This is a genomic window from Methylobacterium sp. Gmos3 (genome assembly GCF_056430985.1).
The window spans coordinates 222,062-276,575 of record NZ_JBWJYL010000003.1; the positions used below are offsets into that span (position 1 = coordinate 222,062).

Here is a 54,514-nt window from a genome sequence, read left to right on the forward strand (position 1 = left end):
CCGCCGAATGGTGAGAGCCTGCGCGACACTGTCGCGCGCATCGTGCCCTGCTACCTCCGATCCATCCTACCGGCGGTCATGGGCGGGGACGTGCTGGTCGTCGCCCACGGTAATTGCCTGCGGGCGCTTGTGATGGCGCTCGAAGACCTCAACCCGGCGGAGGTCGAGCACCTCGAACTCGCGACGGGCTCCGTCAGGATCTATGAGTTTGCCGCGGACACGACGATCAAGGCACGCTGGATTGACGGGTGAATGCGCTTGTCGGCCCCCCAGAATGGATCTCCGCAAGCCGCGAAGGGGCCCCTTTTCATCTATTCCGTTGATGGGAAACATCTGATCATTCCGTTGGAGTGAATGAAAGGGACATGGGATTCTCTGGCATCACATCGGAGCCATCCATGTCCATGCCCAGACTTTTCTCCCACCCTCGATCGATGGGCGCCTTGGCCGGCACGAAAGCCATCCTTCCGGGACTGGGCCTCTGCGTGGCGGTCACCGCCGCAGCGGTCGGCTTCGAGGCCGTCGAGGCGCATCTGTTCGGTCGCGCCTGGCTCGAAGCCCTGGTGCTGGCGATCCTGCTCGGCAGCGCGATCCGCACGGCCTGGACCCCGTCGCAACGTTTCTTTCCCGGCATCGCCTTCGGGGCCAAGACCGTACTGGAGATCGCGGTTGTTCTTCTCGGGGCCTCGCTCAGCCTCGCGACGATCTTGGCGGCCGGTCCGGGTCTGCTCTTCGGCATCGCGGGCGTCGTCACGGTGGCGATCCTGTCGAGTTACGGCATCGGTCGGGCGCTCGGGCTGCACCCGCGCATGGCGATCCTCGTCGCCTGCGGTAACTCGATCTGCGGCAACTCGGCCATCGCCGCCACGGCGCCGGTGATTGGTGCCGACGGCGAGGACGTCGCCGCCTCCATCGCCTTCACCGCGGTTCTAGGCGTGCTGGTGGTGCTCGGGCTGCCGCTACTGGTGCCCCTGCTCGGTCTCTCGCCGATGCAGTACGGGGTGCTCGCCGGCCTCACCGTCTACGCTGTTCCGCAGGTTCTCGCCGCCACCGCGCCGGTCGCGGCACTCAGCGTCCAGGTCGGAACCCTGGTGAAGCTCGTCCGGGTGCTGATGCTCGGCCCGGTCGTCCTGGTGCTCTCGCTCGGCGCGAGCCGGCTGGGCGAGAAGACCGACGAGGCCGCCCCCGGCGTCACAGCCGGCGACCGCCCGGCCCGCGCCAGCCTCGCGATCCACCGCCTGGTGCCGTGGTTCATCCTCGCATTCCTCGCGCTCGCGGGACTTCGCTCGGCCGGGCTGATCCCGCAGGTCGCGCTCGCGCCGATGTCGGAGACCGCCAACGTGCTGACCGTGGTCTCGATGGCGGCGCTCGGCCTCGGGGTCGACGTGCGCAGCGTCGCCAAGGCCGGGGCGCGGGTGACGCTGGCGGTAGTCGCCTCGCTCCTCGCGCTCGGCGCCGTCAGCCTCGGCCTGATCCACGTGCTGGGCCTTGTCTGATCCGGGTGTGGATCCGGCTCCACCACCGATCCAGGTTTTCATCCGGCGCGATGCCCCGAAGAAATCCGGATTAAGCGGGAGATTGAAAATTCTCGAATCATCGCACCGGGAGATCGTTCGCATCGCGAAAGACCGTTGGAGGGAATAAATCGCTTTCCGTAGCATCTCCCTTGTCGCGAGGAATCGCCACGAGGCCCGATGCGCTCGAACGCATCGACGCCGACATTCTTCAAGGGGAGAGACCATGCACGGATTGGACAGACCGACGAACCGCCGCCTCGTCCTGGGTGGACTCGGGCTCGGCAGCCTCGGCGCCGCGTTGCCGGCCTGGGCCGCGGGCTCGGTGAAGCTGCCGCTGCCCGGCGGCCCGGACGAGCGGGCGCTGACCACCGCCTTTCCGGGCAAGGGCGAGATGATCCTCCAGCGCACCCATCCGCCGCTGCTGGAGACGCCGTTCTCGGTGTTCGACGCGGGCGTGTTCACCCCCAACGACCGCTTCTACGTGCGCTGGCACTGGGCCTCGATCCCGACCGAGGTCGATGCCGGCACCTTCCGGCTCAAGGTCCACGGCCATGTGGAGAAGGAACTCTCGCTCTCCCTCGATGCCATCGCCGGCCTGCCGCGCTTCGAGATCGCCGCGGTCAACCAGTGCTCGGGCAATTCACGCGGGCTGTTCGAGCCGCGGGTGCCCGGCGCGCAATGGGCCAACGGCTCAATGGGCAACGCCCGCTGGACCGGGGTGCGCCTCAAGGACGTGCTCGAAAAGGCCGGGGTGAAGGCCGGTGCCGTGCAGGTGCGCTTCAACGGCCTCGACGAGCCCGTGGTCGACGACGCGCCGGACTTCAAGAAGTCCCTCGATCTCGACCACGCCAACAATGGTGAGGTGATGATCGCCTACGCGATGAACGGCGAGCAGCTCCCGCTGCTCAACGGTTTCCCGCTCCGGCTCGTGGTGCCGGGCTGGTACTCAACCTACTGGGTCAAGATGCTGTCCGACATCGAGGTGCTGGACAAGCCCGACGAACAATATTGGATGAAGACCGCCTACCGTATTCCCGACGTGCCGGGTGCTAACATCAAGCCCGGGCAGACAGGGTTCAAGACAGTGCCGATTAACAGGATGGTGCCGCGCTCGTTCGTCACCAACCTGACCGACGGCGCCAAGGTGGCGGCCGGAACGCCGGTGGCCATCCGCGGCATCGCGTTCGGCGGCGATTGTGGGGTGAAGGCGGTCGAGTTCTCCGGCGACGGCGGGGCGACGTGGTTCCCGGCGCAACTCGGTGCCGACGAGGGCCCCTACAGCTTCCGCCGCTTCGACGGCAGCCTGCCGGCGCTGGCCGCCGGGACCCACACGGTCAGGGTCCGCTGCACCAATACCAAGGGCGTCGCGCAAGGCATGGACCGAGTCTGGAACGCCAACGGCTTCATGCAGAACGGCATCGAGACCGTGTCCTTCCAGGCCGCTTGAGGAGAACAGCCATGAACACAATTCGCCCTGCGGCCCTCATCGCCGCGCTCATCCTGTCTCCCCTGGTGGCGCTCGCGGCGCCTGCTCCCGAGCCGATGCGCTTCAGTTCGCAATCGATCGAATTTCCGACGTCCGACCGGATCTTTCCGGACGGGCCGGGAGCCGAGGCGGTCAATAACAATTGCCTCGCCTGCCACTCGGCCGGGATGGTGCTGACCCAGCCCAAGCTCACGAAGGCGCAGTGGACCGAGACCGTGAACAAGATGGTCCACGTCTACAAAGCGCCGGTCGATCAGGCCGATGTGCAGACCATCGTCGATTACCTCACGGCGTTGAAGCCCACGCCCTGAACCCTCGAATCCCGAGGCCGCCGTGCTTTTTTCGCCGGCCTCGGGGAATAGACCGCCCTCGCTGGCATCTCCCTAAGGCGATGCACGGCCTGACCGGTCCCGCACGACGCAATCCGATTTCGAACTCGCCCGCACGGCCGGCCCCAGGCCGTCGAACGAGGGCGCATGCCCGAGAGACACGCTTCATGACCCACGTCCGTACCAGCCTCCGCGCCCTCCTCGCCGGAGCTGCCTTGCTCCTCACCCAGAACCAACCTGGATTCGCCGCCGGCTTCGACGGCGCAATCAAGAACAACGCGCTCGCCCTGAACGCCGCCGGCACGGTCGCCGCGGTGTCGAACAGCGAGGAGAGCGCCGTCATCGTCTACGACGTCGCCAAGGGCACGGTGCTCCGCCGCCTCGACGGCTTCGTCACGCCGCGCAACATCGTGTTCGCGCCGGACGGCGCCCGCTTCTACGTCTCCGACAGCGGCACGGGCCGGATCACGGTCTACGAGACCGGCACCGGCAAAGAAGCCGGCGTTCTTGCCGCGGGCCCCGGTGCGTTCGGCACGGTGCTCTCGGCCGACGGGACAAAGCTCTACGTCAACAACGAGGCCGCGAGCACGCTGACCGTGTTCGACACCAAGACCATGCTCGCAGTCGCCGTGATCCCCGGCTTTGCGCAGCCGCGCCAAGGCGTGAAGCTGTCGCCGGACGGCAAGACCGTGTTCGTGACGAACTTCCTCGGCGACAAGATCACGTTGGTCGACACCGCCACCAACAAGATCACCAGCGAGATCGCCGGGTTCGACAAGCTGCGCGCCATCTCGATCACCAAGGACGGCAAGACGCTGTTTGCCGCCAACAGCGGCCGCAACACCGTCAGTGTGGTCGATGTCGCCGCCCGCAAGGTCACGTCAGAAGTCGCGGTGGGCAAGGACCCCTACGGTGCCGCGCTGACCCCGGACGGGCGCTTCGTCTATTCGGGCAACCTCAAGGACAACTCGCTCTCGGTGATCGACACCGACACGCTCAAGGTCGTCGCCACGGTGACCGGGCTGAACGAGCCGCGCCAGGCGATCGCATTCTCCAGTGACAACGCCCACGCGTACGTCCTCAACCGCGACCTCAGCGTGGCCGTGGTCGACCGCGCGAAGAACGCGGTGGTTTCGACGATGAAGCCGTGAAGCGTCGCGCGCCGGGTGCCTTTCGGCGCCCGGCGCGTTCTCGATCTCGACACGTCGCGAACGCAGGACAAAGACCCCATGCTCGGCCTGTTCCAGCGCAAGGACCGCCTCATCGTCCACGGAAAGACGCCCTACAACGCCGAGCCGCCGCTCGATCGCCTGCGGGCCGCCTTCCTGACTGATCAAGCCGACTTCTACGTCCGCAGCCACGGCGACATCCCGGACCTCGACGCCGACGGCTACCGCCTGACCGTCGACGGGATGGTCGCGACGCCCCTCGACCTCTCCCTCGCCGATCTCAAAGAACGCTTCGCGCCCGTCACCGTGACGGCGGTGATGCAATGCGCCGGCAACCGCCGGGCCGACATGCTGGCGGTGGCCCCGGTCTCCGGCGACCCGTGGGCGCCCGGCGCCATCGGTAATGCGGAATGGACCGGCGTGCGGCTCGCCGACGTGCTGCGCGCGGCCGGCATCAAAGCGGATGATGAGCGCCACGTCGCCTTCGAGAGCCACGACCGGATCGCGGACACGGACACGCGCTTCGGCGCCTCGATCCCGCTCGCCAAGGCGCTGGCGCCCGAGACGCTGCTTGCCTTCGCGATGAACGGCGAGCCTCTCGCCCCCGAGCACGGCCATCCGTTACGCGTGGTGGTGCCGGGCTTTGCCGGCATCCGCAGCCCGAAATGGCTCGCCCGGATCACGGTGCAGGACCGGCCCTCCGACAACCCGATGCAGGCCGACGACTACAAGCTGTTTCCGCCCGACGTGACGGCCGAGACCGCCGACCCGGCCCACGGCATCACCATCGAGGCGATGCCGTTGAACAGCGCGATCTGCGAGCCCGCCCGCGGCGCTGCGTTGAAGGCCGGCCGGCACGCGATCCGCGGCTACGCCATCGCCAGCGACCGCGCGGTCGCCCGCGTCGACGTCTCGACGGATGGCGGCCGCAGCTGGGCGCAAGCCCGGATCAAGCGCGATGCCGACGCGCCCTACGCCTGGACGTTCTGGGAGATCGAGCGCGAACTGACCGCGGGCGAGCACGAGCTCGCGGTGCGGGCCTGGGATTCCGCCGGCCAGACCCAGCCGGCCGCCCCCGACGACACCTGGAACTACAAGGGTTACCTCAGCGCCGCCTGGCACCGGGTGCGAGTGACGGTGGCCTGACCCTCACGCCCAGAGCAGGGCGGTGGCCGCGAGGCCGGAGATCGCGATGAGCAGGGCCGCAATCCCGACGGTGAGGAGGCGCGGCATCATCGGGATCTCGGAATGGGCGAGCCGTGCCCGGATCGCCCGGTCCCGCCACACGGCGCCGGCGAATGAGGCGAGCGCGCAGCCGATCAGCGTCAGCGACAATACCTTCAGCGGCCAGACCGCGAGCACCTCCCGCAGGAAGCGCTGCGCGGCGAGGCCGACGCCTAGGAACGCGAGCCCGGTGCGAAGCCACGCCACGAAGGTGCGTTCGGCCGCTAGAACCGTCCGATCCTCGGCGAGTCTCACCCGGGGATCGTCGGGGGGCACGGGTTTCGCGAGCTCGCTCATCCGGCATTCGCTGTCGCGATCAGGTCGAGAAGCGCGTCGGCGGCCCGGCTGCGGTAGCGCTCCTTGTGGCGCAGCACCCGGAACGGCCGGCTCGGTAAGTCGAACGCCGCCCGGACCAGGGTCCCGGCCCGAAGCGCGGCGGCGACCACGGTCTCGGACAGGACGGCGGCCCCGCCCCCGGCCTCGACGGCGGCGCGGACCGCCTCGTTAGAGGGCAGTTCGAGCGTGACCCGAAGCTGGGCGGCTGCGAGGCCGGCCGCACCCAGGGCCGCCTCGAAGGCCGAGCGGGTTCCCGATCCCGCCTCGCGCAGCACCCAATCGACCCCGGCGAGGTTTTCGGGTTCGAGGTGGGTCGCCTCGGCGAAGGCATGGCCAGGGGCGACCACGAGGACCAGTTGGTCCTGCGCGATGGTCGTGCTCGCGAGCGTCGGGTCGTCCAGCGCCCCCTCGACAAAGCCGAGTTCGGCCTGCCCCGCGCGCACCGCGTCGGCGGCGTCGGTGGTGTTGCCCACCGCCAACCGGATGGCGATCTCAGGGTAGGCCCGGCGGAAGGCGACGAGGTGGCGCGGCAGCCAGTCGCTGGCGATGGTCTGGCTGGCATAGAGGGCCAGCGTCCCGCGTCGCATGCCACTGAGGTCGGCGAGCACCAGTTCGGCGGCCTCGGCCCGGGCGAGTACGGCGCGGGCCTCGACGAGGAACACGCGTCCCGCCTCGGTCAGCTCGATCCCGCGGCCGACCCGGTGAAACAGCTTGGTGGCGTGCCGCCCCTCGATGTTGGCGATCGCCGTGCTGACTGCCGACTGGACGAGGTTCAGCGCCTCTGCAGCCCGGGTCACGTGCTGCCGCTCCGCCACGGCCACGAAGATGCGGAGTTGGTCGAGGGTCATGGTTGCCGCGGCGGAACCGGCAATCCACGGACCTGCGCGTCAACCGCCTGCGCGACGGTCAACAGCCGCGCCTCGTCGGTGCGACCCGTCACGACGTAGGACATGCCGCCATCGACCCAGGAGAAGGCAGCGACATCGCCCTCGCGGGCGAAGCGGAACACCGTGCGGCCATCCGCATCGCCCACGCGGCTGTAGAGCGTCAGCCGGGTGCCGTGATCGTCATCGTACATCAGCATCGCGGCGGATTCGGAACCCGCCGGCAGCAGCCGGCCGCCCATCAGGCGGAAGCCGTAGGCCGTGAGGTCGGGGGTGGTCACCGCCCGGCCGAGGCGCTTCGAGAGCCACGTCACGAGGTGCGGCTTCTCGTCGGCGCGCACCTCCACCGGATGCACCGCCTCGACCACGTAGGTGCGGAAGGCCGCCACTGCGTCGTCGGTCGCCGGCTCGGTTCGCGCGAGCGTGACCGTGGGTACCTGCCGCACGGCATGGCCGAACCAGCCGGCGGCACCGCCGACCGCGAGGCAGAGCACGGCCGCAGCCGCGACCGGAAGCCAGCGCCCGGTTATCGGGCGATGTCGCGAGCGGATATTGGCGACCCTGAGCCGCGCCGGGATCGCCTCCTCGGCGATCGGCGCGAGGCGGGCACGCAAGCGCTCGCGCAAGGCGCGATCCGCCGAGACCTCGGCCGCCCGCGCGGGATTTCCCCTGAGCCATGCCTCGACCAGCGCCTGCCGCTCCGGTTCCAGACGACCGTCGATCAGGCCGTGCAGGTCGTCCTCGCCGACCGGGCGCGGATCCCCGCTCATTTTACCCTCCTCAACAAGCCGGTTCGGCCCGTTTCCAGAAAACTTCGCATCCGCTCCCGGGCTCGGCTTAACCGCGACATCACCGTGCCGAGCGGTACTCCGAGCACCTGGGCCGCTTCCGCATAAGACAGATCCTCAACCGCGACGAGCAGCAGCACCGAGCGCTGCTCCTCGGGCAGCGCATCGAGCCCGGTGAGCACGTCACGGGCTCCCATAGCGGTCTCGGGGTCGGCACCCGGATCAGGCACCTGCTCCAAAGCCTCCGCGCCGAGATCGACGCCGCGCCGGCCCCGGCGTCGAACAGTGCCGAGGAACAGGTTGCGCTCGATCGTGAACAGCCAGGCCCGCAGGTCGCCGCCGCGGCGGCGTCCGGACCAGCCGGACAACGCCCGCTCCAAAGTGTCCTGGACGAGGTCGTCCGCCGCTTCGCGGTCCCGTAACAGCGCGACGGCGTAGCGCCGCAACGCTGGGATCTGCGGTTCGATGAGGGCAGCGATCTCGTCCACGAGGCTTTACCGATCAGGGCTTGGCGATGTGCCATGCACCGTTGAGGAATCCGTCGCCGGTGATGTCGCCGGGCTTCGTATCCTTGGCGAAGGTGTAGAGCGGCTTGCCCTTATAGGCCCACTGCATCGTGCCGTCGTCCCGCGTCACCATCGTCCAGTCGCCACTAGCAGCCGAGCCGGGCGCCGCCATCAGGGCGGGCCAGTTGGCGGCGCAGGGGCCGTTGCACATCGACTTGCCGCCCATGTCCTTGTCGAAGGTGTAGAGGGTCATGCTCTTGGCATCGACGAGCGCCGGCCCCTTGGCAGTCTCGGCCGTCATCGCAGGCGCAGCGGCCTGGGCGGCGACGGCGGAGAAGGCGAAGGCCGCAAAGGCGGCGCGGATCAGCATGGTGCGCATGAGTGAGGTCTCCGGCGGTCGACCATGACCGCATTGGGAGAGATGCCGAACGGGCGCGTCTATTCCACTGACATTTGGAAAAGATCGATCACATCGGCAGGGCCGCGAATTCGTCCCCGGCCAGGGAATAAAACCGTTTCCCCGGCATCTCTCCCCTCGACAACGAACAGGGAGGACGGCTCATGCGCGGAGCATTGGGATTTGCGCTCACGGCCGCCGTGATGGCCGGCGGCCTCGTCGGCGGCCGGATGATGATGCCCCCGACGCTGGCCGCTGCCGAGCCGCCGGCCGTCGTCTCCGCGTCCTTCGACGCGGTGATGGCGCAGTCGATGACGCGGATGCATGCCGACATGATGGTCCCGCCCTCGGGCGATCCGGACCGCGACTTCGCCGCGATGATGATCCCGCACCACGAGGGCGCGATCGCGATGGCCCAGGCGGAGCTGCTCTACGGCAAGGATCCGGTCCTGCGCCGCCTCGCGCAGGGGATCATCGTCGAACAGGGCCAGGAGATCGCGGTGATGCGCCGGGCGCTCGCCGATCTCCCTCCCGCGCCGGATTCGTCCGCCGCAGCCGCCCACCTTCACCACCATGGCACGGCCCCTGCCGCCGAGATGCCTTCGGAGATCTGCCGATGAAGACCGCCCTCACCCTCCTCGCGCTCGCGCTGCTCTCCGGCTCGGCTCTCGCCGGGCAGGCCCCGGGCGCAGCCTCCGCACCGGACGTGCCGGTCAGCGGCAGGGACCGGTTCTACACCTCGGACCAGTTCTCCAACACGGTCTCGGTGGTCGATCCCGCCGCCAACGTCCTGCTCGGCGTGATCCGGCTCGGCGACCCGACGCCGATGAACCTGAGCCCGCTCTATCGCGGCCAGCTCCTCGTCCACGGCATGGGCTTCTCGCCCGACCACAGGACGCTGCTCGCGGTCTCGATCGGTTCGAACTCCGTGAGCTTCATCGACACGGCGACCAACACGGTCCGCCACACGGCCTATGTCGGCCGCGCGCCGCACGAGGCCTTCTTCACGCCGGACGGCCGGGAGGCCTGGGTGAGCGTGCGCGGCGAGGACTACATCGCCGTACTCGATGCCGCGACCGCCAAGGAGACGCGCCGGATCACCGTGCCGAACGGGCCCGGCATGACGATCTTCTCGCCGGACGGCGCCTACGGCTATGTCTGCTCCAGCTTCAGCCCCGAGACGGTGGTGATCGACACGAAGACCCACACCATCGTCGGGCGCGTGAAGCAGGAGAGCCCGTTCTGCCCCGACATCGCCGCGACACCGGACGGCAAGCAGGTGTGGTTGACCCTCAAGGATGTCGGCCGGACCCAGGTGTTCTCTGCGACGCCGCCCTTCGCGCCGCTGAAGACCATCGAGACCGGGCCGATCACCAACCACGTCAACATCGTCTCGACCAAGGCCGGCCAGTTCGCCTACGTGACGATCGGCGGCCTGAACCAGGTCAAGGTGTTCCGCACCGACGACTTCACCCAGGTCGCCACCATCCCGACCGGCGCCCTGCCGCACGGGCTCTGGCCCTCGGGCGACGGCAGCCGCGTCTATGTCGGCCTAGAGAACGCCGACAAGGCGGCGGTGATCGACACCGCATCGAACACCGTGATCGCCGAGGTTCCGATCGGCCAGGGGCCGCAGGGCGTGGCCTACGTCCCGAACGCCGTGCCGGAGGGGGACGGAAAGCAGAACCTCCAGCCGCTGGGCGCAGCCGGCAAGACCAGCGCGCTGACGCTCGCAGGCACCGATGGCAAGCCGGCGACGCAGGTGACCCTGTTCGACCAGGGCGTGCTGCAGACCCTGCAGGCCGCGGTCACGGGACTGGCGCCGAAGACGCCGTTCGTCCTGGCGCTCGCCGCCGATCCGAAGGGGGCCGCCGGCCTGGAGCCGCTCGCCGCCTTCATGACCAACCCGGCCGGCGCGGCCATCGTCAACGCCATCGGCCCGATCCGCCAGATCACCCGCACGGATGCCGGCGCGAGCCGGCGCTACCTCGTGGTGGTCTCGGGCAAGCCCGGTGAACTCGGCGGCGTCGTCCAGATGCAGACTGTGGATTGAACGGGCGGCCTCACGAGCGCGGGAAGCGGGAATCCGAGAGCATGCGTTCGCAGCGCGCGTCCGGCTGCAACGTCTGCTTTCGAGGCCGCCGTTAGATTGCTCCTATGACCTAGTTGGGTCGGAGGCGGAACGTCCGCTTCAGGGCGAAGGGTCAGGGTCCGCTTCCCACCAGTTGCGACTTCGCAGGTGGGTACCAAGCGTCAGGTTCGGACCACTAGATCGGGACACGCCCCGACCGGCAGCTTCTCCAGCGTAGAGGAAGGTGCCGCGAAGAGGCGACGCGTCAGTCGAGTGCTTTCGACCAGCTCATCTCCTCCCCCCGTTACTCCTATCCAGTGTAACGCGGAAATTGCGAACTTTCAGGCTTCAGGGATCCAGCCCGAGACGGGCCGCCAGGGCCGCTGAGACGGCCTCCCGGCGGTAGATGACGGGGTTCTTCCCGGCTGCTAGGCCCCGCTTTGTGCGTGCCTTGAGCGCGGCCGCCGCCGCTAGGATGACCGCACCCGCGTCGATCGGGCTCGCGAGGCGGTACCCCTTGGGAGCGCCTGCAATGACGACCGCCAGCCCGTCGGCGATCGCGCGGTCGAGCGTCGCCGGATCCGGCGCGCCCGCCTCCGCTGCCCGGGCGCGGGAGGCAGCCTTGGCGGCGCGGTTGGCCTCGCGTGCACGGGCGGCCGAGAATGAGGGGCGGGGAGTGCTCATGGGCGGATGATGCCGTGACGAGGTGCAAGGCACCATGACATGTCACGCCCTCGACACCCTCTCGGCACGCCCTCGTGCGCACCTCGTGCTGAGCGCAGCATTTCCTCAGCATATTTTTGGGCGTTTCAGTTTTCCACATCGGCGATTCATCAAGAGCGAAATCCGCAATCACTCAGGACGCGTGCTGCAGCACCCCCGGAAACGGATCGTTCACCATGCCGTGTGGATCCCTTCGACTTCGGGTTGACGGGGAGTCCCGGCCAGGCGCGAATTGAGTCGTGAGATCGCCCCGCCCGGAGAGAAGCCGATGTCCCACGAGACCCGTTCCTTCACCGTCGACAGCTCCTTCCGCGTCGCGCAGGGCCTCGCCCTCGGGCACTCCGCCGTGGCGGGGGCCTTCGACGGCCTGCGCGAGTTCCAGCGCCAGCGCGACCTCGCCGACCTCGGCGCCGTCGAGGCCGTCGCCCGGGAGCTCCACCGCGTCCGCCGGCTACTCGCTGCCGCGCAGGCCGAGACCGCCGCCGCGCGCGCCGAGGTCGCCACCCTGGAGCGCGCCGTCGACGGCGAGCGCGCCCGTGCCGACCGGGCCGAGGCGAACCTCGCTCGCCTCGTCGAGGCCGTCCGCGACGGCCGCATCCGGGCACAGTAAAGCCCGCCGGGGCGATCCGGCGGGCTCGGTCGTCGGCAGGGTCCGAGGCGTCAGCGGCGAGGGCCAGCCGGGGCGCTCGCGTAGCACTCCTCCATCGTGAGGCCTGCCAAGGCCAGCTTGTCGACGAGGTCCATCTCCTGCGCGGGCGCCGCCGCCTCAGCCGCCGGCTTGTTCCTGTTGCCGCCCGAGGACGATCCGCCCTTGCCGGCCGCGCCGTCCTTGCCCGCCGCCGTCTGGATCGGGAGCGCAACGATCGCCGCGGGCGTGACGAGGCCGAGCTCGCACCGCATGCGGCCTTCGGGACCGCCAAGGACATGCTGCTCCAGGATCCGCGCCGGCGCGCGCCACGCCGCGAAAAGTTGCTCGCGCGTCAGCCTGTCGAGCCACGCGGCGATGAGCGGCGGCAGGGCGGGGATCGCCTCGTCGCTGGGCTTCGTGCCGACGACCCGGCGCCGGGCGTGCTCGCGGATGAGCAGGCCGAGGACGTACTGGCCGTCGTCGATCGGGGCCTCGTCGTCCCCATCCCGATCGGCGAGCGCCGCCGCGGCCATCACCGCCGCCGGGTTGGGCGGGCCCCCGAAACCCAACATCCGGAAGGGGGCCGACAGGGCGGCGGCGAGGGCGGCGAGCAGGGCGTAGAGGATGCGCACGGGGCAGGTCCTTCGATCTGAGGGTGACGGGGGGAGCTTCACGCCGCGGGCAGCAACCCACCAGCCGGGGCCTCCCGGCTCGTCGCCGACGCGATGCCGAGGGCGCGGTAGGCGAGGTAGGGCGGCAGCTGCCGCCGATGCCCGTGCAGCAGCTGGAGGCCGTGCGCGGCCTCCAGCTCGCTGAGGCCGTCGCGCTCGGCCAAGGCGTGCCCGGTCCAGGAGGTCGCCTGCGAATAGCCGCGCCCGTTCTCCTCGGACGCCCAGTCCTCGTCGAGCTCGGCCAGGTACTTCAGGCCCTCGTGGACGGCGGCCCGGACGGCCGGGTCCTGGGCGCGGGCGAGCCAGTGCGGCATGGCCGGGCGGGCGAGGCGCGCCTCTGCACGCACCCTGTTGGCCTCAGCGGCCTCCAGCCACCGCTCGGCAATCCGCCCGCCGTACGCTGTCCAGGACGTCGCCGTCATCAGCTCACGCGCGGATGCCAGCTCCTTCCCCAGAGACCACAGCCGCTTCGCCACGAGGTCCTGCAAACGCTGGCGAATCGGTGCCGTCAGAACCTCGTCGGCCTCGGCCCGCTGTTCGGCCCGCCGGTCGGCCGCCCCGCGCCGGGCGCCCGCCTTGGCCAACGCCGCGTCGACGGCGGCCCTGAGCGCGGGCACGTCGACCTCGGCCTCGCTCGTCCACCAGCACGGCAGGAGCGTGCCGTCCGGCGAGCGGGCGTTCGCCTTGTCCGTCCAGCTGTAGCCGGCGCCGATCATCTCGGCGCGCGCCCCGCGATAGGCGTCCTGGAACGTCTGCGGGATGGCGTCGAGGACGTGGAGTAGGCGGGCGTTCCCGTAGCGCTGGCGCTCGCCGACCAGGCGCCAGGGCAGGTCTTCGAAATCCAACGGGGGAGCAGTCAACCAGGGCATGGGCGTGTCCACAGGATAAAATAGCTAACGCAGACTAATACGCAGCATAGTCATTTTCAATGGCGATATTGACATAAAGGTGCAGCTAATGCATATTGATCTGCGTTCACAAGGAGCCTCCCCGGTGCCCCGCCCCCCATGCCCCTCCATCCCCACAACTGGTCGCCCGACCTCGTCGAGCGCGTCAAAGCCGCTTGGCTCGCCGGCGCGTCGGCCGGCGTCATCTCGGCCGCCCTCGCCGCCGACGGCGTCCACCGTTCCGCTTCCTCGTTCATCGGCAGGATGCGCCGCGAGGGCTGCAGCTTCCTGGGCCCCGGCACCGGCAGGACCCGCCTTGCACGTAATCCCCACGAGGGCCCGCGGAAGGCCCCGAAGGCCGTCGTGGTTAAGGCCGCGCCGCCGCCCCCGCCGGCCCCGCGTTTCACCCCCCGCCCGAAGGCCTCCGACGTCGCCCTGCCGGAGAGCCGGCGGGTCGCGATCCTCGATGTCAGGGACGGCATGTGCCGCTGGATCGCCGGGGACCCGCGCCGGGACGCGCCGGCTTGCGGGCACCCCACCGATCTCGGCTCGCCCTACTGCCCGGGGCACCGCTGCATCGGCACCGTCGCCGCCCGGTCGCGCGGCGTGCCGTACATCCCGATGAGGAGGGCGGCATGACGAGCTGGTCGAGCCTCGCGCAGGACTATCAGCACGCCCTCGGCGAGGACGGAGGCCGGATCCCGCGCCGACGTTCGCGGACCGGGGCGTCATGAGGCGGCACACCGCCCGCAGGCCGGGCCCCTGCGAGCGCTGCCCCATCGGCCGCGGCGTGCAGCCGGGCGAGCGGTACCTCGTTCACGTCGGCCTCGACGAGGACCACCGCGACTTCTTCTACGCCCGCCACTGCGAGGCGATGCCCGATGCCTGCCGGGCCGCGATGCCCCGGGGCGAGGACCCGCACTGCGCCGCCGTGACGTACGGCCCCGACGAAATCCCCTTCTAGGAGACAGCCCATGGTCGACGTCCGTGCATTCTTCGCCCTCTCTGGGCCGCCTGACATTCCCGACGTCCTGAGTCCCGATCGCCCGATCCTGCACCCAGAGGCATTCGATCTCGGCCTGGAGCAGGGCACGAGCGATAGCGACGGCACCTCTCATCAAACGTGGCTCGGGCACGTCTGCACGAAGGTCGCAGCCTGCTTCGGTGGAGACACCCTCGGGCGGGAATGGATCGTCCTGCGCGTGTGGGCCGGGCATAGGTTCGTGCCGGTGGGCCATGAGGCCCCGCACCAGACTGCGCAGGGGTGGCGGCACGCCGGCTGCCTGGTTCACCACGCCATGAAGGTCAGGCAGGTAGAGCAGGTCGTCGGCGATGACGGCGAGCCGCAGTGGCGGCTCCTCTCGCGCGATCCGATCTTCGTCATCGAAGACCAGCCTCTCCGGGCTATCCGGGTGCGTGGCCTCCCACCGGCCGAGCAGTCCAGGCGTTATGCCCTGGAGAAGCGCCGCGAGAAGCTCCGGCTCAGGCTGCTCCAGAGGGGCGGATTTTGATGCCCTACCTCGATTCCGAGATCGTGACGCTGCGGGACGGCACCGCCTTCGCCGTCTACGAGGGCGACGGCGCGCCCATCGTCGCAACGCGCGTCGGTGACCCCGCCCTACCGCAGGGCCTCGCTGCCTACGGCATCGGCTACGGCCGCGCCGGCGAGGCGACGGTCCTCCACCGGGGGATGCCCGCCGAGACCATCCGCGAGTTCTGCCGTGCGCACGGCGGCGTCCAGTCGGCGGGCGCGGCCGCGCTGGAGATCCTGCGGCGGATGACGCCCGCACCTCCGCCGGCGCCCCTGCCGGTGTTCGCTCCTATGGACCGGGCGCCGCGGCCTACCGGCCCGGGCAGCCGCAAGGCCCGGGCCGCCGCGCAGCTGGCGGCGTACCACGCGGCCGTCCCGAGCGCGGCCCCGGTGTGGCGCGTGCCTAACGTCACGAGGCCTGCCGAACCCATGCCCCCTGACCTCGCAGCCACCCCGTCGCAGGAGTGATCCGATGCCCTACCGCGAACGCCCGATGAGGCCCCTCCTTCTCCCGATACACCCGGAAACTCAGCTCACGGCGGACCCCGGCCTCACCGTCGAGAGCCGCCGGTTCACGGACGTACTGACCCTGCAGGAGAGCTTACTCTGGCAGACCGCGCCCCTCACTCGGGACGGGCGCGCCGAGGTGGTCGGGGCGTTCCGAGAGGGGTGGCTCGTCCGGCGGCCCAGCGTGAACCCGCCGTTCGAGATCGTACTCCGGCAAGATGGCGGGCCCGAACCCTGCGCAATCGTCCTCATGTTGCGGTCGCACACGATGTACGGCCGCCTGGTGTCGGCCGTGCCGGAGCACATTCCTTTGGAGCACGGGGACCGCTCCGTCATCGTGACGGCCGATCGCGTCATCGCTGTCCGTGGCGCGAACGAGGCCCGCGCATTTGGGTATCTCGCCAACCTCCTGGTCGGCACGCACTGGTCTCCACGCCGGCGAGCGCGGCCGATACCCGCCGAGGACGCCGATGCCCTGAGGCTGCTGTGATGTCTTGACAGATGGTTAACCAAGTCCCCATAATGGGGACCTGGAGCAGGCACTGACCTCTCCTCGCACGATGGGAAACCACGCCATGACGAAATCCGAAATCCTCTCCGCCGTCTCGCGCATCAAGCGCGCCCCGAACGTCACCCTCCTCATGCGCGCGGTCGATGCTGTGCTCGGCAGCAACGCCATGGGCATCGCCCGCATCGGCGCGCGGTGGGAGGTCTCCGAGGGCGGGTTCGCCATCTACCAGGCCGACTTCGCCACGGTGCGCCGGCGCCTCGCCAGCTACGTCATGGATGCCTGCTCCTGCGATGAGGCGGATGAGCCCGCTGAGCAGACCGCTGCCGTGGTTTCCCAGCCGACCCAGATCCAGCAGGCCTGCGCCGCCCCCCGCGTCGCCATGAGGCTCGTGCGGACCGTCACCACGCACGGCATCGTCGCCGTCAGCGTCGGCCCCTGCCCGGAGTTCCCGGACCATGGTCGCGACGAGTACCGCGTCACGACCGATGGCGATGTCGTCCGCACCCGGTACGTGCTGGCCAACGATCACTACAGCTGGAGCAGCCCCGGAGCCCGTCCGTTCATCACCCCCAACCGCAGCCCGGTGACGGCGCGCCGCACGATTGATGCGGTGGCCGAGTGCCTCGCCGCCGCGCCGGCTATGACCACCCAGCCATGCCAGCAGCAGCAAGCCCGCGACAGGCGCAGTCCAACCCGGGCCGCTCCCACTCAGTCGAGCTTCGACGCCGCCACCGTCGCTCAGGGTGACAGTGTATCGCGCCTCCTCGACGGGCTTCTGCGCGAGGACGCGCCCGGAGATCTCGCTCAGGCGCTCGTCACGGTCCACGCCGCATCGGCGCACCTCAACTCGGCCAATGTTGCGTACACGGCGTCGCCGTCGAAGGCATCGCTCGCCTCGCAGTGGCGGGCGCGCTTCATGCACCTGCAGGCGTTGCGCCACTACGACGTCCTGCTGGAGATCGATGCCATCGGCCATCTCCAGATGGGCTACGGCCTGAGGCCGTGCCTCGAAGGGATCGCGGTCCTGCAGGGCGACGAGATGCTCTTCCACGTCCCCCTCGGGACTGAGCGGCGGGGTATCGAGACCGCGCTCCGGATCTACGCCGACGCCTTCTCGGCCGGCCGTGAGGCCGGACGCGCCGCCGCCATGGCCGACTTCCGCGCCTTCATCGGAGAACCCGCGTGACCCGCCGCATCACGCCCGAGACCCTCGCCGAGGTGGGGACATTCCTCCTCGGGCCCGAGTGGCGCCGGCCGCTCGCCGCCCTGCTCGGTCCCCTCCATCCGGAAGGGGCCCGCCCTTCGCTCGATCCCCGACTGCCCGCCCGGTGGGCGACCGGCGAACGCGAGATCCCCGTGTGGGTCGGGGACGCCCTCATCCAGATCCTGGACGAGCAGAGCGAAACCGCCAGGGCTCTGGCCAACCGTCTGAAGGGGGAATGACCATGGCGCGCGATTGGGACTGGTTCGAGCCCCGCGAGAGGGACGACTACGAGCAGGAGTACGGCTTCGTCTGCGCATGGTGCGTCGAGGTCTGCGACGACCACGAAGCCATCGTGCTGACGCGCCATCCGGAGATGCCGACCGTCTGCATCAACTGCGCCTGCAGGGGAGGAGAGTGACAATGGAACCCGCCCACGCCGCCTTCCTCGACGCCTGGCGCGCGCAGGAATTCCACGTCCCCCTGGGGCCCTGGCCGCGCCCGGCCCCCCCGAAACCCGTCCTGCCGGGCCCCATCCAGCTGCCCCTCTTCGATATGGACGGAGATCCGGAAGCGCCGCCCGCCTCGCCCCCGCTGCCGAGCGCTCTCCTGACGGCCCTCATCGACGACGCCGGTGTCGGGCGCCGGCGCCCCCGGGACATCGCGATCGTCGAGGCCGCGATCGCCGCGAGCATCCCGGCCGACGTGCCGACGTTCGCCGATGAGATCCTTTCGGCCCGCCGGGATGGCGAGGACCTCGTCTCGCGCGTGCGCCTGTTCGACGGTGGCACCATCATCCTCAACGTCGTCTGCGGGCCCGAGCCCACCGTGCGCGAGTGGGAGGCCGAGGGCGACCAGCGCGCGTTCCACTACGCTGACGGCGCGTGGGTCCGATTCGACGAGGCGGTGACCCCGCCGCCGGCTAAGGCGTAGCCGTCCCCCGCAGACGTCGCGTATGTCGAGGCCGCGATCCAGGCCATCCTGCCCAAAGGTGTGCCGACCTACGTCACGGAGGTCCTCAGCGTCGGCCGCGTGAACAGGTCTAAGCGGAGGCTTGTCGAGATCGTCCTCTGGGACGGCGGGATCGGACGCCTGGAGATCTCCGGCGAACCGGGCGCCCATGGGTACCACTGGAAAACCACCGGCGGCGACGCTCGCCCCTTCCACTGGGACGAGGCGGCGAGGTGCTGGGCCCGCGTCGACGAGCCGGACGGCTGAGGGCGATCTTCCCGATCGGGTATCCCGATTTGGGTCATCTCGTAACCCATTAAAATGGCGTGACTATTTCGGTGTTTCAAATCGGGATGCCCGATCGGGAAGATCCTTACGCGGCGAGGTCGACCGGTTTGGCGTCCTCCTCGACGTCGGCCGTCGCCTTCGCGCGCTTCCCCTTGCCGGCGAGTTCGCGCTCCCTGCGCCGGCGCGCCAGCTCGGCCCCGAGCTCGACGGCCGAGGGAAGGGCGGCCGCCGCGATCGCGGCCTGCTCGTCCGACCACGCGTGCCAGCGAGCCATCAGGGTTTGCTTGAGGTCCAGGCGATCGTCCTCGGTGTAGTGGCGCTCCAACACGTCGTCGCTGCGGATGCCCTCGTTGTGGTCGACGACCATTTTGACCGTGTCCCTCGGGATCCGGAACACGGACTGGCAGACCGTCGTCATGCCGCGGCGAAGGTCGTGCGGGGAGGCAACGACCCCCATGTCGAGCAGCCTGTGATTGATCGCGGCGTCGGATAGGTGCCCGTCGGAGGCGGCATCCTTCCGCGCGGCCCGGATCTGGGGGAACAGGTACTCGCTGCCGGCATCCCGCGCCCGCGCCATCTGCTGCTGGACGAGGTCCCACAGGGCAGGCGGCAAGGGCAGGGCATGCCTGTGCTTGTCGCCCCTCTTGGCCGCGGTCTTCCTGTGCGCCGGCCCCATCGACCAGACGCCCCAGCCCGGCACCTCGGCCCACGGGACGAAGTCCTCGACGAGGGACTCGACGATGGGACGGCGACGCTGGCCCGTCAGGACGAGGAGCTGCAAGGACGTGGCGACGGTCGGCTCCAGGACGCCGGCCCGGGCGATCGCGAGGACGCGCCCGATCTCGGCGGGCTTGGCCGTGTATCCGCCCGGCACCTTGCCGTTCGCGCGGGGCTTGTCGCCCGGCGTCCGCTCGGGCGCGCGCAGGCCCGGGATCCCGGCCTCGACGCCGCTGACCTTGCGGTGTTCGTGCCGGGCGAGGTAGCTCCACATCGGCCGCAGGACGGATGCGAGGTGCTCGGCGTGGCGCTCCCGGCCCGAGGCATGGATCGCATGCACGATCGTGGCGAGGTCCTCGATCGTGATGCGCTTCACCTTCCGGTCGGCGAACACCGCGAGCTCGGGCGAGTGGAGCAGCTTGCGATAGTCCGTGTGCGTGGCCGCCCGCCGGGTGCGCGCGACTTCGGTGAGGAATGCCGTGCGGGCCTCCTCCCACGTCCACTTGTGCGGGCCCCAGGAATCCAGGAACGCCTCGACCAGGGCCGGGTCCCTTGGGCCCTTCTCCGGCTTGGGAGGGAGCTTGCGCATCTGCCGCAGCTTGTCCCCGAGCCACTTCTCGTCCGGGAGCCCGAGCCCGTCGACAAGACGGCGCCGCGCCTCCGTGGCGATCGCGCGCGCCTCCACGAGCCGCAGCAGATCCGTCGAGCCGAGCGTCAACCTGTGGGTCTTGTGGCCGGTCTCGAACTTGAAGGCGAAGCGGACGCCCCTCGGCCCGACGCGCATGAGGAGCCCGGGGCAGCCGGCGTCGATGAGGTCGTACGCCTTCCCCTTGGGGACGGCGTCGGCGACGCCTTGCTTGACGAGGGCTTCGGTGAGCTTCACGGGCATGCGGCGTACTCGGGCGGATCTCGGGCGGAGGTTTTCGGGCGGATCGCCGCCCGGGTTCTCCGCCATCCCTATCGCCAACCCGTTGCCAAAGCCTTGATCGGACATGCTAAAAGCCTGGGCTCCACCGGTTTCATGCCCGTGCCGATCCGCCCGAATGGACCCGAAAATGCTCCGTTACGAGGAATCATAATCCTTGTGTCGGGGGTTCAAATCCCTCCCTCGCTACCATCCATACTCAACAACCACAGTCACTCGGATGCGGGCCTCGAAAAGAATGTCGAGGCCTTACATGTATTGCTGTCCCCGAGAACAGACGCCCTTCTGAAGAACGTCCGTTGCAAGCCGCCCGTCGCGCTGGTGGAGTGAGCACGCGCGACTCGGACGCTGGCGGCAGGTGATGCAGAACACCGACGAATTCCGCTCCGAACAGCGCCGGGTGGCAGTGGGGATGGCTTCGGGCCTCGCAATCACCGCCTTGGCATTGATGCTGGCAGCGTTATGGGAGCCGGTGGACATGCCGGTGCGGCCCGTCATTGATCGTCTGCAAGCTGCGTTGCGAATGGACCTGTTCGCGGTCGGCTGGCTTGCCGCTGCCATCGCAAACGTCGCCCGGCTCAGATTTTTCTCGTGCGACGACATTGCAGGGAGCCGGGCAGGACCTGGATCGACGCCCGTGCGAGATGCCGGCGCGATCTTGCAAAACACCCTCGAGCAGTGCGCCTTGGCAATCCCCACGCATCTGGCGTTCGCGACAATCTCAGATCGTCCGATGACCGTCTTGATGACGCTCACCGCGCTCTTCTGTGTGGGCCGGGCGATGTTCTGGATCGGCTACCGGCACGGAGCCCATGGGCGCGCTCTTGGGTTCGCGCTGACGTTCTACCCGACTGTCGCAATACTTGGACTATCGGCGGTCGAACTCGCCATGGGGCGCGTGTAGCGAGACTGAACCCTGTCGGGCGCCCAAGGCGACGGGGACCGGCCCTTCCCGCGCGTCACTGTCTGCGGGCGCAGGGTTTCCAGGACCTCACCCGAGACGCAACCCGCGCCTCGCCTTGCGCCGCTGAAGGTACAGGCTCGCGGCGAGCGCCGTGGCGATCACCGCCAGGGACATCCCCGTGGTGAGGGTGCCGAGAGCGTAGATCTCGGGCGTCGTCACCGTCGTCGTCAGGCCCTGCAATTCGAGTGGCAGGGTATTGCGGCCGCCGATGGCCTGGCTGGTGCGGGCCAGTTCGTCGAAGGACAGGGTGAAGCCGAACAGGGCGACGCCGACCAGCGACGGCCCGAGGATCGGCACCACGACGTGGCGCAGGATCTGGGGCCCGGTGGCCCCGAGGTCGCGCGCGGCCTCCTCGTAGGCCGGATCGAACCGGTTGAAGACCGCGAACATGATGAGGAGGCCGAAGGGCAGGGTCCACGTCAGGTGCGCGCCGAGCGCCGAGGTATAGAGCCCCATCAGGGTGCCGTGATCCTGCAGCCAGCCCCAGCCGGTGGCGGCGGCCACCGCGTTCACCGCCTCGTCGAGGAGGCGGAATTCCAGCCCGATGCCGAGGGACACGACGATGGAGGGCACGATCAGGCTCGCCACCGCCACGGTGAACAGGGCTCCTTCCCCGGCGAAGCGCTTGCGGAAGGCGAGGCCCGCGAAGAAGGCGATTCCCACGGTCAGCGCCATCACCACGAGGCCCAGCCGCAGCGAGCGCCACAGGGCGCCCCAGATGTCGACGATGCCGACGCCCGCCCAGAGCTTCCCGAACCAATGGGTCGAGACGCCGTTCATCGGGAAGGTCAGTCCCCCCTGCGGACCCTGGAAGCTGAGCACGAGGATCGTCAGCGTCGGCCCGTACAGGAAGGCGACGAACAGGGCGAAGAACGCGGCGAGGCCGTAGAAGGCGGGGGAGCGGGGGCGGTCGCGCATGGCGCTCACAGCTCCTTGCGCAGGTCGATGAGCCGGGTCATCGCGACGATCATCAGCATCACCGCGCCGAGCAGCACCACGGCGTTCGCCGCCGCCGCCGGGAGTTGCAGCGCCGACATCTGCACCTGGATCACCTTGCCCACGGAGGCGATCTGCTGGCCGCCCATCACGCCGACGGTCACGAAGTCGCCCATCACCAGGGTGATGACGAAGATCGACCCGATGGCGATGCCGGGCTTCGTCAGCGGGACCACGACGTGCCACAGGGTCTGCCAGCCGCTCGCCCCGGCATCGTAGGCGGCCTCGATCAGCGCGCGGTCGATCCGCGCCATGCTGTTGAAGATCGGCACGATCATGAAGACCGTGTTGAGGTGCACGAAGGCGAGCACCACCGCGAAGTCGGAATAGAGCAGCCCCTCGATCGGCCGGTCGATCAGCCCGAGACCCAGGAGGCTGTCGTTGACGAGGCCGTTGCGGCCGAGCAGCGGGATCCACGAGATCATGCGGATCACGTTCGAGGTCCAGAACGGGATCGTGCAGACGAGGAACAGCGCCATCTGCATGGTCGCCGAGCGGACGTGGAAGGCCACGAAATACGCCACCGTGAAGCCGATCAGCAGGGTGAAGGCCCAGGTCAGCGCGCAGAATTTCAGGGTCGAGAGGTAGGTCCTCACCGTCGTGCAGGGATCGGCGGCGCTGAGGCAGCCGTCGAACACGTCGACGTAGTTCTGCACCGTGAAGGACGGGATGATCTCGTACTCGTTGTACTCCCAGAAGCTCACGATGAGGGTAAGCAGCAGCGGTACGAGAAAGAAGGCGGCGAAGACGAACGCCATCGGCGCCGCCTGGACATAGGCCAGGGCCCGGCGGCGCCGGGTCTTGGCGGTGAGGCTCGCGGCGGCCGGCGCGGCCGGGGATTCGGCGAGGGCCGGCAGGACGGTGTCGGTCACGCGGCGATGAACTCGTTCCACTTGCGGACCATGTAGGTGTTCTCGTCCATCACCGCGTTCCAGCAGGCGACGGCTCCCATCCGGGTCTCGAAGGAGCCGCCGTCGCGCACCGCGCCGGCCTTCTCCAGCACGGTCCCGTCCGGCCCCTTGATATCCTTCTCGGCGGGCTTGCCCTCCATCCAGTAGGCCCACTCGTAGGGCTCCATGTTGGCCTTGGCCGTGTCGAGCACCGCCGAGTAGTAGCCCTGGCGGTTGAGGTAGGCGCCGGCCCATCCGGAGAGGAACCAGTTGATGAAGTCGTAGGCCGCGTCGAGCTTGCGGCCCGCCAGCGGCTTGGGCAGGCCGAAGCCCGTCGCCCAGGCGCGGTAGCCCTCCTTGAGGGGCTGGTAGGTGCAGGCCACGCCCTGCGAGCGCACCTTCGTGACGGCCGGCGACCACATAGACTGGATCACCGTCTCGCCCGAGGCCATCAGGTTCACGGATTCGTTGAAGTCCTGCCAGAAGGCGCGGAACTGGCCGGCGCGCTTGGCCTCGATCAGCACCTTGATGGTGCGGTCGATCTCGGCCTTCGTCATGTTGCCCTTGTCGGGATAGGTGTAGTCGCCGGTCGCCTCGATCACCATGGCGGCATCCATGATGCCGATGGACGGGATGTTGAGGATCGAGGCCTTGCCCTTGAATTCGGGGTTCAGGAGCTCCTTCCAGCTCGTCACCGGCCGCTTGATCAGGTCCGGACGGATGCCCAGCGTGTCGGCGTTATAGGTGGTGGGGATCAGGGTGATCCACTCGGTCGGCGAAGAGGCGAAGCTCTTGGAGTTCTGCCCCTCCAGGTAGAACACCTTCTTCGGCGCCGTGCCCTGATCGCCGATCCTTTTGCCGCCGACTTCGCCCTTGGTGAAGACCGGGGTGATGTTGTCCGCCTGCTTGATCCGGCGGGCGTCCATGCCCTGGATGTTGCCGGAGGGCAGGAGCTTCTTGAGGCTGAAGAACTCCGTGTCGAGGAGGTCGAAGGAGTTCGGCTGCGTCACCACGCGCTTGGTCACCTCGTCGGTGACGACGGGGATGTACTCGATGGTGATGCCGAGATCCTCCTTCACTTTCCGGGCGATGTCGGCGGACTGGTTCACGGCGGTGCCGAGGTAGCGCAGGGTCACGGGCTCGGCGGCGATGACGTTCGGGAAGCCGGTGATCGGCCCGGCGCCGAGGGTCAGCCCGGTGGCCCCCGCTCCCCGGAGCAGGGTGCGGCGACTGAGCTTGATCGTGGTGGTCATGCGGAGGGTCCTCGACGCGTTGGAACTCTCAGGAAATCAGGCGCTCAGGCGGTGGGCGGCCGCCGCGTCCCAGCCGAGCGGCACGGTCTGCCCCAGGGCGAGGGGACGGCCCGCATAGGCGCCGTCCGCGATCACCGCCGTGAGGGCGGCGGGCGCGCCGCCGCCGAGGCCGTCGGCCTCGAAGCCCACATGCACGCTGGTGCCCTGGTATTCGATGGACACGACCTTGGCCGGCACTGCTTCGACGCCGGCCTCCGGGCCGAGGCGCATCCGGTCGGCGCGCACGGCGATCTCGGTGGCGTCGGGCAGGCGGATGACGTTGTGGCCGCCGATGAAGCGGGCGACGAAGGCGGTGGCCGGGCGCTCGAACACCGTGCGCGGGTCGGCGGCCTGCTCGATGCGGCCGCCATTCATCACCACCACGAGGTCGGAGAGGGCCATCGCCTCCTCCTGGCTGTGTGTGACGTGGATGAAGGTGAGGCCGAGCTCAGCCTGGATCCGCTTCAGCTCCGTCCGCATCCGCACCCGCAGGAACGGGTCGAGGGCCGAGAGCGGCTCATCGAGGAGGAGCACCTTGGGGCCGGTGACGAGGGCGCGGGCGAGCGCCACGCGCTGCTGCTGGCCGCCCGAGAGCTGGGCCGGCAGGCGCTCGGCGAGGTGGGCCATCTGCACGAGGTCGAGCATGGCGAGGGCCTTCGCCCGCCGCTCGGCCTTGCCGACGCCGCGCATCCGCAGGCTGAAGGCGACGTTGTCCCGGCAGTTGAGATGCGGGAACAGAGCGTAGCTCTGGAACATCATCGCGGTGCCGCGCTCGGCCGGCGTCGCGTCGCCCACCGCCCTGGGGCCGATGACCACGTCGCCGGACGAGACCGTCTCGTGCCCGCCGATCATCCGCAGGGTGGTGGTCTTGCCGCAGCCCGAGGGGCCGAGCAGGCAGCAATAGGCCCCCGACCGGACCTTCAGGTCGATGCCGTCCACCGCCACGGTCTGGCCGTAGCGCTTGGTCAGCCTGATCAGCTCGACATCCATGCCATTCTCCCCGCGTCCAGCCCAGCAAGGGACGGGCCAGTCGGCCCCCGAGCGGGCCGGGAATCCGGCGATCAGAGCGGGGGTGTGGCCTGCACGGATCGGTCGAGCACCCGGCCCCGTCCGGGCTCGCCGACGACCCGGCCGTCCTCGGCCACGACCTGCCCCCGGGCGAGGGTCATCACCGGCCAGCCCGTCACGCGGAACCCCTCCCAGGGGGTGTAGTCCGCCCCGTGATGGAGGTTGGCCTGCGTGATCGTCTCCTTCCGGTTCGGGTCCCACAGGGTCAGGTCCGCGTCGAAGCCGACGCCGATGGAGCCCTTGCGCGGATAGAGGCCGTAGAGCTTGGCGTGGTTCGTCGCGGTCAATTCCACGAAGCGGTTCAGGGAGAGGCGCCCCGCCGAGACGCCCTCGGAGAACAGGATCGGCAGACGGGTCTCGATGCCGGGGATGCCGTTGGGGACGTAGCGGAAGGAGTCCTTCGCCCGCGGGTTCAGCTTGCCCTCTGCGTCGTCGTAGCGGAACGGGCAATGGTCCGAGGAGACGATCTCGAACACGCCCCCCTGCAGCCCGCGCCAGATCGCGGCCTGGCTCGCAGTATCGCGGGGCGGGGGCGAGCAGACGTATTTCGCCCCCGCCATCGGGTCGGCCTCGCCCCGGCCCTTCAGGTCCTCGGCGGTGAGGGTGAGGTATTGCGGGCAGGTCTCGGCGTGGATCTTCAGCCCCCGCGCGCGGGCCCAGGCGATCTGCTCCATCGCCTGCTCCCCCGAGACGTGGACGATGACGATGGGCAGGTCCACGAGTTCGGCGTGGGAGATCGCCCGGTGCGCCGCCTCGCGCTCCACCAGTTCCGGCCGCGACAGAGCGTGGCCGTAGGGCGCGGTCTGCCCGGCCCGCTCCAGTTTCTCGCTCATGTAGCGGATGGTGTCGTAGCCCTCGGCATGGACCATCACGCGGGCGCCCTCCCGGCGGGCGAGGTCGAACACGTCGAGGATCTGCCGGTCGTTCAGGACGAGGTCGTCGTAGGTCATGAAGACCTTGAACGAGGTGTAGCCCTCGGCGATCAGGGCCGGCAGCTCCTGGCCGAGCACCGCCGGGGTCGGATCCGAGACGATGAGATGGATCGCCACGTCGATGTGGCATTGGCCCTCGGCGAGCGCCCGGTAGGCGTGGGTCGCCTGCCGGAGGGACGTGCCCCGGGGCTGGAGGGCGAAGGGCATCACGCAGGTGTTGCCGCCGGCCGCCGCCGCCCGTGTCGCGGAGGCGAAGTCGTCCGCCATGACGATGCCGGGCCCGGAGGCCTGCGCGATGTGCACGTGGCTGTCGATGCCCCCCGGCAGCACGAGGAGGCCGGTGGCGTCGACGGTGCGGGCGGCATCGGTGATCCGCTCGGCCACGGCGGCGATGCGCCCGTCGCGGATGCCGATATCGGCGCGCAGGGTGTCGGCGGCGGTCACCACCGTGCCGTTGCGGATGGCGAGGTCGAACTCGGGCACGGCGTCAGCTCCTCACGCGGGCGATGATGGCCACCGGGCCGCCGCCGTCCGGCCCCTGATGCTCGGCGCCGCCGGAGACGAACAGGTCCGTCCGGCCGAGGGCGGCGGCGGCCACCCCGCCGACAAGGGCGCGGGCGTGCCGGGTGGCGTTGATGTCGCTGTCGTCGTTCATGATGTGGCGCCGCCCCCGGATCAGGCCGTCATGGGAAGGCTCGGCCTTGGCGAGCAGGGCGATCACGCGCTCCGACGCCTCGGGCGGCAATTGCCCCGCCCCCGGCAAGCCGAGATCGGTGAGCACCCCCAGGATCGCGGGCAGGTCGATGCCGTCTTCCATCACCCGGTGCGCGATGGCGAGGGGACCGGTCCAGCCCGGCGCGTTGCCGAGCACGATGATCTCGTTGCGCATCAGTTCGATTCCCGCCGAGGCGCTGGCGCGGCCGGAGAAGAGGTCGCGCCGGGCGCCGATGGCGGAATCCGAGAGCATGTCGCGATCGACCTCCCCGAGGGCGACGGCGATGCCCAGCGCCGAGGCGCCCCGGGACAGGCCCATCGAGGCGTAGGTGTCGTGCGTAGCGACGCCGTGCCCCCGGGCGGCGGCTTCGGCGATCCGGGCGCTCGTCAGCAGCGGGCATTTCACCTGCACGAAATGCACGTCGGCGGGGTCGGTGAGCCCCGCCCCGGCCATGGCCCGGACGACCGCCGCCGCAGTCGCCTCGACCTGCGCCATCCGGCCGATCTCCTCAGGCCGGAATTCCGCGGTGAAGGCCGTGCCGATGGCGAGCGCCTTTCCCTCTGGTGCTGCCGGTCCCTCCCGCCGGGCGAGGACGAGGAAATGCGGTGAGAGACCGCCCTCGGTGCCGCCGGACATGACGAGAGCGATCCGGGCTCCGACCTCCGCCGCCGTGCAGCCCATGGCGCCCGCCAGCGCCGTCTCCAGCGCCATCACGGCGAGCTGCCGGGTGAAGTCGTTCACACAGCCATTGCCCTCGGTCTTGCCGAAGATCGCGACGATCTCGGTCGCGCTCACCGCTCCGGAGGCGACGAGGCTCATGACCCCGGAGACATCAGCGGGATGCTGCGCGGGCACGCGGAAGACGAGGCATTCGGGCATGGGGAACCGGGCTGGGGTAAGAGGTGCGGTCCGGCCATCGGCGCGGACCCGTCGCCCGTCCGTGCGACGAGCGACGGAGGTGACTGGCACGGTCGGGAGTGACCGGCGCGAGCAAGCACGAACCGGACCATCGGCGATGGATCGGAGGATGCGCCGCATTCGGAAAAGGCCCTGGATCGCTTCGCTACGCTCGCAAGGACGGAGGTGCCGGCGATCCCAATCGAACCGAAACCGCCCTAGCCGTCGGCGCCCTCTCGCGCCCGCTGGCGGGGCCGCGACGGCCCTCGCTCGTGCAATCCGCCGGCCCGCAAACCGAGGGCAGACAGACGCAGCCGCGCGACCACCGGATAGACCGCCGGCAGGACCACGAGGGTCAGCAGCGTCGCGGAGATCAGCCCGCCGATCACTACGGTGGCGAGGGGGCGCTGCACCTCGGCGCCCGCGCTCGTCGAAAGGGCCATCGGCAGGAAGCCCAAGGCCGCGACGAGGGCGGTCATCATCACCGGGCGCAGCCGCATTTCGGCGGCACGGGTGGCGGCCTCCCTTGGGTCGAGGCCGGAGCCTTCGAGGTCGCGGATGTAGCTCGTCAGCACCACGCCGTTCAGGATCGCGATGCCGAAGGTCGCGATGAAGCCGATCGCCGCCGAGATCGAAAAGGGCATGTCCCGCAAAGCGAGCGCCAGGATACCCCCCGTGGCGGCCATCGGCACGTTGAGGAAGATCAGGCCGGCGAGACGGATATCGCCAAACATCACCACCAGGAGGACGAGGATTCCCGCCAAAGCCGCCGGGACGACGATCGAGAGCCGGGCCGTCGCTTCCTGCAGGTTCTGGTACTGGCCGCTCCATTGCAGCGCGTAGCGGGGCGGCAGCTTCACCTGATCGGACACGGCCTTCTGGGCGGCGTCGACGAAGCTCTGCACATCACGGCCTCGGACGTTGGCCTGGACCGAGATCCGACGCTGTAGCCGCTCACGGCTGATCTGGGCCGGGCCGGACTCGACCTCCACCGAGGCGACCATCGAGAGCGGCACCGTCATCGCGGGGCCGTTCTCCTTGCTCTGCCGTCCAACCGGCAGGGCGCGGATGCGCTCGATGTCGCTGCGGTCGGCCGGATCCAGCCGGACCACGATGTCGGTGATGGAATTGTCGTCGCCGTAGACCATGCCGGCGCTCCGGCCGCCGATGCTTTCGACCACGTCGAGCACGTCCGACACGTTGATGCCGTAGCGGGCGGCCCGGGCGCGGTCGACCTGGATCGAAAGGGCCGGCATCCCGGCCTGGGCCTCGGCCTTCACGTCCGCCGCGCCCTGGATGCCCGAGACCACGCGCACGATGGCATCGGCCGTGTCCTTCAGGACCTTCAGGTCGTCCCCATAGAGGCTGATCGCGACGTCGCCGCGCACGCCCTCCAGCAGATCGTCCATCCGCATCTGGATCGGCTGCGAGAAGGTGTAGGCGACGCCGGGCACCTCCTCCTTGAGGCGCTTGTCGAAGGCCGCGACGAGACCGTCCTGGCTGTCGGCGGTCTTCCAGGTGGACGGATCGGCGAGGGTGATGAAGCTGTCCGTCGACTCGACGCCCATCGGGTCGGTCGGAATCTCGGCGCTGCCGGTGAGCGAGACGATCCGCTTCACCTCGGGGAAGGATCTCAGCACCCGCTCGATGCGGGTCACTGTCGCGAGCGAGGCGTCGAGCGCAATCCCCGGCAGCTTCTCCGAGGTGATGACGATCGAGCCCTCGGACAGCTTCGGCAGGAACTCGCCCCCGAGCCGCGTGGCCACCACGCAGGAGCCGGCGAACAGGCAGAGCACCGTGAGGACGGTCGCGAGCACGTGTCGCTCGGCCCAGAGCAGCACCGGAGTGTAGGCACCCCGCACCGCGTGGACGAGGCGCGTCTCGTGCTCGCCGATGCCTTTCCCGGCGAGGAAGATCGCCGCGAGCGCCGGCATCAGGGTCAGCGTGACGATCAGCGAGGAGCCGAGCGCCAGGATCACCGTCAGCGCCATCGGGGCGAACATCTTGCCGGCCACGCCCTCGAGGGCGAGGATCGGCACGTAGACGACGATGATGATCGCCACCGCGAAGATCACCGGGCGAGCCACCTCGGCGGCGGCGTCGCGGATCAGGTCGTGGGCCGGGCGGTCCGGGTGCTCGCTGCGGGCGCGGAGCACGTTCTCGATCATCACCACGGCGCCGTCGACGATCAGCCCGAAATCGATGGCCCCGAGGCTCATCAGGTTGCCCGACAGGCCGAGCAGCCGCATCCCGGCGAAGGCCATCAGCATCGAGAGCGGGATCGCGGCGGCGACGATCAGCCCAGCGCGCAGGTTGCCGAGCAGCAGAAGCAGCACCACGATGACCAGCACCGCCCCTTCGAGGAGGTTGTGCTCCACCGTGTGGATCGTGCGGTCCACCAGGGCGCTGCGGTCGTAGTAGGGGACGATCTCGACCCCCGGCGGAAGCTGCTTGCGCAGGTCCGCGATGGTTTTCTTCACCTCCGCGACCACGGCGCTGGCATTCTCGCCGTAGCGCATGAGCGCGATGCCGACGACCGTCTCACCCTGCGCATCGTGGGTGACGGCGCCGAGCCGGACCTTCGGCGCCTCCAGCACCGTGCCGAGGGTTCCGAGGGTCACGGGCACGCCGCCGGGGCCGGTCGCGACGACGATGGCGGCGATATCCTCCGGGCTCTTGGCGAGACCGAGGCCGCGGATCGTTTCCTGCTGGTCGTTGTGCTCGATATAGGCGCCGCCCCGGGCGGCGTTGTTCTCGGAAAGCGCCGTGTAGACCTGGGCGAGCGTCACGCCGTAGCGGCGCAACGCTTCCGCCGAGACGCGGACCTCGTTGGTCGCCATCTGGCCGCCGTAGATGTTCACGTCGACGATGCCGGGCGTGAGCTTCAGCTTCGGCGCGATGGTCCATTGCAGGATGCGCTTCAACTGCATCGGCGTGTAGGCGGGGCCGCGCAACTCGAACTGGTAGATCTCCCCGAGGCCCGTCGCCATCGGTCCCATCTGTGGGTCGCCGACGCCCGCCGGCATCAGGCTCTTGGCCTGGGGGAGGCGCTGGAAGACCTCTGCCCGCGCCGCCGTCACCGGCACGGACTCGTCGAAGGTGGCGTAGACCGCCGAGACGCCGGCCCGCGATGTCGAGCGGACGCTGGCGAGCCCCGGCGCGCCGGCCATCGCGTTCTCGACGGGGAAAGTGACGAGCCGCTCGACCTCCAGGGGGCCGAGCCCCGGCGAGAGGGTCAGGATCATCACCTGCTTCGGCGAGATGTCCGGCACCGCGTCGATGGAGAGCCCTTCGAGGTTGGCGATTCCGGCCGCCCCCGCGGCGAGCGCGATCATCAGCACCAGGAAGCGGCGGCGCACCAGCAGGGCGAACCAGGTCCTCATCGCGCCCTCAATCCGTCGAGCCGAGGAGGTTGCGCAGCAGGATGGCCTTGAGGCCGAAACTGCCTGCGGTCGCGACCGTCTCGCCTTCCGCCACGCCGTTCCGCACCTCCACCCAATCCGCGCGCTGGATGCCAAGCGTGAGGGGCCGCCGCTCGAACCGGTCCGTGGCTTGGCGGACGAATGTGATCGGGCCGGCTTCCGTCTGCTGCACGGCCGAGGCGGGAATGGTGACGCCCTCGCGGCCGAGATCCGCCGCCACCGTCACGGAGACGAACTGGTTGGCCCGGAGCAGATCCTGCGGGTTGTCGAGCTCGATCCGCGCCGGAGCCGTGTTCGTCGCCGGATCGAGGGCCGCGTTCACCGAGCGGACGTGACCCTCGAAGGGCGGATGGCCGGGCATCGGGCTCTCCACCGACGCGTCGTCGCCCGCCTTCACACGGGCGATGTCGGCCCCGTAGAGGTTCGCCAGCACGACGACGCGGGTGGGGTCGGCCACGGTGAAGGCGTCCCGCCCGGTATCGACCACCTCGCCCAGCGTGATGCCCACGCTCGTCACCACGCCGCCGATCGGCGTGACGATGGCGCTGGTTCCGGGCGCGGCCCCCTCGGCCGGGGCGAGGCGCTGGTACTGTGCGCGGTACATCTCCGCATTCGCCTGCGCCGATTTCACCGCCGCCTGGGCCTTGGCCAGATCGACTTGACGCCGCTCGACCTCCGACTGAGCGACGCCGCCGAATTTCAGTTGATCCAGCCCGCGCTTGACCTGCAATGCCGCCGCCGCCTCGGAGGCCTGTGCCTCGCCGAGCGTCGCCTGAGCGGCCTGGACTCCGTTGCGGGCATCGAGGATGCCGGCGGCGTCGAGGGTCGCGAGGGTCTGGCCCGCCATGACCCGGTCGCCGGGCTGGACCGCGAGGCTCAGGACTCGCCCTTGCGTGCGCGGCTTGAGATGCGTCACCCGCCGCTCGTCGAAGGCGACGGAGCCGGGGGCGCGCACCGGCAGCACGATCCGACGGGTCTCCGCTCGGCCGAAGGCGAGACCGATGCGCTTCTGTCCGGCCTCGTCGAGGGTGACGAGATCCGGATTTGCGGGCGTATCGGCGGGCTTGTCGGCTGCCGTATCGGAAGCGGCCGGCGCGGCAAGGCCGAGCGCATCGAGGATCGCGCCGCGATACGTCCAGCCCGCGAAGGCCGCGGCGGCCAGGACGATCAGGAGGAGGAGCGCCCTCGGCGCGCGGCTGCGGCGCACGCTCGGAGACCGTGAGGCGGTCTCCTCGCGCTCGTCCGGGCCGAAGCTCTCGATCGGGTCTGACGAGTCCGCGTGGCGCGCGGACGATTCGGCGTTCAGCGACATGAGCGGGCAGTCCGCCGGCCGGTCGGGCCGGAGGCCGCATGGGAGAGGGAGCCAATCATGCGTCGAAACCCGACGGGAGCACCTCGTTGCTGACGTAGCGCCCGGTCTCGACCTCGCGGATCACCACGTCGAAGCCCTCGCCGCGCAATTCCCGGAGCCGCTGGACGGAGACATAGGTCTGGGTCTCGACATCGTAGAGCCGGCTCTGGGCGTAGCGATTGATGAGGCGGCGGGGCCGCCGCTTCCGCGGCATGGTTGCGCTCCCTCAGCGGTTCGGGATCGCGTCGGATGCGGCGTGGCCGCAGGGCGAGAGCAACATCGGTGGGGCCTGTGACAAGATCGGTCTGGCGCGAAATCGAGCCGAGTTAAGCGTTAGAGCCATTCTAATAAGTTGGGCGAAGCCGATGGGTCGCCACTAAATTCGGGTTCACACTCGTTGCGTCCCACAGACCGCCGGGCCGGCATGGGCCACAATGAGAGAACGGGAGGATCGGGCGAGCGTGGCGAGGCTGTTGCTGATCGAGGACGATGCGGACACGGCCGGGGACGTGCTCGACGATCTGCGCGGGCGCGGCCACGATGTCGCCTGGGCATCGACCGGGCCGGATGGCGCCCGGTCGGCGCGGGAGGGCGGCTGGGACGCGATCATCCTCGATCGGATGCTTCCCGGCCAGGACGGGCTCGGCGTGCTTCAGGACCTGCGCCGCGACGGGGACCGGACGCCCGCCCTGGTGCTGAGCGCGCTGGGTGACGTGGACGAGCGCATCCGCGGCCTCCGGGCCGGCGGCGACGACTATCTTGCCAAGCCCTTCGCCCTCGGCGAACTCGCCGCGCGGATCGAGGCGCTGCTCCGCCGCCCCGTCGACAGCCGCGAGACGCTGCTACGGGTCGGCAGCCTCGAAATCGATCTCATCGCTGGGACCAGCCGGCGCGGCGCACGCGACCTCGACCTCCTGCCCCGCGAATTCAAGCTGCTGACCTACCTGATGCGCTCGCCCGGCCGGATCGTCACCCGGGCGATGCTGTTCGAAGAGGTCTGGGACTACCGCTTCACCCCGAAATCGAACCTCATCGATGTCCATCTCGGCCGTTTGCGCCGAAAGCTTGAGGCGGCCGGCGAGCCACCCCTGATCCAGAACGTCCGCGGCGTCGGCTTCACCCTCACCCCCGATGACTGACGTCCTGCGCTCGACCACCCTGCGGTGGGCGGTAGGGATCGCCCTGTGGTCGGTGCTCCTCGCGCTGACGATGTTCGCCTTCATCTACTGGCAGACAGCCTCGTACCTGCGGGAGGAGCTTGCCGAGACCCTGCGGCTCGAAGTCCGGGCGGCCGTGGCCGATCCCGACACCACGGCGCTGAGGGTCGATACCTGGACTGCGATGGACCCTCACGCCCGCCATTACGGCGGTTTGTTCTCTTCGGACGGAACGCGCCGCGCCGGCAACCTCGACCGGATGCCGAAGGGCCTTCCCCTGGACGGCGACGCCTATCGCGTGAACGCCACGGTGGAGGTCGGCGGTCGCCGCCTCGACGACGAAATCTGGGCGGCGGCCTTGGCGCTTCCCGGCGGCGGCACGGCGGTGATCGCCCACGACACCGACGACATCGACACGGTCCGGGTGACGACCCTGCGGGCACTCGGCCTCGGCCTGCTGCCGATGCTGGCGCTGTCCGGGATCGGCGGCGTCGTCCTCGCCCGCCGGGGCCGCAGGCGCCTCGCCGCCACGGAGGCCGCCTTGGCCGAGGTGATGCGCGGCAACCTCGGCAAGCGTCTGCCGGTCGGGGGGCGAGGCGACGAGTTCGACCGCCTCGCCGCGAATGTGAACCGGATGCTCGACGAGATCGAGCACCTGATGGGCGAGGTCCGCAGCGTCGGCGATGCCGTCGCCCACGACCTGCGCACGCCGCTCACCCGCCTGCGTGCCCGGCTCGAACGGAGCCGGGCGCAGGCCAAGACGGCCGCGGAGTTTCACGAAGCCATCGATCAGGGCCTCGCCTGGATCGACCAGACGCTCGCCATGGTCACCGCCGTCCTGCGGATCGGAGCGATGGAGGAAGGCCGCAGGACCGCCTTCGCCTCAGTCGATCTCGGCGAGCTGGCTGCGGCGGCGGTCGATTTCTTCGAGCCCGAGGCCGAGGAGAAGGGTGTCCGGCTCGTGCTGGCCGTCGCGGAGGGACCAAACGCCGTCCACGGGGATCGGGACCTCTGCTTCGAGGCCCTGTCGAACCTCATCGACAACGCCGTGAAATTCACACCCCCCGGGGGCGTCGTGCGCGTCGAGGTGGCCTGCAGTGGCCGAGCCGTCGCGGTGGCCGTCGAGGATACCGGCCCCGGCCTCCCGGTGAGCGAACACGATAAGGTCTTCCGACGGTTCTACCGCGCGGAGATGTCCCGCCAAACTCCCGGCAACGGACTCGGCCTGAGCCTGGTCGCTGCCATCGCCAAGCTTCACGATGCAGCCGTGAGCGTCCGGGCGGCCGAAGGGAGCGGTTGCCGGTTCACGATGACGTTTCCGCAGACGGCGATCGGCTACTCTGCGCCCGTAATCGCTTGATGGTCGATCATCGCGGGGTTGTGGGGGTTAGGCTTCCCGAAGCGAAGGGTAACAGGCTCCTCGGGTCGCAGGGTCAAATCCCCCTTTGCCAAGATCCGGCTTCTGCTTCGCCACTTCTCGCCGCACGGCGCGACACCACGTGTCTCAACCGGCTGTCCGTTTGAGGTTCTGTGCCGCGCGGGCATAGCCGCCCCCGGCGCCATCGATGAAGTGCAGATGATCGGCGCGCACCGGCGAGGGGGTGATGCACGTCACCACAGCTGCGTCCTGCCGGTGCATTCCGTATCGGATCAATCCCTGCGCTTGCGCCGCCGCCAGCATCGCATCGATCCCGTCGACGGTCCGAGACGGACAGGCGACGGTCAGGCGCAAGCCGTCATCGTATTTTCGAAAGTCGGCATTGGCGACGAGCTGCCGTGTGTAGATGCGGGGTGAGAACCGGCCGACGCTCCATTTCAAGCGGAAGATCGCGAAGGAGAAGCACCGACGCGCCAGGGCCAACGCGCAGCGCAGGGCGTAGGACCCGAAGGCGGGACCGGCGATCCGCGCTTCGTCCCTCAACCCCGACCAGGGTGCGCGCATCGCCGGTCCTTCCTCGGGAAGGGGGCAGCCCATTCGGGGTCCCTCGTCGATGGCGGCGATCACGCTCTCCAGCACGATGCGCACACGAGCCCGGTCGATCCCGGGTCGCGGGAGCACGATCAGCGAGAGAACGACGCTGTTGCTCCTGCCCACCGGCTTGAAGCGGCAGGAGAGGCCGCTGAGGTCGGGACGTGCCCGGCCGACAGCCGGCGCCACGGCGAAAAGGCCGGCTTTCATGGCGGCTTCCGCCCAGGCCAAGCCCCCGCCGGTGAACATCGCATAGGCGATATCCGACGACGCCCTGTAGCGGGCGACGCGCAGGTCGTGCCCCGCGTCCCGCACGGCGGAAACCGGGACCAGGGCCGCCCGAAGGCTCAGTTTCAGATCGTCGCGCGCCCAGGTCACGGTCGCCGCCAGCGCCGCCTCGACCGTCGCGCGGCCATCCGGCGGGATCAGGACGCTCGCGCCGTCCCCGCCGAAGACGAAGGGGATCTCGCGACCCGGCAGGGCATTGCGGATGGATGCGATCGCGGCGGCGCCCGCGAGGTTCACGGCCCTGTAGCGGCCCTCCTCGATGGCGGCCGTGGACATGGTGACGTCACTCAGGGCGATCCACCAGGAATCCGGGACGGGCACGTAGCCGGCATCGTCCAGTACGTCCCGGAAGCGGTCGATGGGCGGCAGCGTGCCGTAATCGAATGCGCCCTCGTCGATCCTCGGAGCATCCGGCATCGCGATCACCGATCCATCCTTGCCGGACCTGTCCGACGTCGCACTCGGACAAACGCTGGCCCCGCGTGAGACCGCAGGCCGAGGCCGGGCGGACAATCGCGTGACAGGCACTGACGATCAACCGGTGCAGGAGTGTCATCCCCTGGACCCTGGCGTCCCGCGACCTGCAGGTCGCCAGGCCATGGCCGGACGAGACTATGAACCGGCGCCAGGACGTGATGCACGGACGCGGCGATGGGCGGCCCGGTCTTTTACGGCGAATCAGGTGATTCCGATCAAACGGAAACCGCGCTCGAGCGGCATCCGATCATGTTGGTTCAGCCTGCCTTCTCCAGATCGTCCCCTCATCCTGAGGTGCCGTCGCGAAGCGGCGGCCTCGAAGGAGGGCTCCAGGGATCGCGCGTCAGGCTGGAGCCCTCCTTCGAGGCCCGCTGACGCGGGCACCTCAGGATGAGGGGAGAGGGTGGGGGCCGCCTCGACGCGGTCGGTTGCGGCTCTAGCCGCCCGGCTGCTCGCGGAAGCCGCGCAGCAGGGATTGCAGGTCGTGCTCCTGCACCAGAGTGGCCGCTTCCTCGGCGGCGTACCAGCGGCGGGTGCGCTGCTTCCGTTCGGGCCAGCACTTGCGTTCCTTGCTGACCTCCAGCGGATAGACCTTGACCGCGCACGAGATGGCGCTGCCGTCGTCCAATCGCTTGTCATACCGATAGCGCCCGACCGATTTCTTGCCGATCCGACCCTTGAGCCCGGCCTCCTCGAACGCTTCCTGCTCGGCGGCGCGGTGATCCTTCCAGCCGGACATCGGCCAGCCCTTCGGGATGATCCAGCGTTTCGTCTCACGGGACGTCACGAGAAGAACCTCGACTCGCCCCTCCGCATCGATTCTGAACGGCAGGGCTGCGATCTGCCGCCGCCGTTATTCCTTCTTCTTCAGCGTCGCCTCCTCGGCGGCTTGCATGATCTTCGAGCAATCCTGCTCTGCAACCAAAGGGTCAACAACCCTATTGATTGGCATCGAAGCGACGAGCGCTCCCGAAGTTGCGTGATCGGGATAACGCGGAATTGCGCGGCTAGTGCCTTTGCACCCGCTAGGATTGTGCGTAACGACGTCGCACCGCGAACGACTCAGGCGCCGCATGTCGATCGAGATCGAACGCAAGTTCCTCGCCCTGCCGACCGTTCTCGCGCATTGCCGGAACGGTGTCCGCATCGTGCAGGGCTACCTGCACACCGATGCCGAGAACACCCTGCGGATGCGCAGGATGGGCGAGCGCTACTACGTCGCCTGGAAGGGCAAGCGTCGAGGCGCCGTCCGCGAGGAGATCGAGAGCGAGATCGACGCGGAACTCGGCGCCACGATGCTCGACACGATCGCCCCCCGGTTCCGGATCGAGAAGGTCCGCCATCGCATCGATGTCGGCGGCCTCACCTGGGAGGTCGACCTGTTCGGCGGGACACTCGGTGGTTTGATCCTGGCCGAGGTCGAACTCCCTCGCGAGGATGAGGATGTGCCGCTTCCAAACTGGATCGGCCGCGAAGTGACCACCGACGAGCGCTATCGCAATTCGCGCCTGGCTGCCCTGGCGGGCAAGCCCCTGCTGGTCGCCGCCTGAGACCCTGACCCGGAAGGGCCGAGCGCCGCTACAAGCCGCCCTTGCGTTGCAGGCGTGAGCGAGCCGGGAACTTGGCCCAGGCGGGGATGCGTCACGCCACGCCGGCGAGGTCCAGGGCTGCTCTCACGCCTTCTCGGGAGCCGAGCACGGCGGCACGTTCGGCGCGGGTGAGCCCCGCCCAGGCGGTCTCGAGATCGTCGGCATCGGCGAGCTTGGCCCGGCCCACCACGAGGTTCGCGTCGATGGGGCCGTCGCCCCGTTTGCGCGGCGGCGGCAGGGCGTCGAGGTGATGCGCCCGAAGGGCCGGATCTTGGATCAGGCGGCGCAGGCCATCCTCACCCTCCGAGTCCTGGCTCAACTGGCGGTAGAGGCCGAGCGCCCGTTGCAGGGAGGGTGGCGGGGTGACCTCCTCGGGAATCCGCAACAGGCCGAGCCGGCGCAGGGCGCGGCCCGCGCTGCGGCTCGACGTGAGCAGCACCAGGGGCACGGCGAGGCCGAGGCCGACCAGCACCGGCGTCATCCAGAGGAAGAGCGGCGTCGAGACCGCATAGGCGGCGCCGGCCAGGATCAGTCCGAACAGGGTGTATTGCCAGTAGCCGCCGATCACCGCGCCCAAAGGCACGCGGCCGTCGTCGCGCCGCTGGGCGTTCCAGCCGGAATCGCGGCCGAGCAGCACGCCGACCACGGCCGAGGATTGGATCAGCATGGCGATGGGCGCGATCAGGCCGCCGATCAGCGTCTCGACCAGCACGCCGCCGAAGGCGCGGATGCCGCCGCCGCAGGCCCGGCGCAGGCGGGGGTCGAACAGCAGCGCGATGTAGGCCATCAGCTTCGGCGCCAGCAGCACCGCCATCGTGGCGGTGAAGAGCTGCTCGGCGAGGACGGGATCGACCTTCGGCCAATTCGGGAACAGCGAGGGGCCTTCGCCGAAATATTCGGGCCGCACGAAGCGCGATTGCAGCGAAATCAGCACGCCGAACAGAAGGAAGATCAGCCACAGCGGCGAGGTCACGTAGCTGCCGATGCCCATCATCAGGTGAAGCCGGCTGACCCAATGGAGCCCTCGCGTCGGCAGCACGGCGGCATGCTGAAGGTTGCCCTGGCACCAGCGCCGGTCGCGCACCGCGACGTCGGTGAGGGAGGGCGGCCCCTCCTCGAAGCTGCCGGGCAGGTCGGGCACCATGCGCACCGCCCACCCGCCCCGGCGGATCAGGGCGGCCTCGACGAAATCATGGCTCAGGACATGGCCGCCGAAGGGCGTGCGCCCGCGCAGCACCGGCAGGCCCGCCTGCTCCGCGAAGGCGCGGGTGCGGATGATGGCGTTGTGGCCCCAGTAATTGCCCTCGGTGCCGTGCCAGCGCGCGATGCCGTGGGCGATGAGCGGTCCGTAGATGCGTCCGGCGAATTGCTGCATCCGCGCGAACAAGGTCGTACCGTTCACGATCACCGGCAGGGTCTGGATCAGTCCCGTGCCGGGTTCCTTCTCCATCAGGGCGGCGAGGCGCACGATGGTGGCGCCCTCCATCACGCTGTCCGCGTCGAGGATCAGCATGAACGGATAGGCCCCGCCGAAGCGGCGCACCCACTCGGCGATATTGCCGGCCTTGCGCTCGGTGTTCTTGGCCCGGCGGCGGTAGAAGATGCGCCCATGGCTCCCGGTCCGCTCGCGCAGGGCGAGGAACGAGGCCTCCTCCGCGATCCAGACATCCGGGTCGGTCGTGTCGCTGAGGATGAAGAAGTCGAAGCTGTCGAGGCGGCCGGTCGCTTCCAGGGATTCGTAGATCGCCTGAAGGCCCGCCGCGATCCGCGCCGGGTTCTCATTGTAGCAGGGCATCAACAGCGCCGTGCGCGTGCCGAGCTCCGGCAGAGACCCGTCGTCGGATCGGCGGCGCGCCGCCAGGATGTCGATGAGGCCGCCGAGGGCGCTCGTGAACGCCAGGGCGATCCAGGCGAACAGCACGACGAAGAGAATGAGCACCGCCCAGCCGAGGAAGCTCTGCCCCGCCCCGTTCAGGACGAGGTACATCTGGCGCCCGCCGATGGCGGTCATCGCAACCGCGCCCCCGATGACGAGGACGCGCCGCAGGGCGAGGCCGCGTGTCGGCGCGATCAGGCCAGCCTCCCGCCGGGGCTCGGCCCGCAGCGATTGGACCGGCATGTCGAGGGGGGCCGGCGGCGGAAGGGCGGGGCGCGTCGCCACGTCCGGCGCGGCTTCCAGAACCGGCATCAGGCGGTCCAGCGGTAGAGCCAGGTCTCGGAGACCGGCCCGGTATCACCGAGCAGCACGCAGCGCAGTTCCGCGAGCTTGGCGCCGCCGTGGAGCAGGTGGAAGCTCAATCGCCACCCCCCGGTCTCGGGGTTGGGGATCGCCGCCACGTCGGTGACCTTGCCGACGCTGGTGCTGACCTCCGCACGGAACGGCGCGTCGGCCGATTTCCCCTTCACGGCGTCACCCACGACGTCGATGACGAAGATGCGGCTGTTCTCCTCCGGCCCGGCGCCGATCATGGTCGTGGTGACCCGCGCGAGCCGTGTCTGCCAGGGGATGTCCCAGCCCCAGTGCATCCGGTAGGTGAAGGTGTATTCGCCGTGGGCGGTCAGCTTGTCCTTCGGGCGCCAGAACGCGACGATGTTGTCGTTGGTCTCGTTCGGCGTCGGGATCTCCACGAGGTCGATGGCGCCTTCGCCCCAATCGCCAATGGGCTCGATCCACAGGCTCGGCCGCTTGTCGTAGCGGGCTTCGAGGTCCTGGTAATCCGCGAAGATGCGGTCCCGCTGCATCAGCCCGAAGCCGCGCGGGTTGGCCTGCCCGAACACGCTGAATTGCAGGTCCACCGGGTTGCACAGCGGGCGCCAGATCTGCTCGCCCTGGCCCGTCCACATCAGCAGCGCCTCGGAATCGTAGACGGCCGGGCGCCACTCGTCGAAGCGGCGGGAATCCTTCGGCGACAGCTGGTACATACTGGTGAGCGGCGCGATGCCGGATTCGACGATGTCGACGCGGGGGTAGAGCACGCTCTCCACGTCGAACACCGTCGCCGTGCCGGGCCGGACGGTGAAGCGGTAGGCGCCCGTGACGCTCTCGCTGTCGAGGAGCGCGTGGATCACCAGGGCCGGCGAGTCAGGCTTCGGCTTTTCCAGCCAGAACGAGCGGAAGCGGGCGAATTCCTCGCCCTTCGAATTGCCGGTGCCGATGGCGAGGCCGCGCGCCGAGAGGCCGTATTGCTGCCCCTTGGTGATGGCGCGGAAGTAGCTCGCGCCGAGGAAGGCGCAGAGTTCGTCGCTGTCGCCGCCGCCCTGGCCCGGCACATGGATGCGGAAGCCGGCGAAGCCGAGGGGCTCGGTCACCCGCAAGGCCGGGTCGTCATAGCTGAAGAGGTCGGCATTGTAGGGCACGGCGGTCGCCTTGCCGTCCGCGACCTCGAAGATGTCGACGGCCGGGCGGAACAGGAAGCCCCGGGGGAAGAACTGCACCTCGAAGGGCAGCTTCTGGTCGCGCCACAGGGCGCGCTCCTTGCGGAAGCGGATGCCGCGATACTGGTCGTAGGAAAGGGACTTGATCGCCGCCGGCAGATCGGTGGACGGCGCCTTGAACGGCTGTTTCGACAGCGCCTGCGCGAGGCGGCGCACGGTCGAGCCTTCGAACGGACCCGGCGCCGGGGCGGGAGCCTGCTGCTTGTCGTTCGACTCCGCCAGCGCGGCGCCCGGCAGAAGACCCCGGTCCAGCAGGCCGACGAGGGCCGCACCGGATCCGCCGAGGATGACGTTGCGTCGATGCACGGGATAAGGTCTCTTCAGCATGTCACGGAGCAACAGATATGGCCAAGGTGGCCGAATGGTTCCGTGATGTCCCGGCTATCATGCGGCACCGGCCGCCGGGCGTCACCCGGGCAGCCGGTCGTCGTCGTATCAGGCCGCCTTCTGCCGGGTCGCGGCCGTATCGGCCGGGCGGCCGAGGCCGAGCGACTTGGCGAGGTTCGAGCGCTTCTCGCTGTAGGAGGGCGCCACCATCGGATAGTCCGGGGCGAGGCCGAACCGCTCGCGGTAGCTCGCCGGGGTGAAGCCGTGCGCCGCGAGATGGCGCTTCAGCGTCTTGTAGCGGCGCCCGTCCAGGAAGCTGATGATCGCGTCGTGCTGGATCGACTTGCGGACCTGCCCGGCGGAGGGCTTCTCCACCGACTCTTCCTGCACCACCGGGGTATGGCTGCCGAGCGCGCCGAGGGTCTGGTGCACGGTGGCGATCAGGTGGGGAAGATCGGACGGGGCGACGTGGTTGTGGGACACATAGGCGGCGACGATGTCGCCGGTAGCTACGATGAAGTCGAAGCTGTGTCCTTCGGTATCGTGAGACATTCGCGTGTTTCCATGATTGCACCCTCAACTTTGCGATGGGCTGTATCGCGGATAAGTGCAAGCGGAAATGCTGTCATACGTACGGATTACAGATCAGCGTTCAGCGAATGGCTTGCGGCCGGGCAGTAAGATCATCGATTGGGCGTCTGGTGACTCCGCGCCTGGTACGGCTGCCTGCCTAGAGGGCTACGATGTGCTTGCACGGCCGTCTGGCGCGGTCTCGGGGAACCTCGGCTCAGGCCGTGTCCCCCGTCTTTGCGACCGGAGCGAGGCCGCCCAGGGATCCGCCACGTCCGGTCAGGTCCCGCTTCCCCGGACGGTGAAGCGGGCGATCCCGATCGAACCGAAACCGCGCCGGCGCCCGCCTCAGGCCGACTTCTCGCGCTGAGTCACGACCAGTGCCCAGATCGTCGCCGGGATCCAGCCGATTAGCGTCAGATGGAGGATGATGCAGAGGATGCCCTGGAAGATCTTCCCGCGCAGGAACATGGCAAGCCACGGCGCCAGGAAGCAGATGATGATCATGACCATGGAAACGGCTCCCTTGCGGCCGGGCGCCGATCAGTGGATCAGCATCAGCCCGAGGACCAGCACGGCACAGATAGCCGCGAGGACCCCGCCGTAAAGCGGGAGGGTCCAACTACGCCTGCCATGGGGGTCGGCCGCCGCACGGACGCGCGGCGAGGCTGCCTCGTTGGCCCGCGCCAGCTTCACCTCCTGTGGCGTCGGCGGGGCACCCCCGGCCTCCTCGCAGGTGCCGAGCATCGCCGCTCCGACATCGACATGCTCGACCTTGTCGCCCGTGCGACCGCTGTTGATATCACCCTTCAGCTGGGCGACGTTCGGCCGGTCGGATTCCGGCGGATCTCGCGGCTCGAGGTTTCCGGGCGGGGGCGGGGTCTCGGAGCGGAGCATCGTGCGGCCTTTGCGGTGATGCGGGGCCAACGCGACATCGTGTGAAAGGGTGCCGGCGCGGCCGACATGCCTGCCTGCGGCGCGTCGCCACCCGCTCATGCCGCTCAGGGCGATTTCACGTCCCGCCGGAACGCGCCGAGGAAGCGGTTCAGGCCGGCGACGATGCGACCGCTCTCGCTCTCCTCCACCATCTTGGGCTCGGCTTCCTCGGCGAGATCGTCGGCGACCTGCTTCAGCACCTCGCCCACGAGCTGCGGCCAGGGTTCGCCCTTGTCCTGCAACAGCCGCGCCGCCTGAACGAGGGCCGTCACCTGCTCCGGGGGCAGGGGGCGTTCCACGATTTGCGCGTAGCGCATGCGCGCGGCGAGCTCGGTCGCCAGACGGTGGACCTTCGCCATGCCATCGGCGGCCTCCTCGGCGGCGAGGGCGCGCGTCTCGGGGGGTGATGGATCACTCGGCAAGATGACTCGACACGATAACTCGGGACGTTGCGACAAGCGCGCCGAGTATAGCCGATCCGCCCCGCGATGAAGCGACGGCGGACGAACCTTCCACCGTCGGTTGTTGAAAGACTCAGTTCCTCACCGGCTTCGCACCGATCTCCAGGCGATAGATCGTCGTCGGGAATTTCACCGCCGAGGATTCCCCGCCATTCATGGCAGGCGTGCGGTTCATCTGAGCGGCCGGAATCCAGAGGCCGCCCTCGTCGTCGATCCACATGGCGTCGACCCAGACGAGGCGCGGATCCTGCACCAGGGTGCTGGTGGTGCCGTCAGGGGCGATCTTCAGGATGCGCAGGGCGTCGGTGTCGCTGGAGTAGATGGTGCCATCGGCATCGATGGCGGTCCCGCCGGTCGCAACGGTCGGCGCGAACAGCTTCACATGCTTCGCCCGCTCGGCATCGCTGGCGCCCTCGTCATCGAGCCACTTCGTCTCGATGCTGTAGAGCGGTCCGGTGCAGGGCTGATAATAGAAGGTCTTGCCATCGGGCGAGACCTCCAGCTGATCCGCATGGATCGCCAGGAGCTTCCCCTTGTCGTCGCGTAGGACGCGTCCCTGCCCGGTGAGCGGTCGCTGGGCGATGGTCGACCAATGCCCGTCGAGCACCCGCCGCAGCTTGCCCGTGGCGAGATCCAGCACGATCAGCCCTGGACGCCCCGCATCGGTGAGGTAGACCTTGCCGCCGTTGAAGCGGAAATCGTCGATGAAGCTCTTCTCGTCCGTGGCCCCCCCGAGCGGATAGACCTTGCGGACCTCGTTCTTGGCGATGTCGATCTGCACGAGCTTCGGGCCGCCCGGCAACGGCGCCTCGCCGAGCCCCGGCGCGCCCTTGTCCACCACCCACAGGTCTCCGTCCGACCCCATGCGGATCGCGTTGACCGCCACGAAGGCCTTGGCCGGGTCGTCGCCCTGCTTCCAGGCGTTCCACGCCTCGTTCGGGTAGGCGACGACCTTGCCGTCCTTCCATTCGCCGAGTTCGAGGCCCTTGTCCTTGGTCTGGCGCTGGAACGGCGAGAACACGCGCCCGTCCTTCGAGCGGGTGACGCCGTTGAAGACGAGGCTGTCGCTCTGCAGCATCGCCTTCAGCGCCGCGCCGTCGAACGCGGCGCCGTCGGCGGCATGGCCGGGCGCGCCGAGGCCGAAGGACAGGAGGAAGGCGGCGGCGAGCGTCTGGCGGATCATGGGGCGTCCCTGGAGGCGTTCAGCCTCGGAAAGACGCCGTCGCTCGGCTTGTTCCGGACGAAGACGCCGCAGCCGGATGAACCTTCGCTTGCGGGATCCGTTGCCGCCGGCTTCCCACCGAACGGATCGGACTTCATGCGGCTCACCCTCCTCGCCCTGTCTCTCACCCTCGCATCGCCCGCTCTCGCGCAGACCGTGACCGGAGGGGCCGGCAACACGGGCGTCACCCCGCCGGCCAATGTGGGCGGCGTCACGCGTGGCGAGCGCGATCTGGGTCCCAGCCCGATCACGCGAGGCAACGAAGCCAATTCGAGCAACTCGCCCGTCCCCGGCACGACACCCGGCGTGAATATCGGCGGCACGAGCACCAGCGGGCCGCCCGGCACCGGCGGAGCAGCCGGCGGCCCATCACTTGCTCGTTAGGAAATCGTCGGTAGGTTGTACGATAACTCATCTTAAAGTTGTGCGAGTCCATCGTGCCTGTTCGATTGGGGCTCGATGGATTGATGTATCGCGCGCTCTTCTGCTTGACGCACGAACACACGGCCTGGGCGGTGCCGCTTGCCGCCCTGGTCTGCTGGTTTTCCTGTCTTGCGACGCTCTACATCCTGCGTCAGGCCCGGGGCGGTTTCGATGCGCGCCACACCGGCTGGATCCTCGGTGCGGGCCTCGCGGCCGGCATCGGCATCTGGTCCACGCATTTCATCGCCATGCTGGGTTACGATCCCGGCTTCGGTATCGGCTACGATCCGTCGATCACGCTCCTGTCCCTCCTCGTCGCGGTAGGCTCCTCCTGTGTGGCCCTGATCCTCGCCCGTCGCCTGTCCGGGGTGGGCGGCGCGGCCCTGTCGGGGGCGGTGCTCGGGCTCGGCATCGCGGCGATGCACCTCACCGGCATGGCCGGCGTGCGCTTTCCGGGTGTCTTCGTTTGGCACATGCCCATCGTCGCCCTCGCCCTGGGGGCCTGTACCGGCCTGTCCGCCCTGGCGCTCACCGCCGCCCGCCGCTCGGACGGCCGCCAGGGCGATATCCTGGCGGCGACGTTGCTCACCGCCGCCATCGCCTGCCTGCACTTCATCGCGATGGCGGCGGTGGAGATCGTGCCCGATCCGGCCTCGGTCCCGCAGGTGGACACCTTCCCGCCCGGTGTCCTGGCGCTCGGCATCGCGGCCGGGATGCTGACCATCCTCGCCATGACGGGGCTGGCGCTGTTCGTGGAGCATCTGCACCGCACGAACCGCACGCTGCGCGAGGGCGAGCAACTGCTGCGGGAGAAGAGCAGATTGCTCGACACAGTCCTGGAGACGATGGACCAGGGCCTGATGATGGTGGATTCCACCGGCCTCGTGCGGGTGTGCAATGAGCGCGCGATCGCCCTGCTCGGCCTGCCGCCGGCCCTGATGCGCGCGCAGCCGTCCTTCGAGGCGGTATGCCGCCAGCAGGGCAGCGCCCCTTCGCCCGAGACCTTGCACCATTGGTCGCTCGACGGCATCGGCGCAGGGGAAACCCGCGCCTTCGAGCATGTCGGGCCGCAGGGGAGCGTGGTGGAGGTGCGGCTCGTGCCCCTCGCCGGGGGCGGAGCGGTGCTCACCTTCACCGACATCACCGCGCGGAAGGCCGCCGAGGTGCGGGTGGCGCAGAGCGAGGTGCGGCTGGCGCTGGCGCTCGACGCGGGCAGCGACGGCCTGTGGGATTCCGACCTCGTGACCGGTTCCGCATGGTGCTCGGAGCGGTGGTGGCAGGTGCTGGGCTACCAGCCGGGGGATCTCGAAGCCCATGCCCGCACATGGCGGATGCTCGTCCATCCCGAAGATGCGCCGCTCACCGAGCGTGTGCTCGCGGACCATCTCGAAGGCCGCACGGCCCTCTACGAATGCGAGCACCGGATGCGCCGCAGCGACGGCACCTGGGCTTGGCTCCTCACCCGGGGGCGGGTGGTGGCCCGAGGCGAGGATGGCCGCCCGCTCCGCTTCGTCGGCACGCAGATCGACATCAGCGCCCGCAAGGCCGCCGAGCGGCAGATCGCTCACATGGCCCGCCACGACGGCCTCACCGATCTGCCGAACCGGGCCCTGTTCTACGATCGCCTCGACGAACGCCTCGGCGAGCTGTGGCAGCGGGGCGGCTCGGCGGCGGTGCTCTGCCTCGACCTCGACCGGTTCAAGGCCGTCAACGACCGCCTCGGCCATCTCGCGGGGGATGCGGTGCTGCGCGCCGTGGCCCACCGGATCCGGGTCGAGGTGAGGGGGGAGGACGTTGTGGCCCGCCTCGGCGGCGACGAATTCGCCGTGCTCGTGGCCGATGGTGGCGATGTCCCCGCCGTCGAGGCCTTGGCGCGGCGCCTGATCCAGTCGGTGAACGCGCCCGTTCCCTTCGGCGAGCAGCGGGTGGAGGTGGGCCTGAGCATCGGCATCGCGCTGGTGCCGGCCCACGGCGAGAGCGGCGAAGAGGTGTTCAAGCGGGCCGATCTCGCCCTCTACCGGGCGAAGCTGGAAGGCCGGAACACCCATCGCGTCTTCGAATTCGCGATGGACGAGGCGGAGGCCGAGCGCCGGGATCTCGAAGCCGATCTGCGCCGCGCCATCGCGGAGAACCAGCTCACGCTCCACTATCAGCCGCAGATGACGACCGGCGGCCGGGACCTCGTGGGGTTCGAGGCCCTGGTGCGCTGGCGCCATCCCCAGCGCGGCCTCGTGCCGCCGAGCGTCTTCGTGCCGTTGGCCGAGGAGGGCGGGCTGATCATCGCGCTCGGCGAGTGGGTGCTCCGCGCCGCCTGTCGTGAGGCGGCACGCTGGAGCCGCCCGCTGAAGATCGCCGTGAACCTCTCGCCGCTCCAGTTCCAGCAATCCGATCTGGCGGAGCGGATCCTGGCCATCCTGGCCGAGGCGGGCCTGCCGCCCGCACGGCTCGAACTCGAGATCACCGAATCCGTCATCATCAACGACATGGCGCGCGCGCTGAGCATCCTGCGCCGGCTGAAGAGCTTCGGCATCTCCATCGCCATGGACGATTTCGGCACCGGCTATTCGTCGCTGGCGACGCTGCAGGCCTTCCCCTTCGACAAGATCAAGATCGACCGCTCCTTCGTCGGCCATGTCGAGGGCAGCCCGCAGGCGGCGGTCATCGTCCGGGCGGTGCTCGGGCTCGGGCGCAGCCTCGGCATGGGCGTGGTGGCCGAGGGCGTGGAGACCGCCGACCAGATGCGCTTCCTCACCGAGGAGGCGTGCGACGAGGTGCAGGGGTACCTCATCGGCAGGCCGGAGCCCATCGCGGTGTTTTCCCCCTACCTCCACGGCGAGGGCGCGGCGGCGGCCTGGACGAGGGATGTCGGCGCCCGCCTCGCGGTCCCGGAAAGACAAACTGTCGGCGCCCTGAAACGCGCCGGGACGAACGGAGGTTAGCGAGAGGAGTTCGGGCGCTTCCCCGAATGGAACGGGGGCGCCGATGCCGAACTCCACTTCGCCGCGTCAACACAAGAACACGGGCGCCGCCTCTCTCATCTGGACGCTCGGGCTCGCCACCGCGCTCGTTGGAATCGTGGCCCTGCCGAGATCGCGCGGCGCCCGCCAGCCGGACGACGCCCGCCAGCCCTCACCCTCCCATGCCGGTCCCGAGGCCGAGCACGTCGCCCGCACCCAGGCCGACCGGGGCCGCAAGGCCGCCAAGCCCACCGAGATTCCCGCCGCGGGCTGGAAGGACATCCTCCTGCGCACGTGGCGGGATATCGGCGAGAACCGCATCATGCTGGTCTCGGCCGGGGTGACGTTCTTCGCCCTGCTGGCGATCTTCCCGGCCATCGCGGCCCTGGTCTCGCTCTACGGCCTCGTGGCCGATCCGGCGACCATCTCCGAACAGCTCGGGAGCCTTCAGGGCATCCTGCCCCAGGGCGCCCTCGATATCGTCGGCGAGCAGGTCAAGCGGCTGAACGAGAAGGGCAGCACCACACTCGGCTTCAGCCTGTTCCTGGGGCTCGCCCTGTCGATCTGGAGCGCCAACGGCGGCATGAAGCACGTCTTCGATGCCTTGAACCTCGTCTACAACGAACGCGAATCCCGCGGCTTCGTCACCCTCAACCTCGTCTCGCTCGGCTTCACCGCCGGCGCGCTGCTGTTCCTCGTGCTGGCGCTGTCGGGCGTGGTGGCCCTGCCCCTCGCCCTGAACTTCCTCGGCCTCGGCGAGGGCGCATGGTGGCTCTCCCAGTTGCGCTGGCCGGTCCTGTTCCTGGCGGTGCTCCTCGGCCTCGCGCTGCTCTACCGCTACGGCCCCAGCCGCGATGCCCCACGCTGGCGCTGGGCCACCCCCGGCTCCGCCCTCGCAGCGTTCCTCTGGCTCGGCGGCTCCCTGTTGTTCTCGTGGTACGTCGCCAACTTCGGCAAATACAACCAGACTTACGGGTCGCTCGGCGCCGCCATCGGCTTCATGACCTGGATCTGGATCTCCACGACCATCGTGCTGCTCGGCGCGCAGGTGAACGCCGAAATGGAGCACCAGACCGCCGAGGACACGACCGTGGGGAAGCCCCAGCCCATGGGCACCCGCCGCGCGAAGATGGCGGACACGGTCGGGAAGGCCGCCGACGCTACTTAAGTAAACCGGCAAAGTTTCAATCCCGTCCGGCGCTCCCGGTTCTACGGCGTCAATCGTGTCCCCGCGCAAACTGTTGCGCGAGGGCAACGATGCCGAAAGAAGCGGTGCGCGCGCCTGATTTTTAGAGGGATAGGACCTCTCGGCGGCTGACGCCGCAAGATGTGTCGATCTCAACCCCAGATCGGCCGATGAAGTCGAACGACACAGGGCTGTGCCATGAAAGCTTTCATCTGACAGATCTCGCAATTGTCGGCATCGACCCAGTTTCAATATCATTCCAAAAATTCATCGGTTGAAGCGGGTTTGCCCGGTGTCGCGCGCCAAACGCTTCGGACGAGTGTCTTCAGTTTGATGCGACGATGACGGGCCGCATTGTACTCACGTTCCAATGCGCTTCCGATTTGTGAATAGGGCCGACGCCCGATCCGGTGCGCCCGCGAACCTGCGCGACAGGCCCGTGACGCCGATTCCCGTGCCCGGAGCACCGATCCGCACTCAAAGCGGTTCGCTTTTCGAGCGTCCGGTACGGCGAGAGGGCTTGCAAGACAATCATCAGGACCCACCGCCCGCACGATGATCAAGCGCCTTGTAGTGCGGCGTCAACCTAAACAATCATAACGGCCCGAGCGCTCCATCCGAATAATGTGATCTATTCGCATCTGCGGCATGTTGAACGTTAGGGAGCCGCTTTCATTATCATAATTCGCATTTCGGATCCTACGATGACAGGCGTGTCCCTGAAGCCTGCACACAACTGATAATCCATAATAGATTATGCTTATTATATCATGTATATTGAGAAACTAAGCTATATACACGCGAATCATTCGCCAAATACGTAGCTAATATACAGCAAACACGCGATGTACGATTTCATTAATAACATTCGTTAATGGCGCCGCGCGGCCGATGCATTGGGCCTCGGCCTGTTAATCGTTGACAGGCGCGCCTCCGGTGGGACATCACCGTATCGCCAAGTAATAGCCAAATACTATTACTATAGGTTGTGGCTACAGCAAGTACAACTTGTGAATACGAGCATCTTGTTAGGTTATTTGGAAGCAAGATCGGCAGGGCGCGCGACGGATCGAGCCGGAGGCGCGGCTTTCGGATGCGGCGACGCTCGGGTCCGCGTGCGGGCGGTTCGAGCGGGGGTGATCGGATGAACAGGCACGAGGTTCAAACCCGTTTCGACGACCAGAGCCCGAACCGGCTGGCGGACGAGCGCGACTCGGCCGTGGTCGGGCTGCTGGCGGCGGCCATCTCCGGCTTTCTCGTAGGCCTCGTGACGCGGGGAGAATTCGCCTGCGCGGCGGCTGTGGCCGTGCTCGTGCCCGCCACCGGCATCGCCGCATGGCGGCTCCGCGCGGCCTTCGCGCGGGGATCGTTCGAGGCGGGCGACGGGGCGCCAGACAGTCCGACCGCTGAGATCGCCCGAACCAATCCTGTCGCGCGGGGCGAGCGCCACACCGAATGAACCGGCCGGCACGGCGCTCATCGGTAGCGCCGGCCGGCATCCACGAGAATTCAGGGGGCGCGACGTCGAGAAGCGCCCTGCAATCCAAGTCGAAAACCGTGACGAAGATCACGACGACTTGGCGAAGACACAACGAAATCATCCGCGACGGCAAACGGCGCGAACAAGTCTGAGGGGCTACAATGAACACGCGTCGCAAGGATCAAGGCACCCGTGGCGGGGCGCATCTGGGCTACGCGGTCGGCATCCACGGGGAGCTGACCGACGGGATGCGCAGACGCATCATGGCGGTACTGCGCCTGTCGTCGCTCTTCGTGGCCTTCGGCAAGCGGGCCCGCGTCGGCGCCCTGGGGGCCGGCGCGATCTCGGCGGTCCTCGCCATGGTGGCGCCCGCCCTCGCCACCTCGACCGTGAACGGAAACGGCGCGACGGCGGGCGGCACGGATGCCTCGGCCTACGGGCAGAGCGCGAACGCGAGCGGCAACTACTCGGTGGCCCTGGGTGTGAGCACCAAGTCGGGCGGCCCCTACGCGACGGCGATCGGCGACGCTGCCAACGCCGCGGGCGCGGGCGGGACGGCGATTGGCTCGAGCAGCAGTGGTGTGGGTGCGAAGGCGGCGGGTCAGGACAGCATCGCCATCGGCGGCGCCGTGGCTTCGACGAACCAATCGATTGCGCTCGGTCTGAATGCCAACTCGGGTGGCGCTTCCGGCGATGTGGCGATCGGCAACGGGGCCACGGCCGCAGGCGGCTCCAATTGGTCGGCGATTGCGATCGGGACGTTGGCGAACGCGCAGGGAAACGTGGCGATCGCGCTGGGCTACGCGTCTTATGCTTCCGCGAACTCAGTGGCCCTGGGCTGGATGTCGAACGCCGCCGGCGGTTACGCGACGGCCCTTGGCAATGGGGCGAATGCCGGCGGCGGCAGTGCGACGGCCGTTGGCAATTATGCTACCGCGGCCGGCGGCTCTGCGGCGGCAGTTGGCTATGGGGCGACCGCAAGCGGTCCCTCCTCCCTGGCGCTTGGTCAATCTGCCGTGGCGTCCGCGACAGGGGCGATCGCACAGGGGTCGAACGCGAATGCTTCGGGCGCCGGGTCGGTCGCCATCGGCACGTCGTATAACTTCTCTCCCCTCGTGGGCGCGAAGGCGATTGGCGTAGAAGCCGTCGCCATTGGCGGTTCTTCCAATGCAGCGGCCAATTATTCGTTGTCATTGGGCATCAGGTCTTATGCGAGCGGCCTGAGTTCGGTTGCCGTAGGTGATTCGTCAGCCGCAGGCGGCTTTGGCGCGATCGCGATGAGCTGGTTGGCCAACGCGAGCGGAACCTACGCGATCGCGTTGGGCTATTCCTCAGCGGCCAGCGGCGTCAGTTCGTTGGCGATGGGCGGCACCGCCGCAGCGACACAGAGTTACGCGGTGGCTGTAGGCGGGAACGCGAAGGCGACCGGGTTACAATCGTCGGCGTTTGGGTGGTTTGCGGCATCCTCCGGCCAGTTCGCGACCGCGATCGGCACGAACACAGCGGCGAGCCAATCAGGTTCGCTGGCCTTGGGCACCAGCACCGCCGGCACGGGCGCGCAAGCGCAGGGCCAGGACAGTATCGCTCTCGGCGGCTCCTCGCGGGCGGCGTCGATGGCCGGTGTCGCCATCGGCCTGTCGGCAAGTACGACGAACACCGCGGATATCGCGCTCGGCAGCTCGGCGAGTGCTTCGGGCAATGGTACGGCGTCGGCGGTCTCGGTCGGTTACGGCAGCGTCGCGTCGGGGGCCGGTGCGACGGCGGTCGGGGACACGGCCAAGGCGTCGGCGAACTACACGGTGGCGATCGGCGACGCTGCCAACGCCTCGGCCGCCGGCGCGACGGCGCTGGGCACGAGCAGCAGCGGAGTCGGCGCGCAGGCGCAGGGTTCGGACAGCATCGCCGTCGGCGGCGCCCGGGCTGCGGCAAACCAGTCGATTGCGCTGGGCCTGAACGCCAACGCGATAGGCACAACCGGCGATATCGCGATCGGCAGCGGAGCCACGGCTGCGGGCGGCGGCGGCTGGTCGGTGATTGCCATCGGGACGTTGGCGAACGCGCAGGGCAATGCGGCGATCGCGCTGGGCTACGCGTCCTACGCAGCAGCGAACTCAGTGTCTCTGGGCTGGTCCTCGAACGCTGCCGGCGGGTATTCGATTTCGCTTGGCTATGCGTCGATTGCCGCCGGCAACACTGCGACGGCCCTAGGCACTTGGGCGAATGCCGCCGGCACCTATGCGTCGGCCCTGGGCAATTTCGCGACCGCCATCGGCACCTATTCGTCGGCCCTCGGCAATAGCGCGACCGCCTCGGGTTTTGCGACGACCGCGGTGGGCACGGGATCCAGTGCAACGCAATCCGGCGCGACGGCGATGGGCTGGGGCGCGGGGGCGACGGGGACGGGATCGCTGGCGCTGGGTTCGACCGGCGCCGGGACCGGCGCGAAGGCGCAGGGCCGGGACAGCATCGCCATCGGCGGTGCCGTGGCTTCGAAGGACCAGTCGATTGCGCTGGGTCTGAACGCCAAATCGGGCGGCGCATCTGGCGATGTGGCGATCGGCAACGGGGCGACGGCCGCAGGCGGCTTCAACTGGTCGGCGATCGCTATCGGGACATCGGCGAACGCGCAGGGGAACGTAGCGCTCGCGGTGGGCTATGCGTCCTACGCCGCAGTAAACTCGGTGGCCTTGGGCTGGACCTCGAATGCCGCCGGCGGCTACGCGACGGCCCTCGGCAACGGGGCAGCCGCCGCTGGCAACAACGCGGCGGCCCTTGGCAGTTACGCAAGCGCCGCCAACGGCTATGCGACGGCCCTTGGCAGTTACGCAAGCGCCACCGACAGCTATGCGACGGCCCTCGGCAATGGCGCAGTAGCCTCGGCGACTTACGCGTCCGCACTTGGCCAAGCTGCCACCGCCTCCGGCACCTATGCGACGGCCCTGGGCAGCCACGCGACGGCCTCGGGCTTTCTAACCACTGCGGTAGGCTGGGGATCGACCGCGACGCAATCCGGCGCGACGGCCATGGGCTGGAGCGCAGGGGCGACGGGGACGGGATCGCTGGCACTGGGCTCGACCGGAACTGGCGGCGGCGCGCAAGCGCAGGGTCAGGACAGCCTTGCGCTCGGCGGCTCCTCGCGCGCGGCGTCGATGGCCGGTGTCGCCATCGGCTTGACGGCGAGTGCGACGAATATCGCGGATGTCGCGCTCGGCCGCTCGGCGAGTGCTTCGGGCAATGGTACGGCGTCGGCGGTCTCGGTCGGT

55 protein-coding genes (1 of these 55 only partly in view) are annotated in these 54,514 nt (G+C 69.1%); 28 read left to right on the forward strand and 27 right to left on the reverse strand.

Annotated features, from left to right (window positions below):
* The 6 genes from ACS5Q7_RS07390 to ACS5Q7_RS07415 all read left to right on the forward strand — a co-directional run.
* On the forward strand, positions 1-252 hold the end of the coding sequence (locus ACS5Q7_RS07390) for a 2,3-bisphosphoglycerate-dependent phosphoglycerate mutase (RefSeq protein WP_055958948.1). 387 nt of this gene lie to the left of the window's left edge; the window shows 252 of its 639 coding nt (coding positions 388-639); its start codon lies off the left edge, out of view; the stop codon is at positions 250-252.
* Between the two features lie 182 nt (positions 253-434).
* On the forward strand, positions 435-1,496 hold the full coding sequence (locus tag ACS5Q7_RS07395; protein ID WP_055958946.1) for a YeiH family protein: 1,062 nt from the start codon (positions 435-437) through the stop codon (positions 1,494-1,496).
* Positions 1,497-1,740: 244 nt separating this feature from the next.
* Entirely contained in the window at positions 1,741-2,964 is a 1,224-nt protein-coding gene (locus ACS5Q7_RS07400; RefSeq protein WP_055958942.1) for a molybdopterin-dependent oxidoreductase, read from the forward strand.
* Positions 2,965-2,975: 11 nt separating this feature from the next.
* Positions 2,976-3,314 (forward strand): c-type cytochrome, encoded by a 339-nt coding sequence (locus tag ACS5Q7_RS07405; protein ID WP_055958939.1) that lies wholly within the window; start codon positions 2,976-2,978, stop codon positions 3,312-3,314.
* Between the two features lie 80 nt (positions 3,315-3,394).
* The gene (locus ACS5Q7_RS07410) at positions 3,395-4,483 is read left to right on the forward strand and encodes a beta-propeller fold lactonase family protein (RefSeq protein ID WP_243214752.1); all 1,089 of its coding nucleotides are present in this window, start codon (positions 3,395-3,397) and stop codon (positions 4,481-4,483) included.
* A gap of 78 nt (positions 4,484-4,561) precedes the next feature.
* Complete coding sequence (locus ACS5Q7_RS07415) at positions 4,562-5,647, forward strand: molybdopterin-dependent oxidoreductase (protein ID WP_055958933.1); 1,086 nt, start codon at positions 4,562-4,564, stop codon at positions 5,645-5,647.
* Positions 5,648-5,650: 3 nt separating this feature from the next.
* On the opposite strand, the gene ACS5Q7_RS07420 is transcribed toward ACS5Q7_RS07415, so the two are convergent.
* Genes ACS5Q7_RS07420 through ACS5Q7_RS07440 form a run of 5 tightly spaced genes read right to left on the reverse strand, consistent with a single transcriptional unit; the run spans position 5,651 to position 8,618 of the window.
* Positions 5,651-6,022 (reverse strand): YidH family protein, encoded by a 372-nt coding sequence (locus ACS5Q7_RS07420; protein WP_055958930.1) that lies wholly within the window; start codon positions 6,020-6,022, stop codon positions 5,651-5,653.
* A complete protein-coding gene (locus ACS5Q7_RS07425; RefSeq protein WP_055958927.1) occupies positions 6,019-6,909 on the reverse strand; it encodes a LysR family transcriptional regulator in 891 nt (296 codons plus the stop codon). Before ACS5Q7_RS07425 ends, ACS5Q7_RS07420 begins: the two co-directional genes overlap by 4 nt.
* The gene (locus ACS5Q7_RS07430) at positions 6,906-7,715 is read right to left on the reverse strand and encodes an anti-sigma factor family protein (RefSeq protein WP_055958925.1); all 810 of its coding nucleotides are present in this window, start codon (positions 7,713-7,715) and stop codon (positions 6,906-6,908) included. Before ACS5Q7_RS07430 ends, ACS5Q7_RS07425 begins: the two co-directional genes overlap by 4 nt.
* Positions 7,712-8,221 (reverse strand): RNA polymerase sigma factor, encoded by a 510-nt coding sequence (locus tag ACS5Q7_RS07435; protein WP_478338719.1) that lies wholly within the window; start codon positions 8,219-8,221, stop codon positions 7,712-7,714. Before ACS5Q7_RS07435 ends, ACS5Q7_RS07430 begins: the two co-directional genes overlap by 4 nt.
* Positions 8,222-8,234: 13 nt before the next feature.
* A complete protein-coding gene (locus ACS5Q7_RS07440; protein WP_055958920.1) occupies positions 8,235-8,618 on the reverse strand; it encodes a COG4315 family predicted lipoprotein in 384 nt (127 codons plus the stop codon).
* A 182-nt stretch (positions 8,619-8,800) separates the two neighbouring features.
* Between ACS5Q7_RS07440 and copM the strand changes: the two genes are divergently transcribed.
* Both copM and ACS5Q7_RS07450 read left to right on the forward strand, forming a co-directional pair.
* Positions 8,801-9,256: a CopM family metallochaperone gene (gene copM, locus ACS5Q7_RS07445; RefSeq protein WP_055958917.1), complete on the forward strand. Its 456-nt coding sequence runs from the start codon at positions 8,801-8,803 to the stop codon at positions 9,254-9,256.
* Positions 9,253-10,689 (forward strand): YncE family protein, encoded by a 1,437-nt coding sequence (locus tag ACS5Q7_RS07450; protein WP_055958914.1) that lies wholly within the window; start codon positions 9,253-9,255, stop codon positions 10,687-10,689. Before copM ends, ACS5Q7_RS07450 begins: the two co-directional genes overlap by 4 nt.
* A gap of 366 nt (positions 10,690-11,055) precedes the next feature.
* Here the strand turns inward: ACS5Q7_RS07450 and ACS5Q7_RS07455 are convergent, their stop codons facing one another.
* The gene (locus ACS5Q7_RS07455; protein WP_055958910.1) at positions 11,056-11,391 is read right to left on the reverse strand and encodes a hypothetical protein; all 336 of its coding nucleotides are present in this window, start codon (positions 11,389-11,391) and stop codon (positions 11,056-11,058) included.
* A 307-nt stretch (positions 11,392-11,698) separates the two neighbouring features.
* On the opposite strand from ACS5Q7_RS07455, the gene ACS5Q7_RS07460 reads away from it, so the two are divergent.
* The gene (locus tag ACS5Q7_RS07460) at positions 11,699-12,040 is read left to right on the forward strand and encodes a hypothetical protein (protein ID WP_055958907.1); all 342 of its coding nucleotides are present in this window, start codon (positions 11,699-11,701) and stop codon (positions 12,038-12,040) included.
* Between the two features lie 50 nt (positions 12,041-12,090).
* Here the strand turns inward: ACS5Q7_RS07460 and ACS5Q7_RS07465 are convergent, their stop codons facing one another.
* Complete coding sequence (locus ACS5Q7_RS07465; protein WP_055958904.1) at positions 12,091-12,690, reverse strand: hypothetical protein; 600 nt, start codon at positions 12,688-12,690, stop codon at positions 12,091-12,093.
* Between the two features lie 38 nt (positions 12,691-12,728).
* On the reverse strand, positions 12,729-13,598 hold the full coding sequence (locus ACS5Q7_RS07470; protein WP_055958901.1) for a hypothetical protein: 870 nt from the start codon (positions 13,596-13,598) through the stop codon (positions 12,729-12,731).
* A gap of 138 nt (positions 13,599-13,736) precedes the next feature.
* Between ACS5Q7_RS07470 and ACS5Q7_RS07475 the strand changes: the two genes are divergently transcribed.
* The 10 genes from ACS5Q7_RS07475 (at position 13,737) to ACS5Q7_RS07520 (ending at position 18,584) form a co-directional block, all read left to right on the forward strand.
* Entirely contained in the window at positions 13,737-14,255 is a 519-nt protein-coding gene (locus ACS5Q7_RS07475) for a GcrA family cell cycle regulator (RefSeq protein ID WP_055958898.1), read from the forward strand.
* Positions 14,256-14,346: 91 nt separating this feature from the next.
* Entirely contained in the window at positions 14,347-14,580 is a 234-nt protein-coding gene (locus ACS5Q7_RS07480) for a hypothetical protein (protein ID WP_243214750.1), read from the forward strand.
* A 10-nt stretch (positions 14,581-14,590) separates the two neighbouring features.
* Positions 14,591-15,127, forward strand: a complete 537-nt coding sequence (locus ACS5Q7_RS07485; RefSeq protein WP_055958895.1) for a hypothetical protein — start codon at positions 14,591-14,593, stop codon at positions 15,125-15,127.
* Complete coding sequence (locus tag ACS5Q7_RS07490; protein ID WP_055958892.1) at positions 15,127-15,615, forward strand: hypothetical protein; 489 nt, start codon at positions 15,127-15,129, stop codon at positions 15,613-15,615. Before ACS5Q7_RS07485 ends, ACS5Q7_RS07490 begins: the two co-directional genes overlap by 1 nt.
* 4 nt (positions 15,616-15,619) lie before the next feature.
* Positions 15,620-16,144 carry a hypothetical protein gene (locus ACS5Q7_RS07495; RefSeq protein ID WP_055958888.1) on the forward strand — a complete coding sequence of 175 codons (525 nt, stop codon included), beginning with the start codon at positions 15,620-15,622 and terminating at the stop codon, positions 16,142-16,144.
* Between the two features lie 85 nt (positions 16,145-16,229).
* Positions 16,230-17,351, forward strand: coding sequence for a hypothetical protein (locus ACS5Q7_RS07500; protein WP_055958885.1), 1,122 nt, complete (start codon positions 16,230-16,232; stop codon positions 17,349-17,351).
* A complete protein-coding gene (locus ACS5Q7_RS07505; RefSeq protein WP_055958882.1) occupies positions 17,348-17,608 on the forward strand; it encodes a hypothetical protein in 261 nt (86 codons plus the stop codon). The genes ACS5Q7_RS07500 and ACS5Q7_RS07505 overlap by 4 nt, the downstream gene beginning before the upstream one ends.
* Positions 17,609-17,610: 2 nt before the next feature.
* On the forward strand, positions 17,611-17,787 hold the full coding sequence (locus ACS5Q7_RS07510; RefSeq protein WP_156653150.1) for a hypothetical protein: 177 nt from the start codon (positions 17,611-17,613) through the stop codon (positions 17,785-17,787).
* Between the two features lie 2 nt (positions 17,788-17,789).
* Positions 17,790-18,299: a hypothetical protein gene (locus tag ACS5Q7_RS07515; RefSeq protein WP_055958875.1), complete on the forward strand. Its 510-nt coding sequence runs from the start codon at positions 17,790-17,792 to the stop codon at positions 18,297-18,299.
* 60 nt (positions 18,300-18,359) lie between these two features.
* A complete protein-coding gene (locus tag ACS5Q7_RS07520) occupies positions 18,360-18,584 on the forward strand; it encodes a hypothetical protein (RefSeq protein ID WP_055958874.1) in 225 nt (74 codons plus the stop codon).
* 106 nt (positions 18,585-18,690) lie between these two features.
* On the opposite strand, the gene ACS5Q7_RS07525 is transcribed toward ACS5Q7_RS07520, so the two are convergent.
* Complete coding sequence (locus tag ACS5Q7_RS07525; protein ID WP_055958871.1) at positions 18,691-20,211, reverse strand: tyrosine-type recombinase/integrase; 1,521 nt, start codon at positions 20,209-20,211, stop codon at positions 18,691-18,693.
* Positions 20,212-20,608: 397 nt separating this feature from the next.
* Here ACS5Q7_RS07525 and ACS5Q7_RS07530 point away from each other — a divergent pair, with 397 nt between their 5' ends.
* Entirely contained in the window at positions 20,609-21,151 is a 543-nt protein-coding gene (locus ACS5Q7_RS07530; protein ID WP_478338720.1) for an MAPEG family protein, read from the forward strand.
* An 87-nt stretch (positions 21,152-21,238) separates the two neighbouring features.
* Here ACS5Q7_RS07530 and ACS5Q7_RS07535 read toward each other — a convergent pair whose 3' ends face one another.
* The 9 genes from ACS5Q7_RS07535 to ACS5Q7_RS07575 all read right to left on the reverse strand — a co-directional run bounded on the left by ACS5Q7_RS07535 (position 21,239) and on the right by ACS5Q7_RS07575 (position 32,988).
* Positions 21,239-22,129: an ABC transporter permease gene (locus ACS5Q7_RS07535; RefSeq protein ID WP_478338721.1), complete on the reverse strand. Its 891-nt coding sequence runs from the start codon at positions 22,127-22,129 to the stop codon at positions 21,239-21,241.
* Between the two features lie 5 nt (positions 22,130-22,134).
* The gene (locus ACS5Q7_RS07540) at positions 22,135-23,079 is read right to left on the reverse strand and encodes an ABC transporter permease (RefSeq protein WP_478338722.1); all 945 of its coding nucleotides are present in this window, start codon (positions 23,077-23,079) and stop codon (positions 22,135-22,137) included.
* Positions 23,076-24,350 carry an ABC transporter substrate-binding protein gene (locus tag ACS5Q7_RS07545; protein ID WP_478338723.1) on the reverse strand — a complete coding sequence of 425 codons (1,275 nt, stop codon included), beginning with the start codon at positions 24,348-24,350 and terminating at the stop codon, positions 23,076-23,078. Before ACS5Q7_RS07545 ends, ACS5Q7_RS07540 begins: the two co-directional genes overlap by 4 nt.
* A 36-nt stretch (positions 24,351-24,386) precedes the next feature.
* On the reverse strand, positions 24,387-25,379 hold the full coding sequence (locus ACS5Q7_RS07550) for an ABC transporter ATP-binding protein (protein WP_478338724.1): 993 nt from the start codon (positions 25,377-25,379) through the stop codon (positions 24,387-24,389).
* A 71-nt stretch (positions 25,380-25,450) separates the two neighbouring features.
* Entirely contained in the window at positions 25,451-26,872 is a 1,422-nt protein-coding gene (hydA, locus tag ACS5Q7_RS07555) for a dihydropyrimidinase (RefSeq protein ID WP_478338725.1), read from the reverse strand.
* A gap of 4 nt (positions 26,873-26,876) precedes the next feature.
* Positions 26,877-27,983: a cyanuric acid amidohydrolase gene (atzD, locus tag ACS5Q7_RS07560; RefSeq protein ID WP_478338726.1), complete on the reverse strand. Its 1,107-nt coding sequence runs from the start codon at positions 27,981-27,983 to the stop codon at positions 26,877-26,879.
* Positions 27,984-28,219: 236 nt separating this feature from the next.
* Positions 28,220-31,384 (reverse strand): efflux RND transporter permease subunit, encoded by a 3,165-nt coding sequence (locus tag ACS5Q7_RS07565; protein WP_478338727.1) that lies wholly within the window; start codon positions 31,382-31,384, stop codon positions 28,220-28,222.
* Positions 31,385-31,391: 7 nt separating this feature from the next.
* Positions 31,392-32,735, reverse strand: coding sequence for an efflux RND transporter periplasmic adaptor subunit (locus ACS5Q7_RS07570; protein WP_478338728.1), 1,344 nt, complete (start codon positions 32,733-32,735; stop codon positions 31,392-31,394).
* 55 nt (positions 32,736-32,790) lie between these two features.
* On the reverse strand, positions 32,791-32,988 hold the full coding sequence (locus tag ACS5Q7_RS07575; RefSeq protein WP_478338729.1) for a polyhydroxyalkanoate synthesis regulator DNA-binding domain-containing protein: 198 nt from the start codon (positions 32,986-32,988) through the stop codon (positions 32,791-32,793).
* A gap of 247 nt (positions 32,989-33,235) precedes the next feature.
* Between ACS5Q7_RS07575 and ACS5Q7_RS07580 the strand changes: the two genes are divergently transcribed.
* Complete coding sequence (locus ACS5Q7_RS07580; RefSeq protein WP_478338730.1) at positions 33,236-33,913, forward strand: response regulator transcription factor; 678 nt, start codon at positions 33,236-33,238, stop codon at positions 33,911-33,913.
* Positions 33,906-35,291: a HAMP domain-containing sensor histidine kinase gene (locus ACS5Q7_RS07585; RefSeq protein WP_478338731.1), complete on the forward strand. Its 1,386-nt coding sequence runs from the start codon at positions 33,906-33,908 to the stop codon at positions 35,289-35,291. The genes ACS5Q7_RS07580 and ACS5Q7_RS07585 overlap by 8 nt, the downstream gene beginning before the upstream one ends.
* Positions 35,292-35,435: 144 nt before the next feature.
* Here the strand turns inward: ACS5Q7_RS07585 and ACS5Q7_RS07590 are convergent, their stop codons facing one another.
* Together ACS5Q7_RS07590 and ACS5Q7_RS07595 are read right to left on the reverse strand one after the other, a co-directional pair.
* Positions 35,436-36,605 (reverse strand): DUF3095 domain-containing protein, encoded by a 1,170-nt coding sequence (locus ACS5Q7_RS07590; RefSeq protein ID WP_478338960.1) that lies wholly within the window; start codon positions 36,603-36,605, stop codon positions 35,436-35,438.
* Between the two features lie 496 nt (positions 36,606-37,101).
* Complete coding sequence (locus ACS5Q7_RS07595) at positions 37,102-37,452, reverse strand: NUDIX hydrolase (RefSeq protein ID WP_478338732.1); 351 nt, start codon at positions 37,450-37,452, stop codon at positions 37,102-37,104.
* A gap of 286 nt (positions 37,453-37,738) precedes the next feature.
* Here ACS5Q7_RS07595 and ACS5Q7_RS07600 point away from each other — a divergent pair, with 286 nt between their 5' ends.
* Positions 37,739-38,215: a CYTH domain-containing protein gene (locus tag ACS5Q7_RS07600; RefSeq protein ID WP_478338733.1), complete on the forward strand. Its 477-nt coding sequence runs from the start codon at positions 37,739-37,741 to the stop codon at positions 38,213-38,215.
* Positions 38,216-38,306: 91 nt separating this feature from the next.
* Here ACS5Q7_RS07600 and mdoH read toward each other — a convergent pair whose 3' ends face one another.
* The 7 genes from mdoH to ACS5Q7_RS07635 form a co-directional block, all read right to left on the reverse strand.
* Positions 38,307-40,442, reverse strand: a complete 2,136-nt coding sequence (gene mdoH / locus ACS5Q7_RS07605) for a glucans biosynthesis glucosyltransferase MdoH (protein WP_478338734.1) — start codon at positions 40,440-40,442, stop codon at positions 38,307-38,309.
* Positions 40,442-41,995: an OpgD/OpgG family glucan biosynthesis protein gene (locus ACS5Q7_RS07610; RefSeq protein WP_478338735.1), complete on the reverse strand. Its 1,554-nt coding sequence runs from the start codon at positions 41,993-41,995 to the stop codon at positions 40,442-40,444. The genes mdoH and ACS5Q7_RS07610 overlap by 1 nt, the downstream gene beginning before the upstream one ends.
* Before the next feature lie 129 nt (positions 41,996-42,124).
* On the reverse strand, positions 42,125-42,568 hold the full coding sequence (locus tag ACS5Q7_RS07615) for a Ros/MucR family transcriptional regulator (RefSeq protein ID WP_478338736.1): 444 nt from the start codon (positions 42,566-42,568) through the stop codon (positions 42,125-42,127).
* A gap of 366 nt (positions 42,569-42,934) precedes the next feature.
* On the reverse strand, positions 42,935-43,099 hold the full coding sequence (locus ACS5Q7_RS07620) for a YqaE/Pmp3 family membrane protein (RefSeq protein WP_426220525.1): 165 nt from the start codon (positions 43,097-43,099) through the stop codon (positions 42,935-42,937).
* A gap of 30 nt (positions 43,100-43,129) precedes the next feature.
* Positions 43,130-43,483 (reverse strand): hypothetical protein, encoded by a 354-nt coding sequence (locus ACS5Q7_RS07625; RefSeq protein ID WP_478338737.1) that lies wholly within the window; start codon positions 43,481-43,483, stop codon positions 43,130-43,132.
* Between the two features lie 104 nt (positions 43,484-43,587).
* Positions 43,588-43,881 carry a hypothetical protein gene (locus tag ACS5Q7_RS07630; RefSeq protein ID WP_478338738.1) on the reverse strand — a complete coding sequence of 98 codons (294 nt, stop codon included), beginning with the start codon at positions 43,879-43,881 and terminating at the stop codon, positions 43,588-43,590.
* A gap of 175 nt (positions 43,882-44,056) precedes the next feature.
* The gene (locus tag ACS5Q7_RS07635; RefSeq protein ID WP_478338961.1) at positions 44,057-45,163 is read right to left on the reverse strand and encodes an SMP-30/gluconolactonase/LRE family protein; all 1,107 of its coding nucleotides are present in this window, start codon (positions 45,161-45,163) and stop codon (positions 44,057-44,059) included.
* A 138-nt stretch (positions 45,164-45,301) separates the two neighbouring features.
* On the opposite strand from ACS5Q7_RS07635, the gene ACS5Q7_RS07640 reads away from it, so the two are divergent.
* The 5 genes from ACS5Q7_RS07640 to ACS5Q7_RS07660 form a co-directional block, all read left to right on the forward strand.
* On the forward strand, positions 45,302-45,589 hold the full coding sequence (locus tag ACS5Q7_RS07640; protein ID WP_478338739.1) for a hypothetical protein: 288 nt from the start codon (positions 45,302-45,304) through the stop codon (positions 45,587-45,589).
* Between the two features lie 104 nt (positions 45,590-45,693).
* Entirely contained in the window at positions 45,694-48,567 is a 2,874-nt protein-coding gene (locus tag ACS5Q7_RS07645; protein ID WP_478338740.1) for a bifunctional diguanylate cyclase/phosphodiesterase, read from the forward strand.
* 43 nt (positions 48,568-48,610) lie between these two features.
* Positions 48,611-49,753 carry a YihY/virulence factor BrkB family protein gene (locus ACS5Q7_RS07650; RefSeq protein ID WP_478338741.1) on the forward strand — a complete coding sequence of 381 codons (1,143 nt, stop codon included), beginning with the start codon at positions 48,611-48,613 and terminating at the stop codon, positions 49,751-49,753.
* 1,162 nt (positions 49,754-50,915) lie between these two features.
* The gene (locus ACS5Q7_RS07655) at positions 50,916-51,230 is read left to right on the forward strand and encodes a hypothetical protein (RefSeq protein WP_478338742.1); all 315 of its coding nucleotides are present in this window, start codon (positions 50,916-50,918) and stop codon (positions 51,228-51,230) included.
* Positions 51,231-51,412: 182 nt separating this feature from the next.
* A partial coding sequence (locus ACS5Q7_RS07660) for a beta strand repeat-containing protein (protein WP_478338743.1) occupies positions 51,413-54,514 on the forward strand: 3,102 nt, incomplete at its 3' end.

Coding starts and splice junctions, on each gene's coding strand:
- ACS5Q7_RS07460 (WP_055958907.1), top strand. CDS start 11,699: ATGTCCCACGAGACCCGTTCCTTCACCGTCGACAGCTCCTTCCGCGTC.
- ACS5Q7_RS07415 (WP_055958933.1), top strand. CDS start 4,562: ATGCTCGGCCTGTTCCAGCGCAAGGACCGCCTCATCGTCCACGGAAAG.
- mdoH (WP_478338734.1), bottom strand. CDS start 40,442: ATGCCGGTTCTGGAAGCCGCGCCGGACGTGGCGACGCGCCCCGCCCTT.
- ACS5Q7_RS07515 (WP_055958875.1), top strand. CDS start 17,790: ATGGAACCCGCCCACGCCGCCTTCCTCGACGCCTGGCGCGCGCAGGAA.
- ACS5Q7_RS07600 (WP_478338733.1), top strand. CDS start 37,739: ATGTCGATCGAGATCGAACGCAAGTTCCTCGCCCTGCCGACCGTTCTC.
- ACS5Q7_RS07430 (WP_055958925.1), bottom strand. CDS start 7,715: ATGAGCGGGGATCCGCGCCCGGTCGGCGAGGACGACCTGCACGGCCTG.
- ACS5Q7_RS07655 (WP_478338742.1), top strand. CDS start 50,916: ATGAACAGGCACGAGGTTCAAACCCGTTTCGACGACCAGAGCCCGAAC.
- ACS5Q7_RS07535 (WP_478338721.1), bottom strand. CDS start 22,129: ATGCGCGACCGCCCCCGCTCCCCCGCCTTCTACGGCCTCGCCGCGTTC.
- ACS5Q7_RS07395 (WP_055958946.1), top strand. CDS start 435: ATGGGCGCCTTGGCCGGCACGAAAGCCATCCTTCCGGGACTGGGCCTC.
- ACS5Q7_RS07625 (WP_478338737.1), bottom strand. CDS start 43,483: ATGCTCCGCTCCGAGACCCCGCCCCCGCCCGGAAACCTCGAGCCGCGA.
- ACS5Q7_RS07640 (WP_478338739.1), top strand. CDS start 45,302: ATGCGGCTCACCCTCCTCGCCCTGTCTCTCACCCTCGCATCGCCCGCT.
- ACS5Q7_RS07480 (WP_243214750.1), top strand. CDS start 14,347: ATGAGGCGGCACACCGCCCGCAGGCCGGGCCCCTGCGAGCGCTGCCCC.
- ACS5Q7_RS07500 (WP_055958885.1), top strand. CDS start 16,230: ATGACGAAATCCGAAATCCTCTCCGCCGTCTCGCGCATCAAGCGCGCC.
- ACS5Q7_RS07495 (WP_055958888.1), top strand. CDS start 15,620: ATGCCCTACCGCGAACGCCCGATGAGGCCCCTCCTTCTCCCGATACAC.
- ACS5Q7_RS07470 (WP_055958901.1), bottom strand. CDS start 13,598: ATGCCCTGGTTGACTGCTCCCCCGTTGGATTTCGAAGACCTGCCCTGG.
- atzD (WP_478338726.1), bottom strand. CDS start 27,983: ATGCCCGAATGCCTCGTCTTCCGCGTGCCCGCGCAGCATCCCGCTGAT.
- ACS5Q7_RS07590 (WP_478338960.1), bottom strand. CDS start 36,605: ATGCCGGATGCTCCGAGGATCGACGAGGGCGCATTCGATTACGGCACG.
- ACS5Q7_RS07615 (WP_478338736.1), bottom strand. CDS start 42,568: ATGTCTCACGATACCGAAGGACACAGCTTCGACTTCATCGTAGCTACC.
- ACS5Q7_RS07485 (WP_055958895.1), top strand. CDS start 14,591: ATGGTCGACGTCCGTGCATTCTTCGCCCTCTCTGGGCCGCCTGACATT.
- ACS5Q7_RS07455 (WP_055958910.1), bottom strand. CDS start 11,391: ATGAGCACTCCCCGCCCCTCATTCTCGGCCGCCCGTGCACGCGAGGCC.
- ACS5Q7_RS07410 (WP_243214752.1), top strand. CDS start 3,395: ATGCACGGCCTGACCGGTCCCGCACGACGCAATCCGATTTCGAACTCG.
- ACS5Q7_RS07490 (WP_055958892.1), top strand. CDS start 15,127: ATGCCCTACCTCGATTCCGAGATCGTGACGCTGCGGGACGGCACCGCC.
- ACS5Q7_RS07450 (WP_055958914.1), top strand. CDS start 9,253: ATGAAGACCGCCCTCACCCTCCTCGCGCTCGCGCTGCTCTCCGGCTCG.
- ACS5Q7_RS07475 (WP_055958898.1), top strand. CDS start 13,737: ATGCCCCTCCATCCCCACAACTGGTCGCCCGACCTCGTCGAGCGCGTC.
- ACS5Q7_RS07585 (WP_478338731.1), top strand. CDS start 33,906: ATGACTGACGTCCTGCGCTCGACCACCCTGCGGTGGGCGGTAGGGATC.
- ACS5Q7_RS07575 (WP_478338729.1), bottom strand. CDS start 32,988: ATGCCGCGGAAGCGGCGGCCCCGCCGCCTCATCAATCGCTACGCCCAG.
- ACS5Q7_RS07565 (WP_478338727.1), bottom strand. CDS start 31,384: ATGAGGACCTGGTTCGCCCTGCTGGTGCGCCGCCGCTTCCTGGTGCTG.
- copM (WP_055958917.1), top strand. CDS start 8,801: ATGCGCGGAGCATTGGGATTTGCGCTCACGGCCGCCGTGATGGCCGGC.
- ACS5Q7_RS07405 (WP_055958939.1), top strand. CDS start 2,976: ATGAACACAATTCGCCCTGCGGCCCTCATCGCCGCGCTCATCCTGTCT.
- ACS5Q7_RS07630 (WP_478338738.1), bottom strand. CDS start 43,881: ATGGCGAAGGTCCACCGTCTGGCGACCGAGCTCGCCGCGCGCATGCGC.
- ACS5Q7_RS07570 (WP_478338728.1), bottom strand. CDS start 32,735: ATGTCGCTGAACGCCGAATCGTCCGCGCGCCACGCGGACTCGTCAGAC.
- ACS5Q7_RS07530 (WP_478338720.1), top strand. CDS start 20,609: ATGCAGAACACCGACGAATTCCGCTCCGAACAGCGCCGGGTGGCAGTG.
- ACS5Q7_RS07650 (WP_478338741.1), top strand. CDS start 48,611: ATGCCGAACTCCACTTCGCCGCGTCAACACAAGAACACGGGCGCCGCC.
- ACS5Q7_RS07440 (WP_055958920.1), bottom strand. CDS start 8,618: ATGCGCACCATGCTGATCCGCGCCGCCTTTGCGGCCTTCGCCTTCTCC.
- ACS5Q7_RS07400 (WP_055958942.1), top strand. CDS start 1,741: ATGCACGGATTGGACAGACCGACGAACCGCCGCCTCGTCCTGGGTGGA.
- ACS5Q7_RS07510 (WP_156653150.1), top strand. CDS start 17,611: ATGGCGCGCGATTGGGACTGGTTCGAGCCCCGCGAGAGGGACGACTAC.
- ACS5Q7_RS07525 (WP_055958871.1), bottom strand. CDS start 20,211: ATGCCCGTGAAGCTCACCGAAGCCCTCGTCAAGCAAGGCGTCGCCGAC.
- ACS5Q7_RS07550 (WP_478338724.1), bottom strand. CDS start 25,379: ATGGATGTCGAGCTGATCAGGCTGACCAAGCGCTACGGCCAGACCGTG.
- ACS5Q7_RS07420 (WP_055958930.1), bottom strand. CDS start 6,022: ATGAGCGAGCTCGCGAAACCCGTGCCCCCCGACGATCCCCGGGTGAGA.
- ACS5Q7_RS07620 (WP_426220525.1), bottom strand. CDS start 43,099: ATGGTCATGATCATCATCTGCTTCCTGGCGCCGTGGCTTGCCATGTTC.
- ACS5Q7_RS07545 (WP_478338723.1), bottom strand. CDS start 24,350: ATGACCACCACGATCAAGCTCAGTCGCCGCACCCTGCTCCGGGGAGCG.
- ACS5Q7_RS07425 (WP_055958927.1), bottom strand. CDS start 6,909: ATGACCCTCGACCAACTCCGCATCTTCGTGGCCGTGGCGGAGCGGCAG.